Raw genomic sequence first — 42,140 nt, forward strand, 5'->3', positions numbered from 1 at the left:
GAAGCTGCTGTGCGGGTCCTGCTCGCCACGGGGTTCGAAAAACGGGTGGCAGGTGGCGACCTGGTCGATGCCGCCGAGTTTGCGCACCCGCCGTACGCGGTCGATCGAGATCACTTCGGCAGCGTTGTGCAGCCGTGTATCGGGAGTGACCGGGTATTCGTGCTGGGTGTGGGTCAGCTTGATCGGCTCGGCTTGCTGGCGGAACAGGTTGATGATTGGTGTGCAGTTGAGCTTGAAGTTGTTGCGCCCGATGTTCTGGGTCAGCCGCGCCAGGCGCTCGCTGAGGTCGTAGTCGGAGAAATAGAAGTTGATCTCGACCTGCTCGATGGCCTTGCCCTGCAGGATGCGGGCAAAGCCGCTCAGGTCGAAGAACATGAACTTGTCGGGGAAGGTGAAGTACTCGTGCAGCAGGCGGTAGCCCAGGAACGAGCGCTCGGAGTAGTCCACCAGGCCTTCGTCACGGGCGTAGCCCACGGCTTTCAGGGCATTGGTCGGCAAGGCCACTTCGCGGCTGCGGCCCTGGTCCTGGAAACTCAGGGTGGCCTTGGCCAGGTTGTTGAACAGCAGCTCGTACAGCTGCAGCATCAGGGTCGCTTCGCCGTCGAGGAAGAACCGCAGGCGGTCCAGTTCCATCTGCCCGAACAGGGCATCGCCGGTGGCTGCCAGGCGGATGCGCAGGCGTGCGACCAGGTCGGCGCTGTGACCGTTGAATGCCGAACGCTCCAGTTCGGCGAACGAAGCCTGCTGCACGGCAATAGGCCACAGCTCTACCGGGTAGCAGGTGCGGAACTTGCACACCACACCTTCCACGGCATTGGCATGCATCTCGGTATGGCGTGCCACCCGGTAGGCTTCGGTGACTTTCTCGTGCTTGCCCAGGCTCAGCTCGGCAATCGACATCGACGGGGTAGGGCGCAGGTAGTGCGGGTACAGTACCTCGAGGAAGGATTCGACGATTTCCGGAAACTCGTCATCGAGCTTCTTGTGCACCCGCGCAGACAGGAACGAGAACGCTTCGATCAGGCGCTCGGTGTGCGGGTCTTCGCAGTTGTCGCCTTCGATCAACAGCCGCGAAGCGATTTTCGGGTACTGCGCAGCAAACTCCTGGCCGAGGAAGCGCAGGTGCGACAGTTCCTTTTCGTAGTAGGGCAGCAGTTCGTCGAGCATCAGTTGAGGTTCTGCACTTTGTATTCCTGGGTGTTGACCTGCAGCACGGCGTCGAATGACACCTGGCGGCTGATGTCCTGCAGACGCAACACGGCGTCCACGCGGAAGGTCAACATGCGGTGGCCGTTCTGCTGGGCCAGCAGCTGTACGCGGACACGGCGAAAGCGCCGGTCCCCTGTGCTGATCGCCCGCTCCAGTTGCTGCTGGATCAGGTGGCGATCATGCGGGTCGAGCACGCTGCGGCTGATGAAGTCGGGCATGCCGTATTCGAGGATGGAGCCACCGAGCTGGCTGAAGCCCTCCAGCTCTTCGGCGACCAGGCACTGGCGGGTGTTCACCAGTACCTCGAGGTCACGGACGATGCTGGCCTTGTACTCGCTCAGCGAGCAGGTGCGTTGCGCGGCTGGCTCGGCCGACTGGTACGGACGGTCGTCCAGCAGTCGGTCGAGCAGCGAGGGCAGCAGGCGGGCCTGGTTACTCATGTGTCATCCCTGTACACACCGGCCTGTCAGCCGCGCGCGCCCTGTGGCAGCTCGGCAACCAGGCGCAGCGAAGCAGTCAGCTCATCCAGCTGGTAGTGCGGGCGCAGGTAGGTCACGGCCTTGTACACACCTGGTTTGCCTGGCACTTCGAACACCTCGGCGCGGGCTTCGCGCAGCGGGAACTTGGCCTTGGCCTCCTGGCTGGCGGTGTCGTCGAGCAGCACGTAGCTGGCCAGCCACTGGTTGAGGAAGCGCTCCACATCCATGCGCGAGGCGAAGCTGCCGATCTTGTCGCGCATGATCGCCTTCATGTAGTGGGCAATGCGCGAAGTGGCGAAGATGTACTGCAGCTGGGCCGACAGGCGCGCGTTGGCGTTGGCGATGTCGGTGTTGTACTGCTTCTGCTTCTGCGCCGACTGGGTGCCGAAGAACGCGGCATAGTCGGTGCCCTTGCAGTGCACCAGGGGGATGAAGCCCAGGTCCGACAGCTCTTTTTCGCGGCGGTCGGTGATGGCGATTTCGGTCGGGCACTTGAGGGCGATTTCGCCGTCGTCGGTCTTGAAGGTGTGGGTTGGCAGGCCTTCGACCAGGCCGCCACCTTCCACGCCGCGGATGGCCACGCACCAGCCGTAGCGGGCGAAGGCATCGGTAACGCGGGTGCCGAGGGCGTAGGCGGCGTTCATCCACAGGTACTTGTTGTGGTCACGGCCATCGACGCTTTCGACGAAGTTGAATTCTTCCACCGGGGTGGTGTCCGGGCCATACGGCAGGCGACCGAGCACGTGCGGCAGGGTAAGGCCGACGTAGCGCGAGTCTTCCGAGGCGCGGAACGACTTCCACTTGGCGTATTCCACGGTGTCGAAGATCTTTGCCAGGTCACGCGGGCCGGACATCTCGGTGAACGAGTCCCAGCCGAACAGCTCGGGGGAGGCGGCCGATATGAACGGGGCATGGGCTGCTGCGGCGACGTGCGAGATCTCCTCCAGCAGGTACATGTCTTCGGGGTTGCGGTTGAATTCGTAGTCACCGATCAGCATGCCGAAAGGCGCGCCACCGAAGGTGCCGTACTCTTCTTCGTAGACCTTCTTGAACAGCGCGCTCTGGTCGAATTCGCTGGCGGCCTTCAGGTCGCGTACCAGGTCTTTCTTCGAGGCATTGAGCAGGTGGATCTTCAGCGTAGTGCTGGTCTCGGTCTGGTCTACCTGGTACTTCAGGCCGCGCCAGGAAGCTTCCAGCTGCTGGAATTCGCTGGCGTGCATGATCTCGTTCATCTGCTCCGAGAGCATCGCGTCGATCTCGGCGATACGCGAATCGAGCACGGCGATCAGGTCCTTGCTCGGGGTCATCTCGCCCTCGAGTACCTGGTTCACCAGTTCGCCAATCAGGTCGCGGGTGCGGTTGCGCTCGGTGTCGGAGCGGGCCACGCGGCTTTGCGAAATGATGCTGTCGAGCAGCGAGGGCTGTGGCGCGAAGTTTTCCACTTCGACCAGGTCGCCGGCCTGTTGCGGTGCGGTTTGCTTGTCGGTCATGTTCGGGCTCCTGCTCAGGCGTGATCGCTGCTGGATGGGTCTTTCACTTCGGCTTCACGGCCGAATTCCTTGCCCAGGGTCTTGAGCTTCTCGGTGTTCTGCAGCACGTCCATCAGCAGCTCCTCGAGCTTGTCGTTGCCGCCCATCTTGTTGCGCAGGTCGGCCAGCTTGTTGCGTACCTCCAGCAGCTTGCGCAGCGGCTCGACCTGCTTGACCACGTTCTGTGGCTCGAAGTCTTCGAGGCTGTTGAAGTTCAGCTCCACGCCCAGCTGGGTGCCGTTCTTGGCCAGGGTGTTGTCGACACGGTAGGTCAGACGCGGCTTGATGCCCTTGAGCACGCCGTTGAAGTTGTCACGGTCGATGTAGACAAACTTGCGGTCCTTGAGCTTGGGCAGCGGCTCCAGCGGGTTGCCGGAAAAGTCGCCCATTACGCCGACGACGAAGGGCAGCTCCTTTTTCTCGATGGCATCGCCGATGTCCACGTCGTAGGTGATATGGACCCGAGGCGCGCGAACGCGGTCGAGTTTGTGCTGAGTGCTTTCCTTCTTCGCCATCGTGTTCTCCAGTGCGAGCAATTCGCTGCGAATCATTGCGCGGCCCGTTGCCGGGCGCTGCGCGTTACAGTCCTTCGATCGTCAGCAGCAGGCGCTGACGGATTTCGTCGTTCATTTCCAGGATGTTGTCGCGGCCCACCAGCTCTTCGAAGCTGGTGTTGCCGGCAATCTGCGTGCTGCTGCGGATGACCGAGTCGTCAGGCAGTTCAGAGCGCACCGGCGAGCTGATGACGCAGAACGGCAGGTCGCCAAAGCCCTTGAGGCGTTCGAAGCTGAGGCTGTAGCGCAGGCCCTCGAACAGCCGGCCAAGGCCAGGCGACTTGCTCAGGCAGTAGAACAGCACCAGGTAGTGCACCACGAAGCGGTACAGCTCGGCGCTGCTGCGGTTGGGGTCTTTGATGACGTTGCGAAACCGCGCCAGGTCGAAGGCGTGGAAGCCCACCACCCAGCGGGTCGGGCTGGTGATGCGGATGACCTGGCCGCTGTGTTCCAGGGCCTTGTCGTATTCCAGCGGGAACAGTTCGGGGGTGGTGCTGATCAGGTTGAGCGGTACTTCCAGTTCGGTGACCAACTGGAACGGCGCAGCCGAGCCGATACGTTCGTAGAGTTCGACCAGGGCCTGGAAATGGCCCTGGGTTTCGCGCCCGCTGCTGCGCTGGGCGCCTTGCAGGTATTCGCCAAACAGGGTTTGCGGACGGATCAGCGGTGCCACGGTGGCGAGGTAATCCGCCGCCTGCGCCTTCAGCGCATCGGAGATCGCCCGCGTCTGGCTACGCAGCTTGATCAGTGCTTCGACATCGAATGTCTGTGTCATCGGTGCATCGTCCATGTGCCTGCTTGATCGTCCTGAAACGCCAATGGCGTGGACCTGAAATTGCGCCTCTCGACGGCGGCAAACTTGAGTGCTGGCACATGAATATCGTGTTGCCAGCAATGCCGAGTAGGGCACCTCGCTGCGGAAGAAGTTCCGGCGAGGAAGGCAATTTTTTCCCCGCTTTGTGATGTGACGCAATGATGGCGTCGTGATATTGACTGGGGTTTCGGGCGCGGGAAATGGGAGTTCAAGCCCTAAAATTTGGGTGTGCGAGGGGTATGAGCGTGAGAAAATTTCTTTGCAAAAGTTTTTTGCAAAAAGTGAATCCGGTCTCATTTTTTGCGCGGATCGTATTCTCCGGAGGTGTTGCCAAAGCACGTCTGGATGATGGCAGCGCGACGGAATGCGCCGCGCGCAAGGGTGTTATCAAGCGTGGTCCATCCGTTTGGATGGCCTATGCCGTACCTGCAGAGGCAACGGTCTGGTCAATAACCTTGAAAACGAGCATGATCACTATGGGAGCGGGCACGCCCGCGAAGCAGGCGACGCGGTGGATGGCCGCCTGCTCCGGTCGCGCAGGGGCAGGTCAGTGACATGGTCTGCGGTGGGCCTTTCCACCTCGCGCCAGGTGGATGAACTCGACGAGCTGGCTTGCGACAGCCATTGATGGCCACGCTACGTCGGCTAATGAAAAGTGACGGGTAGAGTCGAGTTCCATGATCACTACTGAACGTTTTTTTGGGGGCATTTGGGCGTTCTGGTTTTTGCTGCTGATGATTTCAGTGTTCATGCTGGGGGTGGCGCCAAAAATTGTCTTCGTGCCCATGGCAGTGGCGACAGTCATGACGTTCTGCTGGTGCGTGAAATGCGCTCATCGTTGACCCAGAACAATTGCCAGGCAGAGCCCGATATCACCAGCTTAGGACAGGGCGAGTAGCCTCTGCCAAGCAGCGCAAGGGTCGTCAGAACCATAACGGCAGGGACGACGTAGAGCAGCGTCTTCAGGGAAAGCCCGAACATCAGCGCCTGGAAGCGGTGCAGTCGTGTGCCTGCGGGCGGGTCGAATTTTTTCCCGGTCCAGGCACATATCGCACAACCAACCAGCAGAATTGCCACCGCCGGCGGTGCCATGAGCAGGCCGAACGCGAGGTAAGGTGTTTCCACGACAGGCGCGCCACGCAGTAATCTGCCGTACAGCGGGAACAGGTAGTTGATGTAGGCGTAGACCGAGAAGGCCGCGACCAACAGCATGGCGATGATCATGCCGACAGCCAGCAGTCTGATATTAAGGGGCGATGATACAGATGAAGTTTATGAGTATCGAATTTTCATCTATAGAGCCCTGCTGTACTAGTGTTTCTCACTGCTGTCCATCAGCTTGCGTGCAAATAGCTCGATTGCCAACACGCTTGCAGGGTTGCTCGTCGCTGTTGTAAAAATCAGGTTTGAAGCAATATCGCACATCATTGACCCAGTACACCTTCCAGGCCGACCCTGAAATCAGGAGTTTCTGGCACGGGGTGTACCCCTTCGACCACAGGCCAAAAGTCACGAGTAATGCCAGCGCCGGCGCAATATAGATCATTGACCAAAGTGTCAATTTGTATGAGTTATGTTGAAAGCGGAACATCCGGGAATGGGGGGGCGTGTCGAATTTTTTCGCGCGCCAGCAGGCATGCAGTGATGTAACAACTATGATTGGGGTGACCGTACACATGGCGATGAGCATAAACACCAGATAGGGCGTCACCACGATTGGGGCATTCGTTAAGAGCCTTCCGAACAAGGAGAGTAGATTGCTCCCAAGCCAATAAGCTGACAGAATGCCCAATATCGAAGTTGCTAGGCCAGTCGCGAGGGCCATGAGACGAAACAGGTGGGGAGAGCGCTCGTGGAGCTCATGAGGTTGAATAGTCATGGTTAAAACTTTGGAAAGTTGAACGTCGGGAGTGAGGGCATAGAGGGAAGTTCAGGCACAGTAGGCCATCCAGGCAGATTGAGGTCTCCTGGCTGAAGTTTTTGCAGTGCCCAGCGCTTGGCCTCGTTATAGAGAGTGTCTGCCACCTCGCTAGCAATATTGGTGATTTGTTTCTCTGCGTATTTTTGCAAGTCCTTGGTACTAATCTGCATGGCCTGCTGGCCCAAATATTCAATTTGGTCCACGGCATACCGAAGGCCCGCTTTAACCGAGTTTTTTATTCCATAGCGGACATCAAGCTCGTTAAGCCCAACGCCAACTGCGAATACAACGGCAGCCCCCAGGATGACGGGTGCGGCGGCGAAAGTGGCCATTGAGCCAATGGCCAGCCCGAAAGCATACCCGATCGCCGAAGCTATACCGGCTTTGATCAGCTCAACGCCAATACCGCCAAACAGGTCGCTCATCACATGCTCGTCGGCAAATACCCATTCTGCGACTTCGATGGCTACCGCCACATAACACGAAAGCTTGAAGCCTTTGATCGACGAACCGCGCACACCGTATTTGCCGATGCCCATGCTGACCAGCTTGGCGTTCTGGATGCCATAACGGGGAGCATTTAGCGTCTTGCGCAGGCCTGGGTAGCCGGTGAGGATCACGTACTGCTTGCCGTTGCGTATGGTGTAGCGCACCTTTGTGCCCAGCCCGTTCATGTCGCGAATGAAACCGGCAGTATTTTTCATGTCCCATGCGGCCATGGCCGTGGGCACGCCCCAGGTCGTATTGACGAAGGTGTGGGGCAGGCCGTTGTAGGTGGATTTCACGCTCTGCCAGGTGCCGGTCAGCATGTCGCCCTGGGTGCGTGTGCACACTTGTGGAGCCTGCGTTGCACCGTGAGTTCTCTGGGCGAACTGGGCTTGTGCCTGAAAGTCCTCGATCGACATGATCACCATCTCCCGGTGATTCTGGTCCATCTCCCGGTCCAGTTGGCTGAGTTGGTTTTCACTCACGCTCATGGCGATTCTTCTCCCTGAAATTCGCAGTGTATTGCCTCTCGGCTGAGCGCAAGGAGCGTACACCCCCGATGACCGACTGATCAAACCGATGGACACAATACGATGCAATTAACCAAAAAACCGCCTGCTGCTCTACAGTCCGCGATACTGCTTCCCGTAGAAGCATTTTGACGTCAGCTTGATGGAATCTGGCGTATCGCCATCATTTGACAGCCTCTTTTAAGCGCGTTTTCATTGCAAGATTTCCAGCTTGATGCAGGATGCATTGACATGATTACGGACGCCCTCGAATCGATCCTCACGCAGCATCAACGTCTGTTTACCTTCGACTCGCCGCTGCCGCCCGAACAAGAACTGCAACTGCTGAGCTTCAGCGGCCGCGAGGGGATTTCGGAGCTGTTCAGTTTCCAGGTGCAGCTTATCTCCCAGGATGCGCGCATCGAGCTCAAGAAGCTCATCGGCAAGAAAGTGACGGTAGGGATCGCCCTGGCTGATGGCAGCACACGCTACATCAGCGCGCACGTGTCGGACTTCGTCCATGCTGGTGCCGACGGCGGCATTGCCAATTACACTGCCGAACTCGTGCCGTGGATATGGATCCTCAGCCGTCGCCGCGATTCGCGGATATTCCAGGACAAGACCACCGAGCAGATCGTCAAGGACGTCTTTGCGTACTACCTGACCCTGGCCGATTACGAGTTTCGTCTGAGCCAACCGCTCAAACCGATCAGCTACTGCACCCAGTACCAGGAGTCGGACCTGAACTTCGTGTTGCGCCTGCTCGAGCAAGAAGGGCTGTTTTTCACCTTCGAGCACTCCCAGGAAGGCCATCGCATGATCATCAGCGATGACAGCAGCATGCTTCCGCAGCTGGAGCGCCAACCGCTGATTCGTTACCACAGTGCTTCAGTCACCGAAACCGCAGACTCGATCACCAAATGGTCTTCGGCGCGGCGGATGCAACCAACGCGCCTGGCCTTGAAATCCTTCGACTACAAGCAACCGGGCAACCCACACCTGGTGCAGTTGAATTCCGTCAACCAGCAGGGCGAGGTCGGCCAGTATGAAGTCTTCGAATACGAAGGTCTCTACGGCTACGCCGATGCCGATGAAGGCGTGCGCAAGGCGCGGCGTCGGCTGGAGGCGATGGAAGTGGACGGCAAGACCTTCCATGGCGAGAGCAACTGTCGCGTCATGGAGCCTGGCTACTACTTTGAATTGAGTCAGCATTACGATCACGACAATGACGCCCCGGATGACCGACAGTTTCTGCTGCTTTCGGTTACCCACTGGGGGCAGAACAACTACACCAACGACGGTGAGGCGGGCTACCGCAACAGCTTCAGCTGCATTCGCCGGAAAATTCCGTTCCGCCCTGCATTGAACACGCCTAGGGCGGGCATCAGCGGGCCGCAGACTGCCATCATCGTCGGCCCCCCCGGCGAAGAGATCTACACCGATGAACTGGGCCGGGTGAAGTTACAGTTCCACTGGGACCGCAACGGCGAGTTCAACGACCAGAGCTCCTGCTGGGTACGCGTCGCCCAATCTGGTGCCAGCGGTGGCTTCGGCAGCATCCAGATCCCACGCGTGGGCGACGAAGTGGTGGTGGTGTTCCTCGATGGCAACCCCGACCGCCCGCTGATCATGGGCAGCCTGTACAACAGCACCAACACCCCGCCATGGTCGCTGCCGGCGAACAAGACCCAGAGTGGTTTCCTGACCCGGTCGATGAAGGGCGACGGCGGTACCGCCAACTTCTTCCGCTTCGAGGACAAGGCTGGCGCCGAGCAGATCATCATGCATGCCGAGCGCAACATGGATACCGAGATCGAGCTGGATGAAACCCATGATGTGGGGAACAACCGGACGATTACGGTGGGCGGCACGCACACCGAAACGGTCAAGAAAGACACCATGGTGCAAGTGACCGAAGGTTCCTACACCCTGCAGGTCGACAACCAGTTCATACAGGTGGCTGCCAAGCAGCACATCATCCTGCAGGTGGGCGACAGCAGCATCACGCTGACCCCGGAAGGCATCGAGATCAAAGGCAAGGTCATCGTGACCACCAGCACCGACACCACCCAGATCACTGGCGCTGCAGTGCGGATCAACGACTGAGGCAAGGTTCATGTACAAGCCCTCGATCTACGACCGCATCTCTGCCAGGCGCGAAGCGCAAGAGGAGGCTGCGCGGCTGGCCAGGTTGGCGGAAGCCGCTCATGTGCCTGAGCCTGTGCCCGAGCCGGAACCGGTGCCAGCCGCGTTGCAGGATGTGGGCAGCGGTTTCACCTTCGCAGGTTTCACTCTGCAGTTTCCGATCGGCTTTCGCTTTCGCGACATCCAGACCACCATCGAGCATGAAGGCGAGCCGATCAGCCTCAGCATCCGCCGCCGTGATGTACGCGCCAGGCAGCCGCTGGAGCAATTGTTCGAGGGCGCGATCCAGGCCTTGCGCGAATTGAACCCGCAACTGCGCGTGATTCGTCAACGTGATTCCCACCTGGCTGGTAACCCGGCCAAGGTCCTGGATTTCCACTTCAATGCTGGCCACGAGCCCCGGCACGGTCGCCTGGTCGGCGCGCTGGTGCCCATCGCCGGCAGCGAGTCGCTGCAATGGCTGGATATTTCCAGCGTGATCGACCCGAGCAAGCCGGGCCTGAGCCAGTGGCTGGCCGAGTTCGACCGCATGCTCGATGGCTTCGCGCAGGGCTGAACCCCGATTTTTTCGCTATCAGGAATTTTCATCGCATGGATTACGAGTTGCAGGAAGGCGGCATCGCGCTGCCGGCAGGTTTCGAGGACCGCACGGTCAACATGTTCGTCTTGGGTGCCAGTGTTCCAGCACCGTTGAGCATCACCATCTCGCGTGACACCTTGCTGCCGGACGAAGCGCTGCAGGCCTATGTCGATCGCCAGGTGAAGATGCTCACCTCCAAGCTGCGTGGTTACACCCGCATGGGCAACAAGGCCGTCTCGCTCTCGGCTACCGCACCCATTGCCGGCATCCAGATCGACGCCTACTACATGAACCAGGGCCGCCCGCTGTATCAGCGCCAGGCCGCCTTCATCATCAGCCCCGGGCGTGCCCTGATCTTCTCGACCACCGCACAGGCTGACTTCAGTGCCCAGCAGAACCAGGACTGGGACAACTTGCTGGCCAGCTTCACCCCGCGAGCCCCGTCCGTAACCAGCGCCGAGTACGGCGAACAGGAGTAACCCCTCATGTTCGAAGCGGCCAGGTTCGGCGACGAGATATCGCACACAAGCGCGCTGGGGGGCTTCCTGATCGGGGCCGCCCTGGGGATCGCACTGGTGGCTACGGTGGCCATCGCCACCTTCACCTGCGGGTTCGGCGTGGCCTTGCTGGCCGGCCTCGCAGCCGGCATCGGGGGCAGCTTGCTGACCGCCGCCGGAGAGGCGATAGGCAGTATGTTCTCGTCCCCTTCAGGGACGATAACCACTGCCTCACCCAACGTTTTCATCAACAGCCGCAAGGCTGCCCGCGTCGAAAAAAGCATCGGTGCCTGCGACAAGCACCCAGGGCCGGTGCAGATTGCCGAAGGCTCGACCAACGTCTTCATCAACAGCGTCGCGGCTGCACGCAAGGGCGACAAGCTGACCTGCGGCGCGACCATTTCCGGTGGGTCGGACAACGTCATCATCGGCGGTGGCACCTATCGCTACCTGCCAGTGGATGACGAGATCCCGGAGTGGCTGCGCACCACCGTGGATGTGCTGATGGCCATCGCCGGTGCCGCAGGCGGTATCCAGCTGATCAAGGCGGGTACCCAGGCCGGCATGAAAGCCGTCATGCCTTGCGCCCTGAAGTTCACCGCCGGCTTCGTCGCCGGCGAGGTGGCCAGCCGCTACGTGGTCGAACCCGTCGCCCGCAGGGCCATCGGCGGCCTGGTCGGCAACCCGGTCGACCTCACCACCGGCCGCAAACTGATCCCCGATGAAATCGACTTCAGCCTGCCTGGCCTGATGCCGATCGAGTGGTCGCGCTTCTACGCCAGCGACCTGACTGTCGACAGCGTGCTCGGCCGCGGCTGGGTACTGCCCTGGGAGCAGAGCCTGCGCCGGCAGGGCTCGTTCATCTACCTTATCGACAACCAGGGCCGCGAAGTGCCGTTCGTGACCCTGCAGCCGGGCCAGCGCATCTACAACCCGCACGAACAGGTGTACCTGGTGTGCACCGAGGGCGGCCACTACATCCTGCAAACCCTCGACAACCTGTTCTTCTACTTCGGCGAAGTGCCGGACACCAACAGCGAAGTGCCGCTGCAACGCATCGAAAACGCCCTCGGTCACTTCCTGCATTTCACCCGCACGCCTGACGGTACGCTGACCGACATCAGCGCCACCGGCGGCACCCGCGTGCACCTGCACTACGACAACCCGCTCGGTCGCCTGACCGACATCAAGCGCGTGGTGAACAACCAGGCGGTGGAAACGCTCACCCAGTACCGCTACGACGAACACGGCCAGCTGAGCGCGGTGATCAACCGCAACGGCGACACGGTGCGCAGCTTCAGCTACGCCGAAGGCCTGATGGTAACCCACAGCAACGCGCTGGGCCTGGGCTGCCACTACCGTTGGGAAACCCTCGGCGACAAGCCGCGCGTGGTCGAGCACTGGACCAGCGATGGCGAGCACTACCACTTCCGCTACGACCTCGACGCCCGCACCAGCTGGGCCACCGACGTGCTCGGCCGCGAGCTGGAAGTGCAGTACAACGCCGATCACCGCGTGGTCGCCAGCCGTGACTACGGTGGCGAACGCTACGCCATCGAGCTGGACGAGCAGGGCAACATGGTTGGCCTGGATTTGCCGGACGGCAACCGGCTCGCCTTCAAGTACGATGAATACGCCCGCCTGCTGGAAGAAACCGACCCGCTGGGCCGCAAGACCACCTACGAATATCACCACCTGACCACGCTGGTGACCCAGGTCAGCTATCCGGATGGCAGCACCTGGCGAGCGCGCTACGACGACAAGGGCAACCTGCTCGCCGAAATCGATGCCCTCGGCCAGATGACCGAGTACCTGAACAGCGATGACGGCCTGCCGCATACCATCATCGATGCAACTTACAAGTCCAAGTACCTGTGGTGGAACACCCTGGCCCAGGTCGAGCGTTATCAGGACTGCTCGGGCAAGAGCACCTGGTACCGCTACGACGAGCGTCAGCACCTGGTGGCGGTGACCGATGCGCTGAACCAGACCACCACGCTGGAGCGCAAGCCGGACGGTGAAGTGCTGCGCATCAGCCACCCGGACGGTACTGCGGAAACCTTCACCTACAACGTCTACGGCCAGGTAATCAGCCACACCGACGGCAAGGGCCAGACCACACGCCTGATGCGCACGGCCCGTGGCCTGCCGAGCAGCCGCCAGGATGCCAAGGGCCAGCGGGTGCGTTACGAGTACGACAAGGCCGTGCGCCTGACCGCGCTGGTCAACGAAAACAACGCTACTTACAGCTTTGCCTACGACGCCTCGGACCGGCTGACTGAAGAAGTGCGGGTGGATAACCTGACCCGGCGTTTCAGCTACAACGTCGGTGGCCATCTGACCCGACTGGATGAGATTGGCTACGGTGAAAACGCCGAACGCCCGGAACGTCATACGCTGTTCGAGCGCGATGCCATTGGCCGGCTGGTCGCCAAGATCAACCGCGATGCGAGCCAGACCTTCGCGTACGACGACGGCGACCGGTTGCTGAGCATCGAGCGGCAGCCGACCGGGATCGGCAAGCAGCTTGGGATCGGCGAAGAAAAGCTGGAGTACGCCTACGATCTGCTGGGCCGGTTGACCAAAGAAATTACCCCCGACGGCACGCTCGGCTACGAGTATGATCCACTCAGCAACCTGACCACATTGACCCTGCCGGACGGTCGCAAGGTCAACCACCTGTACTACGGCAGTGGGCACCTGCACCAGTTGAACCTGGATGGCCAGGTCATCAGCGATATGGAGCGTGATGACCTGCACCGCGAGGTGTACCGGACCCAGGGCAAGCTCACCAGCTGCTTTGGCTATGACGCCATGGGGCGCAAGGCCTGGCAGTTTGCCTCGAACTTGCCGGCCGACAAGCTCTCGCAGGTGCACAACACCGGTATCAATACCTCGTTGCTGGTGGAGCATGCGTACAACCCGATCCACCGTCGCTATCAGTACGACCCGGCAGGTGAATTGGTGCGCACGCTGGACAAGCTGCGGGGCGAGATCAAGTACGAGTACGAAGCCAACGGGCAGTTGCGCAGCCGCGATACCGGCTCATTGGTGGGCAGCGAGGAATTCCGCTACGACGCGGCAGCCAACCGGCTGGACTTCAATGCGCGACAGTTCGACAAGGTCAAGGACAACCGGATCAAACAGTGGCGGGATCAGGAGTACCGCTACGATCCGTGGGGCAACCTGATCGAGAAGCGCTCGGGGCACAGCAAGCTGCAGAGCTTTAGCTATGACTGCGAGAACCGGCTGGTGCGGGCGGAAACGTTGGTCAATGGCAAGCTGGAGAGTACCGGGCACTACCGTTACGACAGCCTGGGGCGGCGAATAGCCAAGCAGACGGAAATCAACGGCGAAGTCGAGCAGAAGCGCTTCCTCTGGCAGGGCTTGCGGATGCTGCGGGAGGAGACGCCGGGGCAGAGCATCCTGTACCTGTATGAGCCGGGTAGCTATGCGCCGCTGGCGCGGGTTGATCAGGCGGAAGGGGAGGAGCAGAAGGTCTATTACTTCCATACTGACCAGATTGGTACGCCGCTTGAGTTGACGGACAGTGATGGCGAGATCGTTTGGCAGGCGACGTATTGTTCTTGGGGTGCAATAGATAGTCTGCCGGTCAAGGATGTCGAGCAAAACCTGCGGTTCCAAGGTCAGTATTTTGATTGCGAATCGAGCCTGAATTACAATACTTTTCGGTTCTACGATCCAGAAATTGGGCGATTTGTCACTCAGGATCCAATAGGTGTCAGAGGCGGTGCTAATTTATATGTTTATGTGCCGGCGCCGACTACTTGGGTTGACCCTTTGGGTTGGGTGCCTTGGGAGAAAAACGGGTTTGATAGCTGGTTTAATAGCGCCTCAGTTCAAGATATTGTTGATAATAAAAAAGCTGTAGAAGCCGCCCTTAGAAATCCGGGAGGTAAACATGAGATGTTCCCTGTCTCTATAGCGTCGAAGGCAAAAGAACTTGGCTTTACCGCTCAAGAGCTTAAAGAAATGACAGTGCCAACCAAAGATATTACTTTTGTGGGTGTGACAGACAAACATGGTAATCCTGTGCCGGACGGTCCGCACCATGGTAGTAGGGCTGGAAGGCTGTTCCATAATAATTTAATTAAAGACCTGAATGGCGCGCAAAGCAAAGCTCAAGCGCTTAGCGTGATCGATTCACATCACAGCAAACACATGAAGCTAGGAGCATGCTAGATGGACTCTTATGATATTGATCGGTATGAAAAAGTTCATGTTTGGGTAGGTACAAATTTCTCTTCGGAGGATGAGTATCTAAAGTATTTTGAATTAGACTATTCTGTGGATTTGGATGATCCAGCATATAAGGTTTGTGGGTTTTGCAAAGATATTGGTGTGAGATGGTATGACGAGGATTTCATAGGAATTATACCAAGAAAAGCGGAGGAGGTGAATTTAGAGGAGATCTTGCTTGAATCTGCGGTTGATTCCAGTTGCATTGAGGATCTAAAGGCGGAGTGTTTGAGACTTGGAATTACTAAGGCTAATGCAATTTTCTGGTACTCTGATGGTGGCACGGTAATTTCCAAGCCGCTAAAGTCGAATTATAATGGGTTGAAGTATGTTGGGTTATATGAGGGCGAATAAGCTCGACGAAGGTCCAGAGGAACCTGGAATTGGCGCTCTGCGTCAACATTTTTTAGTGTTTGGATCTGATTTTCGATGTGCGGTTATGTGTTGTTTTTAATTTAAAGTTTTTGTTGTGAGCATTGGGGGAATAAGGATTCGATCTTTAATAACGAATGGTTTGTTTGGCTCTGCCAAAGTATAGGTAGAGCCGATATTCTTTCACTGCATGTGCCGCCGGGCGCATCTACAACCCGCACGAGCAGGTGTACCTGGTGTGCACCGAGGGCGGCCACTACATCCTGCAAACCCTCGGCAACCTGTTCTTCTACTTCGGCGAAGTGCCGGACACCAACAGCGAAGTGCCGCTGCAACGCATCGAAAACGCCCTCGGCCACTTCCTGCATTTCACCCGCACGCCTGACGGTACGCTGACCGACATCAGCGCCACCGGCGGCACACGCGTGCACCTGCACTACGACAACCCGCTGGGTCGCCTGACCGACATCAAGCGCGTGGTGAACAACCAGGCGGTGGAAACGCTCACCCAGTACCGCTACGACAAACACGGCCAGCTGAGTGCGGTGATCAACCGCAACGGCGACACCGTGCGCAGCTTCAGCTACGCCGAAGGCCTGATGGTAACCCACAGCAACGCGCTGGGCCTGGGCTGCCACTACCGTTGGGAAACCCTCGGCGACAAGCCGCGCGTGGTCGAGCACTGGACCAGCGATGGCGAGCACTACCACTTCCGCTATGACCTAGACGCCCGCACCAGCTGGGCCACCGACGTGCTCGGCCGCGAGCTGGAAGTGCAGTACAACGCGGACCACCGCGTACTCGCCAGCCGTGACTACGGTGGCGAACGCTACGCCATCGAGCTGGACGAGCAGGGCAACATGGTTGGCCTGGACTTGCCGGACGGCAACCGGCTCGCCTTCAAGTACGATGAATACGCCCGCCTGCTGGAAGAAACCGACCCGCTGGGCCGCAAGACCACCTACGAATATCACCACCTGACCACGCTGGTGACCCAGGTCAGCTATCCGGACGGCAGCACCTGGCGAGCGCGCTACGACGACAAGGGCAACCTGCTCGCCGAATTCGATGCACTGGGCCAGATGACCGAGTACCTGAACAGCGATGACGGCCTGCCGCATACCATCATCGATGCAACTTACAAGTCCAAGTACCTGTGGTGGAATACCCTGGCCCAGGTCGAGCGTTATCAGGACTGCTCGGGCAAGAGCACCTGGTACCGCTACGACGAGCGTCAGCACCTCGTCGCGGTGACCGATGCGCTGAACCAGACGACCACGCTGGAGCGCAAGCCCGACGGTGAAGTGGTACGGATCAGCCACCCGGACGGCACCGCGGAAACCTTCACCTACAACGTCTACGGCCAGGTAATCAGCCACACCGACGGCAAGGGCCAGACCACCCGTTTGATGCGTACGGCCCGTGGCCTGCCGAGCAGCCGCCAGGATGCCAAGGGCCAGCGGGTGCGTTACGAGTACGACAAGGCCGTGCGCCTGACCGCGCTGGTCAACGAAAACAACGCTACTTACAGCTTTGCCTACGACGCCTCGGACCGGCTGACTGAAGAAGTGCGGGTGGATAACCTGACCCGGCGTTTCAGCTACAACGTCGGTGGCCATCTGACCCGACTGGATGAGATTGGCTACGGTGAAAACGCCGAACGCCCGGAACGTCATACGCTGTTCGAGCGCGATGCCATTGGCCGGCTGGTCGCCAAGATCAACCATACGTGGATAATGTTTCCGCTCAGTAGGTCTGGGAGTTATTAACGCATGTTCATGCGTGTTAGTGTGGTTTGGCAAACACAACAACCAGAAACTTACAGTCATGAAAACTTCGACATTACTCGCAACTGATCCGCAATCATCAATTCATGCAGGTAATAATTTCCCAGTCCATCTATATACACCCTATGGCTATTGGTTAGTCCAAACCGGCCCTTTATTGGCCTTTATCGGAGAACCAGGAGCATCATTGCCGCGCTGTTACCTGTTGGGCAATGGTAAGCGTGCGTATGATACCGTGTTGATGCGCTTTCATCGCCCGGACATATTCAGCCCGTTTGGTCGGGGAGGGCTTAATGCCTATGCTTATTGCCAAGGAGACCCTGTCAACAATGTAGATCGCGACGGCCATTCGATAACGCGTGTAATCGGCCAGTTTCTCGGGGGTATAACCGGTACTGTGGGAATGTTCTCATCCTTGGTCAAGGCTGCTAAAAACATTGTTCGCCGGTCAAAGGCAAACATCAACAAACAGCCGGTACCCAAGGAGTTCGATTCGCGCAGCCGCAGAAATAACGCAATCGTCTTCAATGCTGGCTTGGTCAGCACAGCCTTGAAGGTACCAGGTGTTGCAACGGCATTTGGCTTTCCCGCTGCATCCCTGAGCGCTGAGGTGTTGACCTCCGCTGGTATCGTAACTGCAGGCGTCGGTGGCACGGCCAAGTTCGATCAGTTGATCTTTGACAGTACCAGAGCCATTAAAACCGCCAGGGAACTGAGGCTACCGCTGGGTACGTTGTTGAGAGCGTCGCTAATGGAGGCCAGTGGGTGGTATCTGCTCAGAGGCAAAGAGTCGCCGCTGATCGCACCCAGGGACCGGGTCGTGCAGGGGCGCGCGAGGTTCAGAGAAACCTCTGTGTGATCCGAAGCAGGCAGGCCAGGTAAGCCAAGGCCCCAATGCCTGTCAGATCGCGTTAACGCGGCTGCTACGCTGCCCATCGCAGGCAAGCCAGCTCTCATAGAACTGTACATAACTCATTGAATTGGCAGGGACTCTGTGGGAGCGGCTTTAAGCCGCGAACACCGGCGCAGCCGGTGCCATGCACTGCGTTGGATTCTTCGCGGCTAAAGCCGCTCCCACAAATTACGCGGATTGCTCGCAAATTCAGTTATCTACGCGACAGCGCATCCCAAAGGGCTGGGCAAGCTCCCACGGTGACCGCGTAACTGGCAGGCATTAGCCCAGGCCCTGCTTTTATGTTCCACAGCATGAAACCAGATTCGATTGTGCTTCATCGCTCCTCGCGCTTATCTGTCAGCCAAGCACGACCTGCCTCACCCGTCGTGACCTCTAGGCGAACAACAAGAACGGGAAACCACCCGCGCGAGGAGACTCTACATGTCCCGACATCAGCATATCCTGGCCTGGCTGAACGATGTGGCCAGCGACCTGCACGCAATCCGTCACGATATTCACGCTCACCCGGAGCTGGGTTTTGAAGAAAGCCGCACTTCAGCGCTGGTCGCCCGTCTGCTCGAAGAATGGGGCTACGAGGTACATGCCGGTATCGGCAAGACCGGCGTGGTCGGCGTACTGCGCAATGGCAGCAGCCCACGCCGCCTGGGCCTGCGCGCCGACATGGACGCGCTGCCCATCCACGAGGCTACCGGCGCCGCGTACAGCAGCCAGCACCAGGGCTGCATGCACGCCTGCGGCCATGACGGGCATACCACCATGCTGCTGGGCGCCGCGCGCTACCTGGCAGCGACCCGGCAGTTCGACGGCACGCTGACGCTGATCTTCCAGCCGGCCGAGGAGGGCCAGGGTGGCGCCGAGGCGATGCTGGCCGACGGTCTGCTGGAACGCTTCCCTTGCGATGCACTGTTCGGCATGCACAACATGCCCGGGCTGCCGGCCGGGCACCTGGGCTTTCGCGAGGGGCCGATGATGGCCTCGCAAGACCTGCTCACGGTGACCCTCGACGGGGTTGGCGGCCATGGTTCGATGCCGCACCTGACCGTCGACCCGCTGGTGGCGGCGGCCAGTGTGGTGATGGCCCTGCAAACCGTGGTGGCGCGCAATATCGATGCGCAGGAGGCGGCCGTGGTTACCGTCGGCGCCTTGCAGGCCGGCGAAGCGGCCAACGTGATCCCGCAGCAGGCGCTGCTGCGCCTGAGCCTGCGCGCGCTGAACGCCGAGGTGAGGGCGCAGACCCTGGAGCGAGTGCGCGCCATTATCGTCAGCCAGGCCGAGAGCTTTGGCTGCCGCGCCACTATCGAACACCGCCCGGCCTACCCGGTGCTGGTCAACCACGCCGCGGAAAACGCCTTTGCCCGGCAGGTGGGAGTGGAGTTGCTGGGTACCGAGGCAGTGGATGGCAACACCCGCAAGCTGATGGGCAGCGAAGACTTCGCCTGGATGCTGCAACGCTGCCCGGGCGCCTACCTGTTCATCGGCAATGGCGTATCGCGGCCGATGGTGCACAACCCGGCCTACGACTTCAACGACGACATCCTGCTGACCGGCGCCGCCTACTGGGGCGCGCTGGCAGAGCGCTGGCTCGCGCCCGCCTGACCTTTCCTTTTGACGACTGCCGCTGGAACCCGGGCGCGACCGCGCCTGGGCGATCACCCAATCATTGTGTGGAGTGTTTCCTATGCAGACTTCGAGCACCGGCGTGTCGCGTACCCGGCAAGTGGTCGCCGCCGTCATCGGCAACGCCCTGGAGTGGTATGACTTCATCGTTTACGGCTTTCTGGCCAGCATCATCGCCCGGCAATTCTTCCCCTCCGACGACGAATATGCCTCGCTGCTGATGGCCCTGGCCACCTTTGGCGTCGGCTTTTTCATGCGCCCGGTGGGCGGTGTGCTGCTGGGCATGTATTCCGACCGCAAGGGCCGCAAGGCGGCGATGCAGATGATCATCCGGCTGATGACCGTGTCCATTGCCATGATCGCCTTTGCCCCCGACTACCTGGCCATCGGCATGGCCGCGCCGATGCTGATCGTGGTGGCGCGCATGCTGCAGGGTTTTGCCACCGGCGGCGAGTACGCCAGCGCCACGGCATTTCTGGTGGAGAGCGCGCCGGCCCACCGCAAGGGCCTGTATGGCTCGTGGCAACTGGTGGGGCAGTGCCTGGCGGTGTTCTCCGGGGCGGCGATGGTGGCGCTGGTCACCCACCTGTGCACGCCTGCGGCACTGGACAGCTGGGGCTGGCGTATCCCGTTCGTGCTCGGCCTGCTGATCGGCCCGGTGGGGCTGTGGATTCGCAAGCACATGGAAGAACCCGAGGAGTTCATCGAGGCGCGCCGCCAGGCCAAGGGCCAGTCGCCCAGCCTGTGGCAGGTGCTGCGTGAGCACCGGCGCAGCCTGTTGGTATCGATGGGCCTGGCCTGTGGCGCGACGGTGTCGTTCTACGTGGTACTGGTGAACATGCCGACCTTCGCCCACAAGAACCTTGGCCTGCAGCTGGACCAGGTGCTGCTGGTGCAGATGCTGGCTGTGGGGCTGATGACCGTGGTGATCCCGCTGTCCGGGGCATTGTCTGACCGGCTGGGTCGGCGCCCGGTACTGATGGCCTTCACCCTGGCGTTCTTCGTCATGGTCTACCCGTTGTATGTGTGGGTGGCTGCCGCGCCGTCGCTGGAGCGCCTGCTGGTGATGCAACTGCTGCTGTGCACTGCCATTGGCGGCTTCTTCGGGCCGGCGCCCACGGCCTTGGCCGAGCAGTTCCCGGTCGAGGTGCGTTCTACCGGTGTGTCGGTGGCCTATAACGTGGCGGTGATGGTGTTCGGCGGCTTCGCCCCGTTGATCGTCACCTGGCTGAGCAAGGTGCTCGGCACTCCGGTGGCGCCGTCGTTCTACGTGCTGTTCGCCTGCCTGCTGACACTGCTGGGCACCTATTGCCTGAAAGAAGCCCCACGCGCGGGCAAAGCTGCCGCGTTCAACCTGGGAGTAGAACCGTGATGTCGCTAGCCATCGACCCCATCGTTGCCCTCGATGCCGAGGCATTGTCCCAGGCCATCCATGCCCGCCAGATATCGTGCCGTGAGGTGATGCAGGCCTATCTGGCGCATATCGAGCGTTTCAACCCGCAGGTCAATGCGCTGGTGTCGTTGCGCCCGGCCGAAGTGCTGCTGGCCGAGGCTGATGAGCGTGACCGCGAGCTGGCCCGTGGCCATTCGCGGGGCTGGATGCATGGCATGCCCCAGGCGATCAAGGACCTGGCCGCTACTGCCGGGCTGCGCACCACCCTGGGCTCGCCGCTGTTTGCCGAACAGGTGCCCGAGCAGGATGCGATCAGCGTGGCGCGGGTGCGGGCCAGTGGGGCGCTGATCGTGGGTAAGAGCAATGTGCCGGAATTCGGCCTTGGTTCGCAGACCTACAACACCCTGTTCGGTACCACCACCAATGCCTATGACCCGGACAAGGTGGCCGGGGGCAGCAGCGGTGGGGCGGCGGCGGCGCTGGCCATGCGCCTGCTGCCGGTCGCCGACGGCAGCGACATGATGGGTTCGCTGCGCAACCCGGCGGCGTTCAACAATGTGTATGGCCTGCGCCCGTCGCAGGGCCGGGTGCCCCATGGGCCGGCGCCGGAACTGTTCATGCAGCAGCTGGCCACCGAGGGGCCGATGGGGCGCAGCGTGGTGGATGTGGCGCGGCTGTTGTCGACCCAGGCGGGCTTCGATGCGCGGGCGCCGTTGTCGCTGGGGGAGGACCGGCGCGATTTTACCGCTGGGTTGCAGCGCGATTTCCGCGGCGTGCGGGTTGGCTGGCTGGGCGACTACGACGGCTACCTGGCGATGGATGACGGGGTGCTGAGCCTGTGCGAAGCGGCCCTGGCGGACTTCGCCGAGCTGGGCTGCCGGGTCGAGGCCTGCCAGCCGGCGTTCGACCTGGCGCGCTTGTGGCAATGCTGGCTGACCCATCGCCACTTCCTGGTGCACGGCAACCTCGGTGCGGCCTATGCCGACCCGCGCAAGCGCGCGCTGCTCAAGCCCGAGGCGCAGTGGGAGGTGGAGGGTGGCCTGCAACTGAGCGCGGCTGCGGTGTACCAGGCTTCAGTGGCCCGCAGCGACTGGTACCGTGCGCTGGGCAAGCTGTTCGAGCGTTACGATTTCCTGCTGTTGCCATCGGCCCAGGTGTTCCCTTTCGATGCACGGCAACCTTGGCCAACGGTGGTCGGGGGGCGGACGATGGACACCTATCACCGCTGGATGGAAGTGGTGACAGGACCGACCCTGGCCGGTTTGCCGAGCATCAGCGTACCGGTCGGTTTCAATGCTGCCGGGTTGCCCATGGGCCTGCAGATCATCGGCCCGGCCCAGGCCGACCATGCGGTATTGCAGCTGGCCCATGCCCATGAACAGCTCACCCGTTGGGTAGCGCGGCGCCCACCCCGGAGCCTGCAAGCGCCATGAAACCGCTGGGCAGGCGCGGATCTTGCTGGCTATCCTGACCATCCAGCTACAGGGAGGTCACACACATGGGCATCACGGCAGACAGTGGCGGCGTGCGCTCGGTAGAACGGGCGCTGGCCATCGTCGACCTGCTGGGCGAACACCAGGCGCTGGGCCTGGAAGAACTGCATTACCTGACGGCGCTGCCCAAGGCCACGGTGTCGCGCATGCTCGCCACCTTGCAGGAACAGGGCTGGGTCTACCGCGGCCTCAGCGACCGGCGCTACCGGCTGTGCGCGCAGCGCCTGTTCGGTGACCGCCAGTTGCGTTTCAAGCGGCGCCTGGTGGAAAGCGCCGCGCCCATGTTGCTGGAGTTGAGCGAGCGTACCGGGCTGGTGGCCGACCTGTCGTGTTTCGACGGCGAGCGGCTGGAGGTGATGGAAAGCGCCATCCCCCAGGTACTGCGCAAGCGCTACCCGCACACCTGCCAGATCGTCGGGCACCATGCCAGCCTGTTCCACTCGGCGATGGGGCGGGCATGCCTGGGAGAGTTGGCGGTCGATGAAGTGCAGCGCCTGGCGACCCATGAGCAGGTGGGCGACGAGGCAGTGCTGCGCGACATCGAGGAGGAAGCGAACAAGGGGTTCGGCCAGCGAACCGAAGGGCACTGGGAGTACCCGGTGCGCTTGCCGTTCCTGATCCGCGCGATTGCCCTGCCGGTGCATGCCGAAGGGCGCCTGGCCGGGAGCATTGCCTTGCACTGGCCGTTGGACCAGGCGCCGGTGGAGCGGGTGTTGAACCTGCACCTGAACAGCCTGGCTACAACGGTGGGCGAGGTGCAGCGGGCCTTGGTGGTTTGAGTCAGCCTGTACCGGCCTCTTCGCGGGTAAACCCGCTCCCACAGGGGAAGTGCATTGCCCGAGGCTCGCTCGGTATCTGTGGGAGCGGGTTTACCCGCGAAGAGGCCAGTCCAGCAAACAACAAAAAGAAGCTGTGTCCGAGGCCCCTCAGCGCTCCAGGCTATACATCCGGCACTCCGCCAGCAACGCCAGCAGGTTCGGCTCCCGCTCCCGCGCTTTCAGGAACACCACGCCGATATGCTGCTGCAAGCGATATTGCGGCTTCAGGGCGATCAACCGGACCCGGTTCTCGTACACCGCCGCGATACGCCCGGGCAGCAGGGCAAAGCCCACGCCCGAGCTGACCATGCTCAGCAGGGTGAAGATGTCGTTCACCTGCATGGCTACCTTGGGTTCGAAGCCGGCCTGCTGGAACACCCGGGCGCCATCGCGGTGGGTGGCGAAGCCCTGGGTCAGGGTGATGAAGGTGGAGTCGGCCAGGTCGGCCAGGTCCACCTCGGCCTGCTCGGCGAAGGGCGAATCGATGGGCACGGCAAGGAAGATGTCATCGGAGAACAGCGGCAACTGCTCGCAGGCCGGATCGCTGACACTTTCGTCGAGCGACACGAGGATGGCCTCCAGCTCGTGGTTCCTCAGGCGCTGCAGCAGGTCGACGTTGGAGCCCAGGGTCAGGTCGATGTTGAGTTCGCTGCGGCGCAGCTTGAGGCCCATGACCAGCTTGGGCACGGTTTTCACCGTCAGCGAATAGAGCGCGCCCAGGCGGAAGCGCTCGGCGTAGAAGCCGGCGGCTTCGCGGGTCTGGCGGACCATCTGCTCGGCGTCCTGGATCAGCTGGCGGGCTTTCTTTTCCAGCACGTAGGCGCTTTCCAGCGGGATCAGCTGACGACCTTCATGCTTGAACAGCGGGCAGCGCAGTGCGCTTTCCAGCGAGTGGATGGCGCGGTGCACGCTGACGGCGCTGGTGGCCAGCTCGGCGGCCGCGCGGCCGAGGTTGCCGGTGCGCATGAAGGCGAGGAAGGTTTCCAGCTTCTTGAGGGTCAGTTCTTCGTCGATCAGCATGGGTTGACCTGGGTGTGCACAATGGCAGGGGCGTGCATGTTGCCTGGAAATTCTGGGGCCGCTTCGCAGCCCATTGCCGGCAAGCCAGCTCCCACAGGGATGGCGCATGGCTTGAGGCCGATGCGGCCCCGCATGCTCATTGCATGGATCCGATCAAGGCCCACAACGCCGGGTCGTTGAAATCATCGATCACCAACCTGGCCCCCGCCGCCAGCAACCGCTCCGGTGTCTGCGTAGTGGCCACGCCCACGGTAAAGATCCCCGCGCCACTCGCTGCCGCCACCCCCGGCAGCGAATCCTCGAAGGCCAGTGCCTGCCCGGCCTCGGCACCCAGCCGTTGCAACCCGGTCAGGTAGGGCAACGGGTCCGGCTTGGCCCGTGCCAGTTCCTCGGCCACCAGCACATGCGCGAAGCGCTGGCCCAGGCCCATGGCGTTCAACATGTGCTCGGCGTTCAGCCGCGGCGCGTTGGTCACCACGCACATGCCGATGTCTCGAGCCCGGGCATGTTCCAGCAGGCGCACAAGGCCCGGCATCGGCTCCAGAGACGGTGACATGTCGCGGAACAGCGCTTCCTTGCGGTCAGCCAGCTCCCGGCACTGTTCGGCACTGGCACCGGCAAACAGCTCGGCGAACAGCTCGCCGTTGGCACGGCCGCTGACCTGGGCATCGAACTGCGCCTGGCTCAGCTCGCGGCCGTCATGCTCGCGCAGCAGTTGGCGGAAGGCCTGCAGGTGCAAGGTGTCAGTGTCGGTGAGGGTTCCGTCGAGGTCGAACAGCAGGGCAGTCAGCATTGGGTATTCAGGTCCAGAAATCGTGGGCGGGCCAGAAGGGAGATTCTTTGCCTTTGGCGTTACGTGAACTTCGCGAATTCCTGAGTGTACTGGAGTACGGCAGCCTTGGCAGAGCTGTGCTCGAACTCGAGGTTGGCGCCTGCGCATCGAGTCAGCAACTGCCAAAGCTGGAAAGCCAACCAAGTAACCGGCCGTTGGCACGCTCCGGCTTTCGACGTTTGGTCATCAGTTCTGGTTGGCGTAGGTGGCTGGGCGCAGGTAGCTGATCTTCTGCAGCTTGCCGTCGCTGTCACGGTAGGTGAGGGTGGCGGTGTCGGCGTGGCCGGTGGCCTGGCTCGAGCCCTCTACCGCGATCACTTGGGCGATGTCCAGGTCCATGCCGTACTGGTAAGGGGAGGCGGTCTGGGCGAAGGCGCCGACGCTGCTGCCAAAGGTCAGGGTGGCGATGGTGATTGCTTTGATGATGGTCATGATCATGCTCCGTTAGCTTGGGTAGTGGGATCAGCGACTGCTTGCTGCCTGGGGTTAATACTGCGCGATAATATTTAGCGCGCAAAATATATTTCCACTATCTGGCCTATTGGCGCGCTACATATTGATCGCAGTCGCCAAGCCGACGACGAAGGGGGCTGTTCAGCGTGCTCCGAAAAGAGTACAAATGTGCTCCATGGACAATCTAACCCCAAAACGCCGCGCCATCTTCGAGTTCATCCGTGAGCGCATTGCCGATCACGGCCAGCCGCCGAGCCTGGCCGATATCGCCACGCGCTTCGGTTTTGCCTCGCGCAGTGTCGCGCGCAAGCACATCACCGCCCTGTGCCAGGCCGGCTACATCGACGTCACGCCGAACCAGGCGCGGGGCATACGCCTGGCCGAACGGCTGCGCCGCCCGGAAATCCTCGAAGTGCCGGTGCTCGGCCAGGTGGCGGCAGGCGCCCCCATCGGCCCGGACCTCGACATTCACGAGCAGTTGCTGCTCGACCCCAGCCTGTTCCGCCGTACCCCCGACTACCTGCTGAAGGTGCGTGGCGACTCGATGATCGACGACGGCATTTTCGACGGCGACCTGGTCGGCATCCTCCAGCAGGCCGACGCCCGCGATGGCCAGATAGTGGTCGCGCGCCTGGACGGCGAGGTGACCATCAAGCGCCTGCAACGCCAGGGCGGCAATTACCGGCTGTTGCCACGCAACCCGGCCTATGCGCCCATCGATGTGCGACCTGAACAGGAGTTCTTCATCGAAGGCGTGTTCTGCGGCTTGCTGAGGCGTGACTGATGGGCGCGGTGGTCGACCTCGACAGGCTGCTCGACCAGCGCCGGGTATGGCGCGGCCGGCAGGCCCAGGCGCGGCCACTCGGCCTGCAGCCCACGGGCCATGTTGCCCTTGACCAGTGCCTGCCGGAAGGCGGTTGGCCGGCGTCTGCGCTCAGCGAACTGTTGCTGGCCAGCCCCGGCTGTGGCGAATTGCAGCTGCTGTGGCCAACCCTGGCCCGTTTGAGTGCCGAGGCCAGCCGAATCGTACTGGTGGCACCGCCATTCATTCCTTACGCCCCGGCCTGGCAGGCCGCGGGGGTGGACCTGCGCTGGCTGGTACAGGTGGCCGCCGAACCTGCAGATGCCCTGTGGGCTGCCGAGCAGTGCCTGCGTTCCGGCAGTTGCGCAGCGGTGCTGTGCTGGCCGGAGCGTGCCGATGACCGCGCCCTGCGGCGCTTGCAGGTGGCTGCCGAAACCGGCCAGGCGCTGGCCTTCGCCTGCAGGCCGCAACAGGCGGCGCATAACCCTTCACCTGCAGCGCTGCGCATTGCCATCGACACCCGTCCGGCACAATGGCGCGTGCTGAAAAGCCGTGGCGGCATGCCACCGGCGCTGCCCATCGCCTGCCCGGGGCGGGGCTGATGCAGCATGCTCTGGGCCTGCATCCTGTTCCCTCAGCTGGCGCTGGACACGGTCCTGCGTGAGCGTGACGACCCCGATACACCTCTGGTGCTGCTTGGCGGGCCGGCCCAGCGACGCGTACTGCAGGCGGTCAACCCGGCGGCGGCCGCGCTGGGCCTGCGGGCCGGGCAAACCCTGACGGCGGCACGTGCACTGGCCGATGGCTTCAGCTGCGTCGAAGCCGACCCCAGGCGCATCGACCAGGTGCAGCAGTTGCTGGCAGCCTGGGCCTACCGCTTCAGCGCCCAGGTCAGCCTGCACTACCCACGGGCGCTGTTGCTGGAGGTGGGCTCCAGCCTGCAGCTGTTCGGCCCCTGGCCGCTGTTCGAGGCACGCCTGCGCCAGGAGCTGGCGGAACTGGGCTTGCGCCAACGCATCGTCCTGGCCAGCAACCCGGTGGCGGCGCGCATGCTCGCCAACGGCCACGATGGCCTGGCCGTGAGCGATGCCGACGCCACCCGCGCGGCGCTGCAGGGTATGCCCATCGAGCGTATCGGCTTGCCTGGGCAGGCTGCCGAAGCCTTTGCCCGCATGGGGCTGCGTCAGTTGAGCCAGGTGCTGGCCTTGCCCCGCGACAGCCTGGCCAGGCGCTTTCCGGCCCAGGTGCAATTGCACCTTGACCAACTGCTCGGCCTGCGCAACCTGGGGTTGGACTTCTACCAGCCTCCGGACCGTTTCGAGACCCGGCTGGAGCTGAACTTCGACGTCGAATCACACCAGGCCCTGCTGTTCCCGCTGCGGCGCATGCTCAACGACCTTGCCGCGTTCCTCGCCGGGCGTGACTGTGGCGTGCAGCGTTTCTGCCTGCACCTGGAGCACGCCGAAGGGCCGGATACCTTGCTGAAGGTGGGCCTGCTGGCCGCCGAACGCGATGCCGCGATGCTGTTCGAACTGGCGCGCGGGCGCCTGGAACCGCTGCGCATTCCCGCACCGGTGCGCAACCTGCGGCTGGTCGCCGAGGACCTGCCACCCTTTGTGCCGCAACACCAGGCATTGTTCGACCCGCGTGCGCAACAGGCGCAACCCTGGGAACAATTGCGCGAACGGCTACGTGCGCGCCTGGGCGATGAGGCGGTCAAGGGCCTGAGCGCGGCAGCCGATCATCGCCCCGAATGTGCCTGGCAAGCGGTAGAGCAGGGTGCCCAGGGCAACATGCCGGTGGCTCCTGGCAGCCGCCCTGGCTGGCTGCTGTCGGCCCCCGTGGCGCTGGACGAAGCCGGCTACCGCGTGCAAGGCCATGCCGAGCGTATCGAGTCGGGCTGGTGGGATGGCGGCGATGTGCGTCGCGACTATTACCGCATCGAAACCCGTGATGGCCTGCGCGGCTGGGCCTACCGTGACCTGGGCAAGGCCGGCCCGTTGTGGCTGCAGGGCTGGTTCGCATGAACACCCCGGGTTATGCCGAGCTGCATTGCCTGTCCAACTTCAGTTTCCAGCGCGGCGCGTCGAGCGCCGACGAGCTGTTCCGGCGCGCGCGTGAGCAGGGCTACCAGGCGCTGGCGATCACTGACGAATGCACCCTGGCCGGCATCGTCCGTGCCTGGCAGGCGGCGAAGGAACATCAGCTGCGGCTGATCGTGGGCAGTGAAGTGCAGTTGCAGGACGGCCCCAGGCTGGTGCTGCTGGTGCAGGACCTGGCCGGCTACCAGAACCTGTGCGCCCTGATCACCCGGGGCCGGCGACGGGCGCAGAAGGGCGAGTACCAACTGTTTCGCGATGACCTGCAGCAGCACCATCAGGGCCTGCTGGCATTGTGGGTGGCCGATGACAGCGGCGATGCCAGCCCCGGGCAGTGGCTGCACGGCGTGTTCGGTGAGCGCCTGTGGCTGGCCGTGCACCTGCACCGCGGCAGTGACGATACCTTGCGCCTTGAACGCTTGCGCGGCCTGGCGGCAAGGGTCGGCATCCGCGCCGTGGCCTGTGGCGACGTGCACATGCACGTGCGCGGTCGCCGCGCCTTGCAGGATTGCATGACCGCCATTCGCCAGCATTGCCTGGTGGCCGAGGCCGGGCGCTTCCTGTTTGCCAATGGCGAGCGGCACCTGCGCAGCCAGGCGCAACTGGGCGAACTCTATCCCGCCGACCTGCTGGCCGAGACCCTGGCCATCGCTGCGCGCTGCCAGTTCGAACTGAGCGAGTTGAAATACCAGTACCCACGCGAGCTGGTGCCTCAGGGGCATACCCCGGCGAGCTGGTTGCGTGAGTTATGCCAGCAGGGTTTGCCGTTGCGTTGGCCAGAAGGGCCGAGCAGCAAGGTGCGGGAGGTGCTGGCCAAGGAGCTGGCGCTGATCGAGGCGCTGGGCTACGAAAGCTACTTCCTGACGGTGCACGACATCGTCGCCTTCGCCCGCAGCCAGCGCATTCTGTGCCAGGGCCGGGGTTCGGCTGCCAACTCGGTGGTGTGCTTCGTGCTGGGCATCACCGAGCTCGACCCCATGAAACATCACCTGTTGTTCGAGCGCTTCCTGTCGCGCGAGCGCAACGAGCCGCCGGACATCGACGTGGACTTCGAGCACGACCGGCGCGAGGAGGTGATCCAGTATGTGTTCCGCCGCTATGGCCGGCACCGGGCGGCGCTCACTGCGGTGGTCAACACCTACCATGCCGCCGGTGCGGTGCGGGATGTGGCGCGGGTGCTGGGGCTGCCCGCCGACCAGGTGGACGCCCTGGCCAAATGCTGTGGCCGCTGGAGCGATCGCATACCCGACGACCAGCGCTTGGCCGAGGCCGGCTTCGAGGCGGGCAGCCCTTCGCTGCGCCGGGTACTGGTGCTGGCCGGCGAACTGATCGGCTTCCCTCGGCACCTGTCACAGCACCCGGGCGGCTTCGTCATCTCGCAGCAACCCCTGGACGAGCTGGTACCGGTGGAGAATGCCGCGATGCCGGAGCGCACGGTGATCCAGTGGGACAAGGACGACCTGGACATGGTCGGCCTGCTCAAGGTCGACGTGCTGGCGCTGGGTATGCTCAGTGCCCTGCGCCGTTGCTTCGACCTGCTGCAACACCACCGTGGCCGGCACCTGACCCTGGCGACCATTCCCGGCGAAGACCCGGCCACCTACGCCATGATCAGCCGTGCCGAGACCATGGGCGTGTTCCAGATCGAGTCACGCGCACAAATGGCCATGCTGCCGCGGCTGCGGCCCGCAAAGTTCTACGACCTGGTCATCGAGGTAGCCATCGTCCGCCCCGGGCCGATCCAGGGCGACATGGTCCACCCTTACCTGCGTCGGCGCCTGAAGCAGGAGCCGGTGACGTATCCTTCACCGCAACTGAAGGCAGTGTTCGAGCGCACCCTGGGCGTGCCGCTGTTCCAGGAACAGGTGATGGAGCTGGCGATGGTCGCGGCCGACTACACCCCGGGCGAGGCCGACCAGTTACGCCGCAGCATGGCTGCCTGGAAGCGCCACGGTGGCCTGGAGCCGCACCGCGAGCGGCTGGTGCAGGGTATGTTGCGCAATGGTTACGAGTTGGCGTTTGCCGAGCGCATCTTCGAGCAGATCAAGGGCTTTGGCAGCTATGGTTTCCCGGAGTCGCACGCGGCCAGCTTTGCCTTGTTGTGCTATGCCAGCAGCTGGCTCAAGTGCCATGAACCGGCGATTTTCACCTGCGCGCTGGTCAACAGCTGGCCCATGGGCTTCTACAGCCCCGACCAGTTGTTGCAAGAGGCCCGGCGCCAGGGCATCGAGGTAAGGCCGGTGGATGTGTGCCACAGTGACTGGGACTGCACCCTGGAGCCTGAGCCTGGAGGGGCCCTGGCCATCCGCATGGGCTTGCGCCTGGTGCGCGGTCTTGCCGAGGCCGATGCCAGGCGCCTGGCGCAGGCCAGGGCGCAGCGGCCATGGCGCGATGTCGAAGACCTGTGCCTGCGTGCCGGGCTCGATTCGCGTACCCGCGCCCAGCTGGCCGATGCCGGCGCGCTGCGCGCCTTGGCCAGCGACCGGCATCAGGCGCGCTGGCAGGTGGCGGCGGTGCAGCCGCAACTGCCTTTGTTTGCCGACGTGGCAGCCTTGCCGGAAAGCACCGTTGAGCTGCCTGTCCCCAGCGTGGCGGAGGACCTGATGGCCGATTACCAGGCCCTTGGCACCACGCTTGGGCCGCATCCGTTGGCCTTGTTACGCTCACGTCTGCGGGCGCTGGGCTGCCGCAGCTCATGCGAACTGCAAGGTGTCGGGCATGGCGACCACATTGCCGTGGCCGGGCTGGTGGTGGGCCGCCAGCGGCCCCAGACCGCCAGTGGCGTGACCTTTGTCACCCTGGAGGACGAGCACGGCATGGTCAATGTGGTGGTGTGGCGGGAGCTTGCCGAACGGCAGCGGCGGGCGCTGGTGGGGTCGCAGTTGCTCAAGGTCAGCGGGCGGCTGGAGCAGGAGAATGGCGTGCGCCACCTGATCGCGCGGCGGCTGGAGGATGTGAGCCCGCTGTTGCAAGGGCTGGATGTGCGCAGCCGGGATTTCCATTAATCCCCGGCACCCTGTGGGAGCGGCTTTAGCCGCGAACACCGGCGCAGCCGGTGCCATGCACCGCGTTGGATTCTTCGCGGCTAAAGCCGCTCCCACAGGGTGCCAGAATTGCTTGCGAGTTCAGTTCTGTTACACCATCGCCAACCGCTGCTTGCGTGTCGGTGCCGGGAACGCCCGGTCGATCGCCCGCAGGTCTTCGCTGGTCAGGGTCAACGTACCCGCAGCCGCATTCAGCCGCACATGCTCGGGCGCCACGGCCTTGGGGATGGCTATCACCCCGTCATCCCGGGTCACCCAGGCCAGGCTGACCTGGGCCGCTGTGGCCCCATGGCGCTCGGCGATTTCCGCCAGCACCGGGTGCTGCAACAGGCGCCCGGCCTGGGCCAGCGGGCAGTAGGCCATGATTGGCAGGGCGCGCTTTTCGCACCACGGCAACAGGTCGAACTCGATGCCACGCTGGGTCGGGTTGTACAGCACCTGGTTGGTGGCGCAATCGGGGTTGTGCAGCTCGCGCAGGTCGTCGACGTCGAAATTGGAAACACCCCAGCGCTTGATCTTGCCTTGCTCGCGCAAGCGCTCGAAGGCGTCGACGGTTTCCTCCAGCGGGTGCTGACCACGCCAGTGCAGCAGGTACAGGTCGATGCAGTCGGTGCCCAGGCGCGTCAGGCTGCGCTCGCAGGCGGCCGCCATGCCGCGCAGGCTGGCATTGTGCGGGTACACCTTGCTGACCAGGAACACCTGGTCGCGGCGCCCGGCAATGGCCTGGCCAACGACTTCTTCTGCGCCACCTTCGGCATACATCTCGGCGGTATCGATCAAGCTCAGGCCAAGTTCGATGCCCTGTTGCAGGGCCGCCACCTCGGCAGCCTTGCGGGCCGGGTCTTCACCCATGTACCAGGTGCCCTGGCCGATGGCCGGAACGCTCGAACCTGCCAGTTTCACGTAACGCATGTCACCTCCGGGATCCGGGTATTGGAAAGCAGTACCTCGAGCAGCGCTTGCGCCGCCGTGGAAAGCTTGTGTTCGCTGAGGGCAATCACGCCGATGCGGCGCTCGACCGTGGGCTCGACCAGGGTTACGCAGCGGGCACCAAGCTCCTGCATCTGGTTGATGCACAGCGCCGGTACGGCACTGACCCCCAGGCCACTGGCGACCATGCGGCCGATGGTCGACAGCTGGTGGCTCTCGAAAGCCACCGCCAGCTTGCCGTGGTGGGCGGCCACGTTCTGCTCCATCAGCAGGCGCACCGCCGAAGGGCGTTGCAGGGCCACGAAGTCTTCGGCCAGCAATTGTGCCCAGCTGACCTGGGGCAGCTGCGCCAAGGGCGAATCGGCGGGCACCACGGCGACAAACCGGTCCATGTACAACGGGTGGAAATCCAGGCCATCGATGTTGTCCGGTTCGAAGCCGATGCCCAGTTCGACGCGGCGATGGCGCACCAGTTCCAGCACCTGTTCGTTGATCACATCGTGCACGGTGACGTTGACCTTCGGGTAGCGCTGGCGAAATACCTTGAGCGAGTGGGGCAGCAGGTTGCCGGCAAAGGCCGGCATGGCCGCCACCGAAACCCGGCCCAGTTGCAGGGTGAAACGCTGGCGCAGCATCTCTTCGGTGTCGTCCCAGTCGGCCAGCAGGCGCCGCGCCAGCGGCAGCAGCACCTCGCCCTCGGCAGTCAGGCTGACGCTGCGCGTGGTGCGGCTGAGCAGGGCGCCGCCAAGGTTCTCTTCCAGGGCCTTGATGGTCAGGCTCAGGGCGGGTTGCGAAACATGCAGGTGTTCACCGGCCTGGGCAAAGCTCTGGTACTTGGCCACGGTGACAAAGGCGCGCAGTTGCTTGACGTTCATGACAGGCCTGTTGGTTGTTTTGCAAAGTTTATCAATCGATGATGAAAACAAAATTAACAAATCAGTCGCTTGCGGTGAAGATGTCCCCACACGCTCACCGACAGCCTCGTCGGTTCAACAACTACAAAAGGCGGATCAGCATGGCCGGACTGGACAAGCGCGTTGCAACCTATGAACAGGCCCTCGAAGGCCTGACCGACAACATGACGGTACTGGCTGGTGGTTTCGGCCTGTGCGGCATCCCGGAAAACCTTATCAGCGAAATCAGGCGCCGTGGCGTCAAGGGCCTGACCGTGGTCTCCAACAACTGCGGTGTCGACGGTTTTGGCCTGGGCGTGCTGCTGGAAGACCGGCAGATCCGCAAGATGGTCGCCTCCTATGTGGGTGAGAACGCCGAGTTCGAACGCCAGCTGCTGAGCGGTGAGCTGGAAGTGGAACTGACCCCGCAGGGCACCCTGGCCGAAAAAATGCGCGCTGGTGGCGCCGGTATCCCGGCCTTCTACACCGCCACCGGCTACGGCACCCCGGTTGCCGATGGCAAGGAAGTGCGCGAGTTCAACGGCCGCAAGTACATCCTCGAAGAATCCATCACCGGCGACTTCGCCATCGTCAAGGGCTGGAAGGCCGACCACTACGGCAACGTGGTGTACCGCAACACTGCGCAAAACTTCAACCCGCTGGCGGCCACCGCCGGCAAGATCACCGTGGTCGAAGTGGAAGAGATCGTCGAACCCGGCGTGCTGTTGCCCAGCGAGATCCACACCCCGGGCATCTACGTGGACCGCGTCATCGTCGGCACCTTCGAAAAGCGTATCGAAAAGCGCACCGTCAAGGCCTGAGCGCCATCCACCAGAACAACAAAGAGATCCTGACCATGGCACTGACCCGCGAACAGATGGCGCAACGCGTCGCCCGTGAACTGAAGGACGGCTACTACGTCAACCTGGGCATCGGCATTCCGACCCTGGTGGCCAACTACGTACCCGCCGACATGGATGTGATGCTGCAATCGGAAAACGGCCTGCTCGGCATGGGCGAATTCCCCACCGAAGGCACCATCGATGCCGACATGATCAACGCCGGCAAGCAGACCGTCACCGCCCGCCGCGGTGCCTCGATCTTCGATTCGGCACAGTCGTTCGCCATGATCCGTGGCGGCCACGTCGACCTGACCGTGCTCGGCGCTTTCGAAGTGGATGTGCAGGGCAACATCGCCTCGTGGATGATCCCGGGCAAGCTGGTGAAGGGGATGGGCGGCGCCATGGACCTGGTGGCCGGCGCCGAGAACATCATCGTCACCATGACCCATGCCTCCAAGGACGGCGAGTCCAAGCTGCTGCCGCAGTGCAGCCTGCCGCTGACCGGCGCCGGCTGCATCCGCAAGGTGCTGACCGACCTGGCCTACCTGGAAATCGAAGACGGCGCCTTCATCCTGCGCGAGACCGCGCCCACAGGGTTTTTGCGTTGTCTGGCAGTACTGCTTCACCTCATAAAACCAATAAAAGGAATTGAACCGTGGCCGCTGAAATTCAAGACAGCCGCTCCGCCCGCTTTGCCTTGCGCTGCTCCAACTGGGCCGAACGCTGGTTCCCTGACTCCTGGGTATTCGCAGCCCTGGCGGTGATGCTGGTGGGCATCGGCGCCCTGGCCATGGGCGCCAAGCCGACCGACACCGCCAAGGCCTTTGGCGATGGCTTCTGGAGCCTGATCCCGTTCACCATGCAGATGGCCTTCGTAGTCATCGGCGGCTATGTGGTGGCCAGCTCGCCGCCCGCCGCGCGGCTGATCGACCGCCTGGCACGCATCCCTGGCAATGGCCGTTCGGCGGTGTGCTGGGTGGCGCTGATCTCGATGCTGGCGTCGCTGCTCAACTGGGGCCTGTCGCTGGTGTTCGGTGGCCTGCTGGTGCGCGCCCTGGCCCGGCGCACCGAACTGAAGATGGACTACCGCGCCGCCGGTGCCGCCGCCTATCTGGGCCTGGGCGCCGTGTGGGCACTGGGCCTGTCTTCGTCGGCGGCGCAACTGCAGGCCAACCCGGCCAGCCTGCCACCGTCGATCCTGTCGATTACCGGCGTGATCCCGTTCACCGAAACCATCTTCCTCTGGCAGTCCGGTGTGATGTTGGCGGCGTTGGTGGTGGTCTCGCTGGTCATCGCCTACGCCACGGCCCCGGGCCCGAACAGCGCGCGTAGCGCCCAGGACTGCGGGGTCGACCCCAGCTTCACCGCGCCACCGGCACCCCAGCGCACCCGCCCGGGCGAGTGGCTGGAACACAGCCCGATCCTGATCCTGATGCTGGTGGCCCTGGCCGCTGGCTGGCTGTACCAGGAGTTCGCCACCAAGCCGGCGATTACCGCCATTTCCGGGCTGAACACCTACAACCTGTTGTTCATCATGCTCGGCGCCTTGCTGCACTGGCGCCCGCGCAGCTTCCTCGATGCGGTGGCGCGCGCGGTTCCGACTACCACGGGGGTGCTTATCCAGTTCCCGCTGTATGGTTCGATCGCTGCCATCCTCACCCAGGTGAAGGGCGTCGACGAGCAGACCCTGGCCCACCACATTTCGCTGTTCTTCACCCAGATCGCCACCCATGACACCTATGCCGTGCTGATGGGCGTGTATTCGGCGGTGCTGGGCTTCTTCATCCCTTCGGGTGGTGGCAAGTGGATCATCGAGGCGCCCTACGTGATGCTGGTGGCCAACGACCTGCAGTATCACCTGGGCTGGGCGGTGCAGATCTACAACGCCGCCGAAGCCTTGCCGAACCTGATCAACCCGTTCTACATGCTGCCGCTGCTGGGTGTACTGGGGCTCAAGGCTCGCGACCTGATCGGCTTCTCGTTCGTGCAGTTGCTGGTGCACGTGCCTCTGGTGCTGGTGTTGCTGTGGGCATTGGGTACGACGTTGCAGTACATCCCACCGGTGATGCCGTAAAGTCGGGGGCCGCTGCGCGGCCCATCGCCGGCAAGCCAGCATTTCCTTGGCAGTCCACGTATGATGGCCAGGCTGCTTAAGACTGGAACCCGCGTCGCATGTCTATCCGATTGAAACTGCTGCGAAAGAAACTGGGGATGACCCTTGAACTGCTGGCCGACAAGACCGGCATGACCAAAAGCTACCTGTCCAAGGTCGAACGCGGCCTGAACACCCCCTCGATCGCCACCGCGCTGAAGCTGGCGCGGGCACTGAATGTCAATGTCGAAGAGCTGTTCGCCGAAGAGCAGGCCGGCCAGAGCCGCTACAGCCTGGTGCGCCATGGCGAGCGCCAGGCCCTGGTGGGTGACGGAGCAGGGCCAGGGTACGCCGCCCTCACCAGCCAGGTCGGCCAGCGCAGCCTGCTGCCGTTCCTGATCCAGCCGCCGTCGGAGTTCAGCGACCCCACGTTCAAGGAACACCTGGGCGAAGAGTTCCTGTTCGTCCATGCCGGGCAGGTGGAAGTGGACTTCATGAACGAGCGGGTGCTGCTGGAGCAAGGCGATGCTCTGCATTTCAATGCCCAGATTCCACACCGGCTAAGATCGGTAGGACCGCTGCCGGCGCAGTTGTTGGTCGTGGTACACCACGCAGACGAGTAAATGATGGGGGCGCCCGTGTGCCCCCACGTTTTTTCTCGCCGATGAAACGCTGGCGCCACTGTCGGCAGAGCTTTCATGCCAATCTGTCCGTCGTTATTTTGACGATGTCGTCCATTGCTGATTGAATTTTATTATAGTGTCGAATCATTGACGCAATGTCATTGTGCCCATAAGCTCAATTCAACAGCGAAACAACTCCCGAACACCGCGCCAACAAATGGTTGATTTTCCTCTTTAAAGGAGGGGCGTATGCGCACGGCCCTGATTATCAAGTCGATGTCTTTGCTGGTGCTGTTAAGTGGTGCGGCGCGCGCGGCGGATGCGTATATCAATCAGAACAGTATCATTCCTGTTTCAACTGCAGGGTGGTTCTTTGCATTTGCTGTCGTTGGCTTCGTGGCAGTCGCCAACAGTGGAAGGATCTGAGTCCGCCAGCCTGAGTGTTACCCTGATGCAGCGGCCCGGGGCTTGGCTTGTCAATTTCCCAACCGTTGCTATATTGCCAGTAGCCCGTGTAGGTCCACGGTTGCAGGCAGCACAGCCAGGCTGCACAGCGTCAAGGTAAGGCCTCCAGGAAAATCGAGGCCATCGCGGCGGGCATATGCCGCGAAGCGGAGCGAGAGTTGGTGTGCTGTTCTCATTCAGTGCTCTTTGTCGGGCCTTTTGGCCGGAGGGACCCTCATGGTGCGTTCAATGTTTGCTGCATTCTGCATGCTGATGGTGTGGTCCGGTGCCGGTAACGCCGACCCGAACAGTACCGCCTACCTGCTCAGCCCCGGCGATGTGGTGATGGTTTCGGTGTGGCAGGAAGAGAGCCTGCGCCAGGAAGCCACCGTACTTCCCGACGGCAGTATCACTTTTCCCCTGGCCGGGCGCATCGATGTTGCCGGGCTGGATGTAACGGCAGTTGAGAAACAAGTGGCTGCCAAACTCGAAAAATTCCTCCCTGACCCGAACGTCAGCGTTGTTGTCAAAAGCATCGCCGGCAACCTGGTCTATGTACAAGGCAAAGTGATCAAGCCCGGGGCGGTACAAATGGCGGGCCCTACCGCAGTGCTGCAGGCCCTGAGCATGTCGGGTGGCCTGGACAAGTTTGCCGATGAAAGCGAAATCAAAGTGGTCCGCGGTACCGGCGCTTCCCAAAAAATCCTGCCCGTGCGATACAGAGACCTGGTGTCTGGCCGGGATATGTCCACCAACATCCAACTTCAGGCTGGCGATACGCTGGTCGTTCCTTGATCTTGCCTTTAATAAGAACACTTAATGCCTCTTCTTAGAACAACTAGCATTACAGCGGCAATCTTGATGTTGCCGTTTACGGACACGGTCCTGGCAGCAAATTGGCAATCTACGGTGGTGGTACCGACATCCGTCGAATACGACAGCAACCCCTTGCTGCTGTCGTCGGGTGAAAAGGGCATAACGCGCACGATCATCGCGCCGGATTACACCCTGATCGGTACCTTCGACCGTGACGAATTGAGGTTGGGGCTGGGCATGCATGTATTGCGCTCGTCCGACACGGCGGTGGTCGATAATCGTGAGGACCCCGATGTAAGCCTGGGCTGGCAGCGTCAGACCGAGCGCGGGCGTTTTGGCCTGCTGGCGCGCTACAACGAAAGTTCGACGCTGTCGGGAACGGTGCTGGATACTGGCGTGGTCACCACCGATGGCACGCAAAAGCTGTATACGCTGACCGGCAACTGGAGCCAGGCGGTTACCGAACGCAGCACCTTGAGCAACGAAACCACGTACAACCGTGCCCGTTATGATATCAGTACGCTGACGGGTTACGACGAACTGGGCAACGTGTTCACCTGGACCTACGCCTGGAGCGAGCGGGCTGATGTGTATAGCCGCTTTGGCGCCCGGCGCTATGAGCCCGAGCAGGACCAGACGGCGACGGCCTCGAACAGCTACAGCCCGGCGATCGGGGTCAAGTATCAGTTCTCCGAACGCCTAAGCGCCGATGCGCATGTGGGCGTCACCGAGGTTTCCGGCGACGAGGGTGGACAACGCGGGGAGGGTGGGGTTGCGCTGCTGTACACCGGTGCGCGCGCCGACGCCAGCTTCACCGCCGAACGCAGCACGGTGGCCAGCGCCGAAGGCGGCTTCGCCGAACTGGACCAGGTGCGCGGTGTGTGGAGTTACGCCGTCAGCGAGCTGACCCGGGTGGGCGCGGACGCTGCCTGGCAGGACAGCAAAGGGCAGACCCCCAACACCCTGCAGACTTACAGCGTGTGGGCCAGCCGCCAGTTTTCGCCATATTGGGACCTGCGCCTGTCGTTGATGTACAAGGAGCGGCAGCAGGATCACGAAGCCGATGCGAACGCTACGATCGTGGGTTTGACGTTGACGTACAGGTACCCCGACATCTGAACTTCAGGCAGGTGGCCCCATGAAGTCTGACTACGAGCTCTCCCTCAGAGATTACATCGCCATAATCAAGGACCGAGGCCTGATATTGGGGGTGAGCATCGTAGTCATCCTGGCCGCGACCGTTGCTGTCGCAGTGATGGTGCCGCCGATCTACCAGTCGACCGGCACCATCCTGGTGGAGTCGCAGCAGATTTCGCCCGAGCTGGTGTCGACCAACAACACCAGCTTTGCCGATGAGCGTATCGAGGTCATTCGCCAGCGGGTGATGACCCGCGAGAACCTGCTGCGCATCATCGGCAAGTACAACCTGTTCCCCGACAAGCGCTTCAGCGAAAGCGACAAGATCGACCACATGCGCAGTGCCGTCGTGGTCGAGACCCTCACCACCTATGTGCGCGGGCGCGGTGAAGCGACCGTGGCGTTCAATGTGTCCTTCGAGCACAAGCAGCCGGAAGTGGCCAAGGAAGTCGCCGACGAACTGGTGACGCTGTTCCTCAACGAGAACCTCAAGCAGCGTACCGAGCGGGCCAATGAAACCACCGAGTTCCTCACCCAGGAGGCGAACAAGCTGGGGGCCGAGCTGGCCAGCCTGGAAAACCAGTTGGCGGATTTCAAGCAGGCGCACGCCAATGCCTTGCCCGAGCACCAGACCCTGCGCATGAACATGCTGTCGCGGTCGGAGCTGGAGTTCCGCGAGGTCGACCGTGATTACAAGGCCGCCCAGGAAGAACTGCGTTACCTGGAACTGGAACTGTCCGCGGCCAATGCCGGGCTGGCCACCAAGACCGGCGAAGGCCCCAGGGCGGCCAGTGCCGAACAGCCCCAGGACCTGCCCAGCCTGAAGGCCGAGTATGCCCAGTTGCTGAGCCGCTACAAGGAAGCCCACCCCGATGTGGTGGCGGTCAAGCGCAGGATCCAGGCGCTCGAAGCCAGTGGCAATCGCACGGCGGCGGCGTCCACGGTCGGCCTCGATGTCGCCCGCGTGCGTGCCAAGATGAGCGCGGCACAGGAACGCATTGCTTCACTGGCCGAGCAGAAGCGCGAGCTGACCCGCAAGATGGAAGGCTATGAGGCCGAGATCCTCGAGGCGCCGCAGGTCGAGCGTGGCCTGGTGACCTTGATGCGTGACCACGACAACGCGCGCAAGAAGTACGAGGAAATCCGCGCCAAGGAAATGGGCGCGAAGATTACCGAAAGCCTGGAGCAGGAGAACAAGGCCGAGCGCTTTGTACTGCTGGAACCACCGCTGATGCCCGAGAAACCGATCAAACCCAACCGCAAGAAAATCGCCGCGCTGGGTCTGGTGCTGGCACCGGCAGGTGGCGGTGCGCTGGTGATGTTGCTGGAAATGTTCAACCAGCGTATTCGCGGCGTCGGAGCCCTGGAAAACCTGCTGGGCAGGCGGGTGCTGGTGGCGCTGCCATACATCGATACCAAGGCCGATGTGGCCAGGCGCAGGCGTTGGCGCAACTGGCTGATCCTGGCAGCGCTGGCGCTGGCGGCTATCATGGTAGTGCTGGTGCACGTGTTCTACATGCCACTGGATGTGCTGTTGTTCAAAGTCATGTCTCGGTTTGCATAGGGAAGCAGTGATGGACAGGACCAAGCCGGCTGTTGGCAATAATCTTCACCCGGTTACTCCGGGTACCCCTCAGGCCTTGTCACCTGCCCCTGGTACGGCGCTGACGGAAGTGCCTGGCCAGTTCGATTATGTGAACACCAAGGTGGTGCCGCTGCGCGCGGAGCACCTGGAACGTCACCGCATCGTCGCCTACAACAAGAACTCGCACATGAACGGGCCGATCGACCTGCTGCGCACGCAAGTGCTCAGGACCATGGAGGAGAATGGATGGCGAACTTTGGCCATCACCTCGCCAACCCCGGAAGCGGGCAAGACGGTGCTGGCGGTCAACCTGGCCATGAGCATCGCCCACCACACCACCAAGACCGCGTTGCTGGTGGACTTTGACCTGCGTCGGCCCAAGGTCGGCAGCACCCTGGGCCTGCCCATGGATCAGGCGCTGAACGAGTTCCTGACGGACAAGGCCGAGCTGCAGGACTGCCTGGTCAACCCGACCTTGCCTCGGTTTGTGGTGTTGCCGACGCGCGTACCGGTGCCGTTGTCTACCGAAATGCTGTCGTCGCCCAAAGTGAGCAACCTGATCAGCGAACTGCGCAACCGCTACGAGTCGCGCATCTGCATTTTCGATTTGCCGCCGCTGCTCAGCTCTGACGATGCGATCACCGTGATACCCAAGTTCGACTGTGTGCTGCTGGTGGTGGCCAACGGTATGAACAACAGGAAGGAAATCGAGGATTGCCTGCATCACCTGGCCAGGGTGAACCTGGTCGGGACGGTATTGAACAAGGCCGACGAGCAGCCACGGACCTATTACTGAAGCTTCAGATCCCGGGGCTGCTTTGCAGCCCTTTCGAGACACAAAGGTACAGCGCACTCCTTCAGCTGGCGGGGATCCTGTGGGAGCGGGCATGCCCGCGAAGCAGGCGACGCGGTGGATGGCACCGGCTGCGCCGGTGTTCGCGGGTGAACCCGCTCCTACAGGTATGGCGCACTCCTTCGGCTGGCGGGGTCTCTGTGGGAGCGGGTTCACCCGCGAAGCAGGAGACGCGGTGGATGGCACCGGCTGCGCCGGTGTTCGCGGGTGAACCCGCTCCCACAGGTATGGCGCATTCCTTCGGCTGGCGGGGATCCTGTGGGAGCGGGCATGCCCGCGAAGCAGGCAACGCGGTG

The 42,140-nt window shown here is 62.3% G+C and carries 38 protein-coding genes and 2 pseudogenes (1 of these 40 only partly in view); 26 read left to right on the top strand and 14 right to left on the bottom strand.

Annotated features, from left to right (window positions below; genetic code table 11):
• The 5 genes from tssF to J5M71_RS12845 all read right to left on the bottom strand — a co-directional run.
• Nucleotides 1-1,167: the 5' portion of a type VI secretion system baseplate subunit TssF gene (tssF, locus tag J5M71_RS12825; RefSeq protein WP_207832663.1), read on the bottom strand. It extends 654 nt beyond the left edge of the window; the window shows 1,167 of its 1,821 coding nt (coding positions 1-1,167); its start codon is at nt 1,165-1,167; its stop codon lies off the left edge, out of view.
• A complete protein-coding gene (gene tssE / locus J5M71_RS12830; RefSeq protein ID WP_087501634.1) occupies nt 1,167-1,649 on the bottom strand; it encodes a type VI secretion system baseplate subunit TssE in 483 nt (160 codons plus the stop codon). Before tssE ends, tssF begins: the two co-directional genes overlap by 1 nt.
• 26 nt (nt 1,650-1,675) lie before the next feature.
• Complete coding sequence (gene tssC / locus J5M71_RS12835) at nt 1,676-3,178, bottom strand: type VI secretion system contractile sheath large subunit (RefSeq protein WP_207832665.1); 1,503 nt, start codon at nt 3,176-3,178, stop codon at nt 1,676-1,678.
• A gap of 14 nt (nt 3,179-3,192) precedes the next feature.
• Entirely contained in the window at nt 3,193-3,732 is a 540-nt protein-coding gene (gene tssB / locus J5M71_RS12840) for a type VI secretion system contractile sheath small subunit (RefSeq protein ID WP_207832667.1), read from the bottom strand.
• A 64-nt stretch (nt 3,733-3,796) separates the two neighbouring features.
• On the bottom strand, nt 3,797-4,546 hold the full coding sequence (locus tag J5M71_RS12845; RefSeq protein WP_024087178.1) for a hypothetical protein: 750 nt from the start codon (nt 4,544-4,546) through the stop codon (nt 3,797-3,799).
• A gap of 284 nt (nt 4,547-4,830) precedes the next feature.
• Here J5M71_RS12845 and J5M71_RS12850 point away from each other — a divergent pair, with 284 nt between their 5' ends.
• A complete protein-coding gene (locus J5M71_RS12850; RefSeq protein ID WP_177342437.1) occupies nt 4,831-5,139 on the top strand; it encodes a hypothetical protein in 309 nt (102 codons plus the stop codon).
• Here J5M71_RS12850 and J5M71_RS12855 read toward each other — a convergent pair.
• The 4 genes from J5M71_RS12855 to J5M71_RS12870 form a co-directional block, all read right to left on the bottom strand.
• Nucleotides 5,133-5,390, bottom strand: a complete 258-nt coding sequence (locus J5M71_RS12855) for a hypothetical protein (RefSeq protein WP_061552521.1) — start codon at nt 5,388-5,390, stop codon at nt 5,133-5,135. The two genes, J5M71_RS12850 and J5M71_RS12855, sit on opposite strands and share 7 nt — an antisense overlap.
• Complete coding sequence (locus tag J5M71_RS12860) at nt 5,387-5,809, bottom strand: hypothetical protein (protein WP_233694840.1); 423 nt, start codon at nt 5,807-5,809, stop codon at nt 5,387-5,389. Before J5M71_RS12860 ends, J5M71_RS12855 begins: the two co-directional genes overlap by 4 nt.
• Nucleotides 5,810-5,906: 97 nt before the next feature.
• Nucleotides 5,907-6,464 carry a hypothetical protein gene (locus J5M71_RS12865; protein ID WP_207832669.1) on the bottom strand — a complete coding sequence of 186 codons (558 nt, stop codon included), beginning with the start codon at nt 6,462-6,464 and terminating at the stop codon, nt 5,907-5,909.
• Nucleotides 6,465-6,466: 2 nt separating this feature from the next.
• On the bottom strand, nt 6,467-7,483 hold the full coding sequence (locus tag J5M71_RS12870; RefSeq protein WP_087501629.1) for a hypothetical protein: 1,017 nt from the start codon (nt 7,481-7,483) through the stop codon (nt 6,467-6,469).
• Between the two features lie 270 nt (nt 7,484-7,753).
• On the opposite strand from J5M71_RS12870, the gene tssI reads away from it, so the two are divergent.
• The 11 genes from tssI (at nt 7,754) to J5M71_RS12925 (ending at nt 23,340) form a co-directional block, all read left to right on the top strand.
• Nucleotides 7,754-9,607 (top strand): type VI secretion system Vgr family protein, encoded by a 1,854-nt coding sequence (gene tssI / locus J5M71_RS12875; RefSeq protein ID WP_207832671.1) that lies wholly within the window; start codon nt 7,754-7,756, stop codon nt 9,605-9,607.
• Between the two features lie 10 nt (nt 9,608-9,617).
• Nucleotides 9,618-10,202 carry a hypothetical protein gene (locus J5M71_RS12880; protein ID WP_207832673.1) on the top strand — a complete coding sequence of 195 codons (585 nt, stop codon included), beginning with the start codon at nt 9,618-9,620 and terminating at the stop codon, nt 10,200-10,202.
• 35 nt (nt 10,203-10,237) lie between these two features.
• Nucleotides 10,238-10,705, top strand: coding sequence for a DUF1795 domain-containing protein (locus J5M71_RS12885; protein ID WP_207832675.1), 468 nt, complete (start codon nt 10,238-10,240; stop codon nt 10,703-10,705).
• A gap of 6 nt (nt 10,706-10,711) precedes the next feature.
• A complete protein-coding gene (locus tag J5M71_RS12890; RefSeq protein WP_243434174.1) occupies nt 10,712-14,926 on the top strand; it encodes an RHS repeat-associated core domain-containing protein in 4,215 nt (1,404 codons plus the stop codon).
• Complete coding sequence (locus tag J5M71_RS12895) at nt 14,927-15,337, top strand: immunity 22 family protein (protein WP_182330193.1); 411 nt, start codon at nt 14,927-14,929, stop codon at nt 15,335-15,337.
• Nucleotides 15,338-15,582: 245 nt separating this feature from the next.
• Nucleotides 15,583-17,124 (top strand): hypothetical protein, encoded by a 1,542-nt coding sequence (locus J5M71_RS12900; protein ID WP_347709864.1) that lies wholly within the window; start codon nt 15,583-15,585, stop codon nt 17,122-17,124.
• Nucleotides 17,125-17,182: 58 nt separating this feature from the next.
• Complete coding sequence (locus J5M71_RS12905; protein WP_207832677.1) at nt 17,183-18,001, top strand: RHS repeat-associated core domain-containing protein; 819 nt, start codon at nt 17,183-17,185, stop codon at nt 17,999-18,001.
• Nucleotides 18,002-18,478: 477 nt separating this feature from the next.
• Nucleotides 18,479-19,654, top strand: coding sequence for a M20 aminoacylase family protein (locus J5M71_RS12910; RefSeq protein WP_207832679.1), 1,176 nt, complete (start codon nt 18,479-18,481; stop codon nt 19,652-19,654).
• Between the two features lie 82 nt (nt 19,655-19,736).
• Entirely contained in the window at nt 19,737-21,047 is a 1,311-nt protein-coding gene (locus J5M71_RS12915; protein WP_207832681.1) for a citrate-proton symporter, read from the top strand.
• A complete protein-coding gene (locus J5M71_RS12920) occupies nt 21,047-22,501 on the top strand; it encodes an amidase (protein ID WP_207832683.1) in 1,455 nt (484 codons plus the stop codon). The genes J5M71_RS12915 and J5M71_RS12920 overlap by 1 nt, the downstream gene beginning before the upstream one ends.
• Before the next feature lie 65 nt (nt 22,502-22,566).
• Complete coding sequence (locus J5M71_RS12925; RefSeq protein WP_207832685.1) at nt 22,567-23,340, top strand: helix-turn-helix domain-containing protein; 774 nt, start codon at nt 22,567-22,569, stop codon at nt 23,338-23,340.
• Nucleotides 23,341-23,487: 147 nt separating this feature from the next.
• Here J5M71_RS12925 and J5M71_RS12930 read toward each other — a convergent pair whose 3' ends face one another.
• Nucleotides 23,488-24,399, bottom strand: coding sequence for a LysR family transcriptional regulator (locus J5M71_RS12930; protein WP_207832687.1), 912 nt, complete (start codon nt 24,397-24,399; stop codon nt 23,488-23,490).
• A gap of 136 nt (nt 24,400-24,535) precedes the next feature.
• Nucleotides 24,536-25,192, bottom strand: a complete 657-nt coding sequence (locus J5M71_RS12935) for an HAD family phosphatase (protein WP_207832689.1) — start codon at nt 25,190-25,192, stop codon at nt 24,536-24,538.
• A 53-nt stretch (nt 25,193-25,245) separates the two neighbouring features.
• Between J5M71_RS12935 and J5M71_RS29265 the strand changes: the two are divergent.
• A pseudogene (locus tag J5M71_RS29265) lies at nt 25,246-25,398 on the top strand (LysR family transcriptional regulator); the annotation flags it as partial.
• 19 nt (nt 25,399-25,417) lie between these two features.
• Here the strand turns inward: J5M71_RS29265 and J5M71_RS12940 are convergent.
• Entirely contained in the window at nt 25,418-25,663 is a 246-nt protein-coding gene (locus tag J5M71_RS12940) for a DUF2790 domain-containing protein (RefSeq protein ID WP_207832691.1), read from the bottom strand.
• 187 nt (nt 25,664-25,850) lie between these two features.
• On the opposite strand from J5M71_RS12940, the gene lexA reads away from it, so the two are divergent.
• Genes lexA through J5M71_RS12960 form a run of 4 tightly spaced genes read left to right on the top strand, consistent with a single transcriptional unit; the run spans nt 25,851 to nt 31,590 of the window.
• Nucleotides 25,851-26,468 carry a transcriptional repressor LexA gene (lexA, locus tag J5M71_RS12945; RefSeq protein WP_025339260.1) on the top strand — a complete coding sequence of 206 codons (618 nt, stop codon included), beginning with the start codon at nt 25,851-25,853 and terminating at the stop codon, nt 26,466-26,468.
• On the top strand, nt 26,468-27,088 hold the full coding sequence (gene imuA, locus J5M71_RS12950; protein ID WP_063914158.1) for a translesion DNA synthesis-associated protein ImuA: 621 nt from the start codon (nt 26,468-26,470) through the stop codon (nt 27,086-27,088). Before lexA ends, imuA begins: the two co-directional genes overlap by 1 nt.
• A 6-nt stretch (nt 27,089-27,094) precedes the next feature.
• A complete protein-coding gene (locus J5M71_RS12955; protein ID WP_207832693.1) occupies nt 27,095-28,513 on the top strand; it encodes a DNA polymerase Y family protein in 1,419 nt (472 codons plus the stop codon).
• Nucleotides 28,510-31,590, top strand: coding sequence for an error-prone DNA polymerase (locus J5M71_RS12960; protein WP_207832696.1), 3,081 nt, complete (start codon nt 28,510-28,512; stop codon nt 31,588-31,590). The genes J5M71_RS12955 and J5M71_RS12960 overlap by 4 nt, the downstream gene beginning before the upstream one ends.
• 129 nt (nt 31,591-31,719) lie before the next feature.
• Here J5M71_RS12960 and J5M71_RS12965 read toward each other — a convergent pair whose 3' ends face one another.
• Nucleotides 31,720-32,541 (bottom strand): aldo/keto reductase, encoded by an 822-nt coding sequence (locus J5M71_RS12965; protein WP_207832699.1) that lies wholly within the window; start codon nt 32,539-32,541, stop codon nt 31,720-31,722.
• Nucleotides 32,529-33,434 carry a LysR family transcriptional regulator gene (locus J5M71_RS12970; RefSeq protein ID WP_063914154.1) on the bottom strand — a complete coding sequence of 302 codons (906 nt, stop codon included), beginning with the start codon at nt 33,432-33,434 and terminating at the stop codon, nt 32,529-32,531. The genes J5M71_RS12965 and J5M71_RS12970 overlap by 13 nt, the downstream gene beginning before the upstream one ends.
• A 140-nt stretch (nt 33,435-33,574) precedes the next feature.
• Between J5M71_RS12970 and J5M71_RS12975 the strand changes: the two genes are divergently transcribed.
• From J5M71_RS12975 to J5M71_RS13015, 9 genes and pseudogenes are all read left to right on the top strand, one after another.
• The gene (locus J5M71_RS12975) at nt 33,575-34,273 is read left to right on the top strand and encodes a CoA transferase subunit A (protein ID WP_085624876.1); all 699 of its coding nucleotides are present in this window, start codon (nt 33,575-33,577) and stop codon (nt 34,271-34,273) included.
• A 35-nt stretch (nt 34,274-34,308) separates the two neighbouring features.
• A pseudogene (locus J5M71_RS12980) lies at nt 34,309-34,884 on the top strand (3-oxoacid CoA-transferase subunit B); the annotation flags it as partial.
• 65 nt (nt 34,885-34,949) lie between these two features.
• Nucleotides 34,950-36,368, top strand: coding sequence for a TIGR00366 family protein (locus J5M71_RS12985; protein WP_207832701.1), 1,419 nt, complete (start codon nt 34,950-34,952; stop codon nt 36,366-36,368).
• A gap of 98 nt (nt 36,369-36,466) precedes the next feature.
• On the top strand, nt 36,467-37,009 hold the full coding sequence (locus J5M71_RS12990; RefSeq protein WP_207832703.1) for an XRE family transcriptional regulator: 543 nt from the start codon (nt 36,467-36,469) through the stop codon (nt 37,007-37,009).
• A gap of 249 nt (nt 37,010-37,258) precedes the next feature.
• Nucleotides 37,259-37,435: a hypothetical protein gene (locus J5M71_RS12995; RefSeq protein WP_170931089.1), complete on the top strand. Its 177-nt coding sequence runs from the start codon at nt 37,259-37,261 to the stop codon at nt 37,433-37,435.
• A gap of 255 nt (nt 37,436-37,690) precedes the next feature.
• Entirely contained in the window at nt 37,691-38,248 is a 558-nt protein-coding gene (locus J5M71_RS13000; RefSeq protein WP_207832705.1) for a polysaccharide biosynthesis/export family protein, read from the top strand.
• Between the two features lie 24 nt (nt 38,249-38,272).
• Entirely contained in the window at nt 38,273-39,388 is a 1,116-nt protein-coding gene (locus tag J5M71_RS13005) for a hypothetical protein (protein WP_207832706.1), read from the top strand.
• 19 nt (nt 39,389-39,407) lie between these two features.
• Nucleotides 39,408-40,970, top strand: coding sequence for a Wzz/FepE/Etk N-terminal domain-containing protein (locus J5M71_RS13010; protein ID WP_207832708.1), 1,563 nt, complete (start codon nt 39,408-39,410; stop codon nt 40,968-40,970).
• Between the two features lie 10 nt (nt 40,971-40,980).
• Nucleotides 40,981-41,787 (top strand): CpsD/CapB family tyrosine-protein kinase, encoded by an 807-nt coding sequence (locus J5M71_RS13015; protein WP_207832710.1) that lies wholly within the window; start codon nt 40,981-40,983, stop codon nt 41,785-41,787.
• Nucleotides 41,788-42,140 lie beyond the last annotated feature (353 nt).

The sequence above is a fragment of the Pseudomonas sp. 43(2021) genome, from assembly GCF_017490805.1.
Lineage (GTDB): Bacteria > Pseudomonadota > Gammaproteobacteria > Pseudomonadales > Pseudomonadaceae > Aquipseudomonas.

Excerpts from the sequence above, each read along its gene's own strand:
- tssE (WP_087501634.1), bottom strand. The coding sequence starts at position 1,649 with ATGAGTAACCAGGCCCGCCTGCTGCCCTCGCTGCTCGACCGACTGCTG.
- tssC (WP_207832665.1), bottom strand. The coding sequence starts at position 3,178 with ATGACCGACAAGCAAACCGCACCGCAACAGGCCGGCGACCTGGTCGAA.
- tssB (WP_207832667.1), bottom strand. The coding sequence starts at position 3,732 with ATGGCGAAGAAGGAAAGCACTCAGCACAAACTCGACCGCGTTCGCGCG.
- J5M71_RS12845 (WP_024087178.1), bottom strand. The coding sequence starts at position 4,546 with ATGACACAGACATTCGATGTCGAAGCACTGATCAAGCTGCGTAGCCAG.
- J5M71_RS12855 (WP_061552521.1), bottom strand. The coding sequence starts at position 5,390 with ATGACTGTCGCCACTGCCATGGGCACGAAGACAATTTTTGGCGCCACC.
- J5M71_RS12860 (WP_233694840.1), bottom strand. The coding sequence starts at position 5,809 with ATGATCATCGCCATGCTGTTGGTCGCGGCCTTCTCGGTCTACGCCTAC.
- J5M71_RS12865 (WP_207832669.1), bottom strand. The coding sequence starts at position 6,464 with ATGACTATTCAACCTCATGAGCTCCACGAGCGCTCTCCCCACCTGTTT.
- J5M71_RS12870 (WP_087501629.1), bottom strand. The coding sequence starts at position 7,483 with ATGAGCGTGAGTGAAAACCAACTCAGCCAACTGGACCGGGAGATGGAC.
- tssI (WP_207832671.1), top strand. The coding sequence starts at position 7,754 with ATGATTACGGACGCCCTCGAATCGATCCTCACGCAGCATCAACGTCTG.
- J5M71_RS12880 (WP_207832673.1), top strand. The coding sequence starts at position 9,618 with ATGTACAAGCCCTCGATCTACGACCGCATCTCTGCCAGGCGCGAAGCG.
- J5M71_RS12885 (WP_207832675.1), top strand. The coding sequence starts at position 10,238 with ATGGATTACGAGTTGCAGGAAGGCGGCATCGCGCTGCCGGCAGGTTTC.
- J5M71_RS12890 (WP_243434174.1), top strand. The coding sequence starts at position 10,712 with ATGTTCGAAGCGGCCAGGTTCGGCGACGAGATATCGCACACAAGCGCG.
- J5M71_RS12895 (WP_182330193.1), top strand. The coding sequence starts at position 14,927 with ATGGACTCTTATGATATTGATCGGTATGAAAAAGTTCATGTTTGGGTA.
- J5M71_RS12905 (WP_207832677.1), top strand. The coding sequence starts at position 17,183 with ATGAAAACTTCGACATTACTCGCAACTGATCCGCAATCATCAATTCAT.
- J5M71_RS12910 (WP_207832679.1), top strand. The coding sequence starts at position 18,479 with ATGTCCCGACATCAGCATATCCTGGCCTGGCTGAACGATGTGGCCAGC.
- J5M71_RS12915 (WP_207832681.1), top strand. The coding sequence starts at position 19,737 with ATGCAGACTTCGAGCACCGGCGTGTCGCGTACCCGGCAAGTGGTCGCC.
- J5M71_RS12920 (WP_207832683.1), top strand. The coding sequence starts at position 21,047 with ATGTCGCTAGCCATCGACCCCATCGTTGCCCTCGATGCCGAGGCATTG.
- J5M71_RS12925 (WP_207832685.1), top strand. The coding sequence starts at position 22,567 with ATGGGCATCACGGCAGACAGTGGCGGCGTGCGCTCGGTAGAACGGGCG.
- J5M71_RS12930 (WP_207832687.1), bottom strand. The coding sequence starts at position 24,399 with ATGCTGATCGACGAAGAACTGACCCTCAAGAAGCTGGAAACCTTCCTC.
- J5M71_RS12935 (WP_207832689.1), bottom strand. The coding sequence starts at position 25,192 with ATGCTGACTGCCCTGCTGTTCGACCTCGACGGAACCCTCACCGACACT.
- J5M71_RS12940 (WP_207832691.1), bottom strand. The coding sequence starts at position 25,663 with ATGACCATCATCAAAGCAATCACCATCGCCACCCTGACCTTTGGCAGC.
- lexA (WP_025339260.1), top strand. The coding sequence starts at position 25,851 with ATGTGCTCCATGGACAATCTAACCCCAAAACGCCGCGCCATCTTCGAG.
- imuA (WP_063914158.1), top strand. The coding sequence starts at position 26,468 with ATGGGCGCGGTGGTCGACCTCGACAGGCTGCTCGACCAGCGCCGGGTA.
- J5M71_RS12955 (WP_207832693.1), top strand. The coding sequence starts at position 27,095 with ATGCTCTGGGCCTGCATCCTGTTCCCTCAGCTGGCGCTGGACACGGTC.
- J5M71_RS12960 (WP_207832696.1), top strand. The coding sequence starts at position 28,510 with ATGAACACCCCGGGTTATGCCGAGCTGCATTGCCTGTCCAACTTCAGT.
- J5M71_RS12965 (WP_207832699.1), bottom strand. The coding sequence starts at position 32,541 with ATGCGTTACGTGAAACTGGCAGGTTCGAGCGTTCCGGCCATCGGCCAG.
- J5M71_RS12970 (WP_063914154.1), bottom strand. The coding sequence starts at position 33,434 with ATGAACGTCAAGCAACTGCGCGCCTTTGTCACCGTGGCCAAGTACCAG.
- J5M71_RS12975 (WP_085624876.1), top strand. The coding sequence starts at position 33,575 with ATGGCCGGACTGGACAAGCGCGTTGCAACCTATGAACAGGCCCTCGAA.
- J5M71_RS12990 (WP_207832703.1), top strand. The coding sequence starts at position 36,467 with ATGTCTATCCGATTGAAACTGCTGCGAAAGAAACTGGGGATGACCCTT.
- J5M71_RS12995 (WP_170931089.1), top strand. The coding sequence starts at position 37,259 with ATGCGCACGGCCCTGATTATCAAGTCGATGTCTTTGCTGGTGCTGTTA.
- J5M71_RS13000 (WP_207832705.1), top strand. The coding sequence starts at position 37,691 with ATGGTGCGTTCAATGTTTGCTGCATTCTGCATGCTGATGGTGTGGTCC.
- J5M71_RS13005 (WP_207832706.1), top strand. The coding sequence starts at position 38,273 with ATGCCTCTTCTTAGAACAACTAGCATTACAGCGGCAATCTTGATGTTG.
- J5M71_RS13010 (WP_207832708.1), top strand. The coding sequence starts at position 39,408 with ATGAAGTCTGACTACGAGCTCTCCCTCAGAGATTACATCGCCATAATC.
- J5M71_RS13015 (WP_207832710.1), top strand. The coding sequence starts at position 40,981 with ATGGACAGGACCAAGCCGGCTGTTGGCAATAATCTTCACCCGGTTACT.